A 55,375-nucleotide genomic window follows, 5' to 3' on the forward strand; every position below is an offset into this window, starting at 1 on the left:
TCTTCTCGCCGATCGCGCAGGGTGTGCTGACCGGCAAGTACCGGCGGGGGCAGGAGCCCCCGGCGGGGTCGCGGGGCCCCCACCACCAAGGCGGCCCCGGCCAGATATACCCCTGGATGATCGACGACGTGCTCGAACCCCTCCACCCGCACCACCCCCACCCCCCCCCCGCGGGGGGCCCCCCCCGGGGGGGGGGGGGGCCGCCCGCCCCCCCCCCCCCGCCCCCGCCCCCCCCCCGGGGGGGGGGGCCCCCCCGGGCCCCGGGGGCCCCCCCCCCCACGCCGTTGCGCGTACGGGGAAGCCGCCGTCAGCCGAAGACCACGCAGGACGCGGCCGGGACGGCCACCGAGCCGGCGAGCTTGGGCGTACCGGTGACCGGGTCCACGTCGAACCAGCTGACCTCGCCGGAGCGCTCGTTGGCCGCGTAGAGCCGCTTCCCTGAGGGGTCGAGGGTCAGGTGGCGCGGCCAGTCGCCGCCGCAGTCCACCGTCTCCAGCAGCTCCAGCCGGTCACCGCTGTCGTCGACGGACAGCACCGCGATGCTGTTGTGCCCTCGGTTGGCGGCCCAGGCGAACCTGCCGTCGGGCGAGACGACCAGCTCGGAGGGGTAGTTCGGGCCTGCGGCGTCCGCGGGCAGCACGGAGACCTCGGCGACGGGCTTCAGACGGCCCACCTCCGGGTCCCAGTGACAGACCGTCACCACGGACTCCAGCTCGTTCATGACGTAGGCGCGGTCGCCGCGCGGGTGGAAGGTGAGGTGCCGCGGTCCGGTGCCGGAGCGCAGGCCCATCTCGCGTTCCACCTCCAGCTCCCCGCTGTCCGGGTCGAGTTCGCAGACGCGCACGGAGTCCGTGCCGAGGTCCACGCTGAGCACCCAGCGCCCGGAGGGGTCGGGCAGCACCATGTGGGCGTGCGGGCCCTCCTGCCGCTCCGGGTCGGGGCCGTCGCCCTCGTGCTCCAGGACGTGGCGCGGCCCGCCGAGCGCGCCGCGGTCGTCGACCGGCAGCACGCTGATGGTGCCGGAGGCGTAGTTGGCGGTGAGCAGGTGTCCCCGGTGCAGGCACAGATGGGTGGGCGCGCCGCCGCCCACCGGCACCGTGGCGCCCAGCGGTTCGGGGCGGGCGGGGTCGCGCAGCGAGAACACGGCCGCGCCGCCGGTCTCGGCGTGCTCACTGACGGCGTAGAGCAGGCCGCTGTCCTCGGAGAGCACCAGGAAGGAGGGGTCCTCCACCGCGGAGTCGGCGCGCAGCACCGTCAGCGCTCCCGAATCGGGGTCGACGGCGGCGGTGGTCAGCCCTTTGCCGCCCGCCGAGGTGAACGACCCGATGTAAACGTGCCCGGCCACTGCCGTACCTCTTCCGCTGATTGTCTGTACGGCGGCTGAGAGTAACGCAGTGGCCGGAAACTGATCCCGTTGCCCCCGTCACACCAGCGTCTCGCCGCGGGCGAGGGCGAGCGACTCGGGGTGGTGGACGTAGGCGGGGGTCAGGTCGCCGGTGTCGTAGTAGCGGTGGAAGACGCCGGTGGCCGAGCCGGAGATGGGCGGCACGATCCACGACCAGTCGGCGGGCACGGGACGGCCCTTGCGCTCCTCCCGTTCGATGTGCGCGAGGAAGCGCCGGGATTCGGTGTGGTGGTCGGTGATGGTGACGCCGACGCGGTCGAAGGAGTGCAGCACGGCCCGGTTGAGCTCGACCAGGGCCCGGTCGCGCCACAGCGAGCGGTCGCTGCCGGTGTCCAGGCCGAGGCGGTCGGCGAAGCGCGGCAGGAGGTCGTAGCGGTCGGTGTCGGCGAAGTTGCGGGCGCCTATCTCGGTGCCCATGTACCAGCCGTTGAAGGGCGCGGCCGGGTAACAGACGCCGCCGATCTCCAGGCACATGGAGGAGATCGCCGGGACGGCGTGCCAGCGCAGGCCCCACTCCGCGAGCCAGTCGAACTCCGGGTGCACGATCGGCACCTCCAGGACCGCGTCCGCCGGCAGCGGGAAGTGGCGCGGCGGTTCGGCTCCGCCCTGCACGACCAGCGGCAGGACGTCGAAGGGCGTACCGGGACCGCCGGACCAGCCGAGCCGCCGGGCCACCTCGGTGATGCCGGTGTTGCCGGGGTCGCCGAGCACTCCGCCGTCGGGCCGGGGGTAGCCGGCGTAGCGGATGAGCTGGTCGTTCCAGATCCGCGGGCCGGGGCGGTCCGGCGCGTCCGGGGCGAAGACGGTGATGACCGGGCGGATCCGCCCGCCGTTGGCCGCGACCCTCAGGTGGGCGGCGGCCTCCAGGGCCACCCCGCGCGCGGTGGCGACGTGGCGGCGGTCGCGGACCTGCAGGGAGTTCCAGTACAGGCGCCCTATGCAGCGGTTGCTGTTGCGCCAGGCGACGCGCGCGCCGAAGACGAGCTCCTCGTGGGTGTGCCGGTAGGTGCCCGTCGCGTCGATCTCGGCGAGTACCGCGGCGAGCCGCTGCTGCGGGTCGCCGGCGGCACCGGGCAGCTCGTGGTGGTACTGCCGCAGGAAGTCCGTGGCCAGCGCGCGGACGTCCACGTCCTTGTGCAGGACGGCCGGAGCGGCGCCCTGACCGGCCGCGCCGTCGACGGGGCAGGAGGCCGCCGCGTCCTGGGGACGCGCATCGGCGTCCTCTTCCGCCGCCTGCGGGTGTCCGGCCGGACAGCCGGCCAGCGGCTCCGGGCCGTCCATCCGCGCGTGCTCCGCCGGGGGCGGCACGCGGCCCGGCCCGGTAGGCCGTTCGTTCTTCCCCCCGGTACGGCGCAGAAATCTCAGCACGCCTGGCACCCCCAAGACCGCCCTGCGCGAACCGTTTGCCCCACGGTCCGCGGATACGGCACGAGACTGGATTCGGTCTCACCGCTTGTCCGGAGTCAGTCATCCTGGCACGCCGCGCCGAACAGGGCTCAGAATCAGGTGAATTGACACATCACGACGCAGGTTGGACGCAATCCGGTCACCTGGCGACCGTGACCGGTCCCGATCCGCCCGGGGGCGCACACGAACCCGGCACGCACGCCCGGCGCCGCCGATGGGCCTGCGCGCGGAAGGGGCACGCCCCTGCCGCGCGCGTCAGACGGGCTCCCCGGTCCGCGCGGGACGCGCGGGGGCGCCGAGGGGGGCGGCCAGCCCGCTGAGGGCCGTCTCGAGGCTGCGCAGGTGCTCCAGGGCCCGATCGGCGTGCGGGTGCGGGCCCACGGCGTCCCCGGCGGCCGTTCCGGGCGCCGGAGCACCGCTCCCGGCCGTACCCGGGGGCACCAGGCGCCGGACGGCGATCTCGACCCGGTGGCAGGCCGCAGTGAGGCGCTCGTCGTGGCAGGCCGACGGGTCGGCCACGACCTCCGCGAGGCCGCGGACCTGACGGGCGCACTCGTCGAGCAGGGCGAGGACGGTACGGGCCCGGGCCTTGCGGTGCCGCATCGGGCTGAGCGGGTGCACCAGCGGGGCGACGGCGGCCCGCACCCGGTCCAGGAGGACGTCGAGTTCCGCCACGTGGCGGGCCAGGTCGTCGCCCGGGCCGCCGGCGAGGTGACGGGCGGCCTCGCCGGTGAAGTCGTGGACCGCGTGCAGCGCGCGGCGGATCCAGGCGTCGGTCGCCGCGTGCGTGGTCACCGGCAGCACCACCAGGACCGCGACGGCCGCGCCCAGGGCGCCGACGGCGGTCTCCCCCAGCCGCAGCGCCAGCAGCCCGGGGTGGAGGATGCCGAGCAGGCCGTAGAGCAGCCCCGCCATCACCGTCACGAAGAACATCATCCAGCTGTACGAGACCGGGGCGGTGTAGAAGATCCCGAAGACGCAGACGGCGACCAGTGCGGCGGTCGGCGCGGGCGCCCCGTGCAGCGGGAGCACCACCGCGAGCCCGGCGACGATGCCGGTGACGGTGCCCAGGACGCGGCGGAAGCCCCGCACGAGGGTCTCGCCCCGCGAGGCGGTGTTCACGAAGATCCACCAGGCGGTGCCGACCGCCCAGTACCAGCGGTCCTCGGACAGCGCCTGGCCCACCGCCACCGCGATCCCGCCCGCGAGCACCGCCTGGAACGCCTGCCGGGTCGTCGGACGGCGCAACCCCCGGGACTGGGGCAGGACGACGGCGGGCGCCGGGACGGCCCCCCGCTCGTAGCACCACAGGCCGAAGCGGACGAGGGCCGCGCAGCCCAGCCCGAGGCCCACGGCCCCGTACAGCTCCGGCAGCAGTCCAGGACCGGCCCGCAGGAACTGGGCGATGAAGAACATCATGAACGCGAAGACGCCCAGGGCGTGGCCGCGCCCCCCCCAGCGCCGGGCGTAGACCACCGCGAGGAAGGCCGCGTCCCGTGCGCCCGGGTACGGATGCAGCCAGGCGGCCAGCGCGAGGACGGGGAAGCCCACCGCGGGCATCAGCGCGGTCGTCGCGGCCTGCCGGGCCGGCCCGGGGTCGGTGACGACGAACAGCGCCAGCAGCGCGGCCAGACCGCCGACCACGACGGCGGGCAGCGGCAGCCCGGCCGCCGCCACGGCGGCGACCGCCCCCGCGATGCCCAGGACCGCGCGCGAGGCGCTGCGCAGCCGTGCGCGTCCCGGGTCCGGTGCGATGAACATGCGCCTCACCACGTGCCCGCCCTGCCCCCTCGTTCGTGCCGCGGTGCGTGTCCGCGCATGGAAAAGGCGCTGCGGGGCCTCGTACCTCCCGCAACGCCAGCGTCGCCTCCAGGAAAACATCCTCAGGGCCCTTGGCTCAAGCGAGCCCCGTTCCACTGGGCCATTGGCCCGGCCGTCGATCGCGCGGCCAGGGCGGGGCCGGACCACTGGCCCATGCCGAAACGCCCATTCGGCGTATATTGATGTGAAAGGCGGACGTATTGACGCGAAAAGTCGATCCCGCCTTTTAACGGCGCCTGACGAACCAACTCACCGGATCCGCCCCAGGAGGGGCTCGAGTCGTACCCGACCCGTCCGGAGGAGGACGCGATGAGGGACGTGGCGAGCGAGCGGGACGTGGACCGTCCCGGAACCATCGAGCGGGTCGTGACACTCGACGTCAACGGCCGGTCGTACACCCTTCGCCTGGACACCCGGGTCACGCTGCTGGACGCGCTGCGCGACCGGCTGGGCCTGACGGGCACGAAGAAGGGCTGTGACCAGGGAGCCTGCGGCGCGTGCACGGTCCATCTCGACGGCAGGAGAGTGCTGTCCTGCCTGACACTGGCCGCCCAGGCCGAGGGCCGGGCGATCACCACCATCGAGGGCGTCGGCGGCGCGGACGGACCGCACCCGGTGCAGCGGGCCTTCATGGACCACGACGGCTTCCAGTGCGGCTTCTGCACCCCCGGCCAGATCATGTCCGCGGTGGCGCTGATGGCCGAGGGCAGGACCGGCTCCGACGAGGAGATCCGGGAGTTCATGAGCGGCAACCTGTGCCGCTGCGGTGCCTATCCCAACATCGTGGCCGCGATCCGCGAAGCGGCGTCCGGGGGAGGTTACGATGCGCACCTTTGAGTACGTGCGGGCGACCGACGCCCAGGAGGTCGTACGGCTGCTGGCGGAGGACCCGGCGGCCTCCTGCCTCGCGGGCGGCACGACCCAGCTGGACCTGATGAAGGACGGGGTCCTGGAACCGCCGACGCTGATCGACATCACCCGGCTCCCGCTGCACGGCATCGAGCGGCGCGGCGAGTCGCTCCACGTCGGGGCGCTGGCCACGATGGAGGAGCTGGCCGCCGACGCCACGGTCGCCGAGCGGCTGCCCGTGGTGCGCGAGGCCCTCCTGATGGGCGCCTCGGTGCAGCTGCGGAACATGGCCACCATCGGCGGCAACCTGCTGCAGCGCACCCGCTGCCGCTACTTCCGCGACCCCATGGTGCTCGAGTGCAACAAGCGCGCACCGGGCACGGGCTGCGCGGCCGTGCAGGGCGCGGCCAGGATGCACGCGGTGCTCGGCGTGAACGAGAACTGCATCGCGCTGCACGCCTCCGACCTCGCCGTCGCCCTGGTGGCGCTCGACGCGGTCGTGCACGTCCAGGGGCTGTCGGGCCGGCGCAGCGTCCCCCTCACGGAGTTCTACGTCACGGCCGACGAGGGTCCGGAACGGGAGAACGTCCTGGAGCACGCCGAGCTGATCACCGAGGTCGAGATCCCGCTCCCGCCGCCGTCCGCCCGCTCGGGTTACCTCAAGGTCCGCGACCGGATGTCGTACGAGTTCGCCCTGACCTCGGCCGCGGTGGTGCTCGTCGTGGAGGACGGCACGATCCGTCAGGCCCGGGTCGGGCTGGGCGGGGTGGGCTCGAAACCCTGGCGGGCCTACGAGGCCGAGCACGTGCTGACGGGCGCTCCGGCCACGTCGGCGACCTTCCTGGACGCGTCCGAGGCGACGATGCGCGACGCCTGGACCGTGCCCGGCACGGCGTTCAAGGTGCCGTTGGCCCGCCGGACCCTCGTCCGCGAGCTGCAGACAGTGTCAGGAGTGACGGCATGAGCACGGTCGAGAGCAGGCCGTTGGTCGGTGCGGGCGTCAACCGGGTCGACGGACCGCGCAAGGTCACGGGCGCCGCCCCCTACCCGATGGACTTCAACGTCCACGGCCAGGCCTACGGCGCCCTGGTGCAGAGCACCATCGCCGCGGGCCGGATCGTCCGCATGGACACCGAGGAGGCCGAACGCTCGCCCGGCGTGATCGCGGTGCTCACCCACGAGAACGCCCCGCAGGTAGGCACCGGCCCCACGACGGTGCTCGGTCAGTCGCCGCCCGCCCCCCTGCGCAACGACCGGATCATGCACCACGGGCAGCACATCGCCTTCGTGGTGGCCGAGACGCCGGAGCAGGCCGCCGCCGCGGCGCGGCTGGTGCACGCCGAGTACGAGGCCGGTGAGCCGCTGCTGGACCTGCAGGACCCGAGGGCGCAGCATGTGGTCGACCCGTGGAAGATGGACCACTCGCGCGGCGACGTGGCCGCCGCCCTGGAGGCCGCCGACGTCATCGTGCGCGGCACCTACCTCACGGCGGACAACACCAACAACCCGCTCGGGCTGTTCGCCACGCTGGCCGTGTGGGAGGAGGACACCCTCACCGTCCACGACACCAGCCAGTGGCCGTCGATGGTGCGCACCACCTTGTCCATGGTCTTCGGCATCCCCGAGAGTTCGGTTCGGGTGCTGGTGCCCTACGTCGGCGGCGGCTTCGGTGCCGGGCTGCGGGCGTGGCCGCACGTGATCCTCACCGCCATGGCCGCCCGGTCGACCAAGCGCCCGGTCAAGCTCGTGCTGACCCGGCCGCAGATGTTCACCTCCGTGGGGCACCGTCCCAGCGGCGTGCAGTGGCTCAGCATGGGCGCCACGCGCGACGGCGACCTGGTCGCCCTCGACCACCGCAGCCTCAGCTCGCTGAGCATGGAGGACAACGACTTCGAGCCGTTCTCCCACGGGACCTCGTTCGCCTACCGGTGCCCGAACGTGATCACCCGGGACCAGCAGGCCAAGCTCAACATCGCCGTACCGACGTCGATGCGCGCCCCGGCCGAGGCGCAGGGCAGCTTCGCGCTGGAATCGGCCCTCGACGAATTGGCGTACACCCTGCGCATGGACCCGCTGGAGCTGCGGATCCGCAACCACACCGAGGTCGACCCGCGCAACGGGCTTCCCTGGTCCGGGAAGGCGATCCTGGAGTGCTACGAGGCCGGCGCGCGGCGCTTCGGCTGGGCCGACCGGAACCCGGAGCCGCGGTCCATGCGCGACGGCAACTGGCTCGTCGGCTACGGAATGGCGAGCGCGATGTTCCCGTACTTCGCGACGCCGTGCATGGCCGAGGCGACCGTCAACCGCGACGGCAGCGCGTTCGTGCGCAGCGCGGCGACCGACATCGGCACCGGCACGTACACCGTGATGGCCCAGCTGTCCGCCGAGGAACTGGGCCTGCCCCTGGACAGGGTCCGCTTCGACCTCGGCGACTCCGACATGCCCGACTCGATGATGGCGGGTGGCTCCGGCCTGACCGGCGCGCTCGGCAACGCCGTTCACGACGCCTGCCGCAAACTGGTGGGCCTGTTCGCGGACCTCGCGCGCGGGGACGCCGACTCCCCACTGCTGGGCGCCTCCCCCGAGGACGTCGAGGCCTCCGGCGGCAGGGTGCACCTGGTGGGCCGCCCGGACCGCGGGGAGTCGTACGCGGACATCCTCTCCCGGCACGAGCTGCCCCAGCTGACGGCGACCGGGAGCAGCACGCCCCCGGACCCTGCTGCCATCGGCATGTCCCCGGCCGGGGCCTACGGCGCGAAGTTCGTCGAGGTACGCGTCGACGCCGACCTCGGCCTCGTCCGGGTCGCGCGGGTGGTGTCCGCGATCGACGGCGGCCGCATCCTCAACGAGAAGACCGCCAGGAGCCAGATCATCGGCGGGACGGTCGGCGGGATCGGCATGGCCCTGTTCGAGGACACGGTCACCGACCCGCGCACCGGCCGCATCGCCAACGGGACCTTCGCCGACTACCTCGTCGCCGTGAACGCCGACATCCCCGAGCTGGACGTGCTCTTCGTCGGCGAGCCCGACCGCGGCACACCGACCGGCACCAAGGGCGTCGGCGAGGTCGGTCTGGTCGGCATCGCACCCGCCATCGCCAACGCCGTGTACCACGCCACCGGAAAGCGCATCCGCGAACTGCCGATCACCATCGACGCCCTCCTCTGAGCGGCGCGAGGCAGCGTCCCGTGCCCGCCGACGAGCTGGACGCCCGCATCCTGGCACTGCTGCTGGAACAGCCGCGCACCAGCGTCCGCGAGTACGCCCGCATCCTGGGTGTGGCGCGCGGGACCCTGCAGGCGCGGCTCGACCGGCTGGAACGGGACGGGGTGATCACCGGGTACGGCCCGCGGCTGTCGCCCGAGGCCCTGGGGTACCGGGTGCTGGCCTTCGTCCACCTGGAGGTGACCCAGGGCCATCTGGACGCCACGGGCGCGGCCCTGGCCGCCGTACCCGAGATCATCGAGGCGTTCTCGATCACCGGCGGCGGCGACCTGCTCACCCGGGTGGTCGCCCGGGACGCCGCGCACCTGGAGGACGTGATCCAGCGTCTGGTCCAGGTGCCGGGTGTGGTGCGCACCCGCACGGAGGTCGCGCTGCGCGAGCGGGTGCCGCAGCGGATGCTGCCGCTGGTACGGGAGGTCGGCCGGGACGCCGCGGCCGGGCGCACGCCGTGATCGCCGGCTTGGCATGCTGGGAGGCATGACGCTCCCCGCGGTGATATTCGACCTCGACGGCACCCTCGTGGACAGCGAGCCCAACTACTTCGAGGCGGGCCGCCGGCTGCTGGCCGCGCACGGCGTGGACGACTTCACCTGGGAGCAGCACCGGCGCTTCATCGGCATCGGCACCAAGGAGACGCTGGAGACCCTCCGCGAGGAGTACGGCCTTTCGGCCTCCGTCCAGGAGCTGCTGGACGGCAAGAACCGGCTCTACCTGGAGCTGGCCCGCGGGGCCACGGACGTGTTCCCGCGGATGCGCGCGTTCGTCGAACTGCTGGCGAAGGCCGGGCACCCCATGGCGGTGGCCTCGGGCTCGTCGCGCGAGGCGATCCGGGCGGTGCTGGCGGGCACCGGGCTGGACGCCCGGCTGACGACCGTGGTCTCGGCGGAGGAGGTCGGCCGCGGCAAGCCCGCCCCGGACGTGTTCCTGGAGGCGGCGGCCCGGCTCGACGTGGACCCGGCGGACTGCGTGGTCGTCGAGGACGCGCCACCCGGCGCGGAGGCGGCGCACCGGGCGGGCATGCGCTGCGTCGCCGTCCCCTACCTGGCCGCGCAGGCCGACGACCCCGCCTTCGCGACGGCCGGCCTTCTGGTGCGCGGAGGGCAGGACGCCTTCGACGCCCGGGCGGTCATGGACTGGCTGACCGGCTGACGCGCTCCCCGGGTGACGCCCGGCACCCGCATGGTGCGCCGGCAACCCTGCGGTTAATGGTGGTGCACGGGGTCGGCTTCGCCCGGCGCCCCGACCGCCGCGGCGGCAGCAGGAGGCGGCGGACCCCGTGAAGCGGCCCCTGACGATCATCGGCGAGGAGTCGGAACGCCCCCCACGACCGGCCGCCCGTGTCGAAGGCCGTGCTGCTCGACGGCATGTCCCCGGAACACGTCGCTCTGCCCGCCCGGCACGATGTCTCGGCCCGCTGTCGCCTGGGCGGACCTGCCGGCCACCGGGTCGTCGACCTCAACCGGTGCCAGGGATACGCGCAGTGCGCGTTCCTCACCCCGACATGTTCGAACTCCATCGCGAGGAGACGCTCTTCTACGACACCGGGCCCCCCGAGGAGCAGCGCGACCGGGCGGCGTGCGCCGCCGCTTCGTGCCTCGTTCAGGCGATCCTGATGGTGGACGTCTCCTTCTGGGACCGCACCATCTGCGTGCCGCCTGCGACGGGGGGCGGCCCGTCTGACCGGTTCCCTGGGTGGTGGGCGCCGCCGGTGGGGAAGATGGTGGCGTGGGGAGATACGGACGTCCGGACCGCAGAACGGGACTTGTGTGCGGCGCGGTGTTCCTGGGCTCCATCGCGGCGGCATGGGCCCTCTACGTGGCAGCCGGCCAGAGCGCCGTCGTGGGAGCAGTGGGAGTCCCCGTCATCGTCGGCGTCCCAGCGCTGTACATGGCGGGCAAGGCGATGCAGGGGGACCGTTCCGACACCGCGTTCACGCTGTCGATCGACGAGGTCACGGAACGCCTCGCGCAAGACACACGGAGATTCTGGTCCGATGAGGCCCACCGGCGGGGCCTCATCGACCCCGTTCCGCTACCGGTGCCATGGGATGCCGCTGACGAGCACTTGGTGACGGACTGGGACCGGATCGCGCGGGAGGCCGCGGAATGGCGCCGGCCGGCGAGTTCGGAGAGTCCCCACGCGACCAGGCTGTGCGGCACCGGCAACCAGGTCGCCGACGTCCTCGCCGGGATTCCGACGAGGCGTCTGGTCGTCCTGGGCGACAAGGGAGCGGGCAAGACCACGCTGCTCATCAGGTTGGCACTGCGGCTGACAGCAGATCGGGGCGGACCCGGGGAGCAAGTGCCCGTGCTGCTGCCGCTTGCCGACTGGTCCGGCAGGGACGGGCGATTCCTGGACTGGGTGGTCGACCAGATCGGCGAGCAGTTCCCCGATCTCAAGCGCCCGTACGGCGGAGCGGCCGGCTCACAGAGCTGCGCACGGCAACTGGTCGACGAACGCAGGGTCATGCTCCTGATCGACGGCCTCGACGAGATCCCGGAGTCCCGGCGACGCACGGCGATCACGCGGATCAACGACGACCTGGACTTCTTCGCCGGTGTCGTACTGACCAGCCGCACCACGGAGTACCGGGAGACCGTCGGGCCCACGACCCGCAACCCGGTGCGGCTCAGGGGGGCAGCGGGCATCGAGCTGGGCCCTGTGGCCTTGGGTGACGTGAAGAAGTACCTGACCGACGCAGCGGGCGGGGAAGCTGCCGCAGAGGACCGCTGGCGCAGCGTGCTGGTGGAGATGGACCACGACGGTTCCGGCGTGAACGGGGCGTTCAGGTCCCCGCTCATGGTGAGCCTCGCCGTCGCCGTGTACCGGCTGGAGCACGACGACCTCGACGGCGCCGGTCGAGGTCCTGATGAACTGTGCCGCCGGTCCCGCCAGCAGGTCGAACGGCACCTGCTGACCGAGCTGATCCCCACGTTGTACCGCCCGCACCGCGACCGTTCGCAACGCTGCCTGTGGACGCGCCACCCAAGACAACTGACGAAGGTCAGAAAGTGGCTCGCCTTTCTCGCCCAGCGGCTCACCCCGCACGGGGGCCACGCACCAGACCGGGCCTGGTGGTACCTGGAGGACGCCGTGTCGACGCGGCTCGTAGGCGCCGTCATCGGCAGTACGACGGCGCTGTTCACCGGGACCATGGCCGCGCTCGCGGCCGCCGCCGTCACCGCCCCCGGAAGCAACCGCACCGCCTGGCTCTGGACCGCGGCGGGTGTCGGCATCATGTCAGGCGTGGCAGCCGGTACGGTCTCCGGCTCCGAGGACGCAGTGGAGCTCGGAGCGCGCCTGACGGTCCTGGGCAGGACGGGTGAAGGCATCGCCTACGTGTTCACCATCTGGGCGCCCGCGATGGTGGTGCGCTCCTGCCTCGCTGTACGGGGGCGCCTTCCCTGGAGGCTTTCGCGGTTCCTGAAGGACGCGCACATGCACCACGGGGTACTCCGCCGGTCAGGCCAGGCCTACGAGTTCCGCCATGCGGAGCTGCAGCGACAACTCACCCCGTAAGCCGGAGCGGAGCGCTGGAGCGGCTCACGCCAGGAAGCTCAGCCGGACCTGGCGCCGTGGGTTGTCGCGGTTGGTGTCGACCAGGACGACGGACTGCCAGGTGCCGAGCTCCAGCCGGCCGCCGATCACCGGGAGCGTGGCGTGCGGCGGGACGATGGCGGGCAGCACGTGGTCGCGGCCGTGGCCGGGGCTGCCGTGGCGGTGGCGCCAGCGGTCGTCGGCGGGGAGCAGGTCGTGGAGCGCGGCCAGCAGGTCCTCGTCGCTGCCCGCGCCGGTCTCGATGACGGCGATCCCGGCGGTGGCGTGCGGGACGAACACGTTGAGCAGCCCGTCGCGTCCGTGGGCGACGTCGTCGAGGAAGTCGGCGCAGGCGCCGGTCAGGTCGTGGACCGTCTCCCGGCTGCCGGTGGTGACGTCGAGGGTGCGGGTGGAGAAAGCGTCGGCCATGTGACCATGGTGGCCCACCCGGGAGCCTGCCGCGTGGCGGGGGTGGCGCGGGCGTTCCGAGGGCCGAGACGCCGTTGACGCCATGTGGACGGCCTGGCTACGGTCGTGGACATGTCGCGTCCCGTTCTGCTCACCACGCGCGGTCACATCGACCTGTTGCGGGTGGCCTCCGCCGCCTGTCGCCGCGGCTGCTGACGCTTCCCCACCTCTTGGCGTGCCTTTCTCGCACGCCGTTTCCGTGCGCCTTTCGGGCCCTCCCCGCACCGCCCCCGTCCGCGTTCCCGTGACAAGTCGTAGCGCCAGCACCTGCGCCTGCGCCTGACCGGTTTCGCGGACGCGGGGGCGTGCGCGCCCGCTCACCGCCTCCCCGACGTGGAGCCTTCCCATGAGCATCAGCAAAGCGCCACCGGACATTTCCGCCATGTCAGCCGACGTCCCTCCTGACGCCGCCCCTTCCGTCGTCCCTTCCACGACCGCTCCCGAACTGCGCCCCGTGGTACCCGTCTCCGCCCGCCGCCGCTCACTGCCCCGCTGGCTGCGGCGGACCACGGGGCCGCTGCTCCTGCTCGCGGTGTGGCAGTCGCTCAGCACGACCGGTGTGCTGCGGCCGGACGTCCTGGCCTCGCCGGGCACCATCGCCGGCACGGCGGCCGACCTCGTGACGAGCGGTCAACTGACCTCCGCCATGGCGGTGTCGCTGCAGCGCGTGGTGGTCGGGCTGCTCCTCGGCGGTGCGGCCGGCATCGCCCTGGCCCTGCTGTCCGGGCTGTCCCGCCTGGGCGAGGACCTGGTCGACGCGAGCGTGCAGATGCTGCGCGCGGTGCCGTTCGTCGGCCTGATCCCGCTGTTCATCATCTGGCTCGGCATCGGCGAGGCACCGAAGGTCACCCTCATCGCGCTCGGCGTCGCCTTCCACCTCTACCTCAACGTCTACGCGGGGATCCGCGGCGTCGACGAGCAACTGATCGAGGCGGGCACCTCGCTCGGCCTGTCGCGCTGGGGGCTGGTCCGGCACGTCGTGCTGCCGGGCGCGCTGCCCGGCGCGATGACGGGGCTGCGCTACTCGCTCGCGACCGCGTGGCTCGCGCTGGTCTTCGGGGAGCAGATCAACGCCTCCGACGGCATCGGTTTCCTGATGACGCAGGCGCGGGACTTCCTGCGGACCGACGTGATCGTGGTCTGCCTCGTCGTCTACGCCTTCCTCGGCCTCACCGCCGACATCGTCGTCCGCTCCCTCGAAAGGCTGCTGCTGCAATGGCGACCGACCTTCACCGGCCAGTGAGCCGCGACGCCGCCGGAGCCGACGGAGCCGACGCCGCCGCGGCCGGTCCCGCGGCCGGTCCCGCGGCCGCGGCCGTGCGCGTGACGGGGCTGACCCGCTCCTTCGGCGGCCGGCCCGTCATCGACGGCCTCGACCTCACCCTGCGGCCCGGCGAGTTCACCGCCCTGCTCGGCCGCAGCGGCTGCGGCAAGAGCACACTGCTGCGCGTCCTGGCCGGGCTCGACCGGGAGATCGAGGGCACCGTGCTGGTGCCGGACAGGCGTGCCGTCGCCTTCCAGGCGCCGCGCCTGATGCCGTGGAAGCGGGTGTGGCGCAACGTCCTGCTCGGCCTGCCGGGACGGCCCGAACGGGCGCTGGCAGAGGCCGCGCTGGAGGAGGTCGGGCTGCGGCAGCGGTCCGGCGCCTGGCCCAAGACGCTGTCGGGCGGTGAGGCCCAGCGTGCCTCGCTCGCCCGGGCGCTGGTGCGCGAACCCGATCTGCTGCTGCTCGACGAGCCGTTCGGCGCGCTGGACGCGCTGACCCGCATCAAGGCGCAGCGCCTCGTCGCCCAGCTGTGGCAGCGCCGAGGCTGCGCGGTGCTGCTCGTCACGCACGACGTGGACGAGGCCCTGCTCCTCGCCGACCGTGCCCTGGTCATGCGGGACGGGGTCATCGCCCACGACACCCCGGTCGCGCTGCCCCGTCCGCGCGACGTCGGCGACCCCGGTTTCACCGCCCTGCGCTCCCGTCTGCTGGCCGAACTCGGCGTCGACGCTCCGACGGCCGCCGAAGCCGCCTGACCCACCCTCACGAGAAGGACGACGGACCCACCATGAAGACAACCCGGCGCATCGCCCCCGCCCTGCTGCTCCCGCTCGCCCTCCTGCTCTCCGCCTGCGGCGTCTCCACCGCCGACAGCACCGTGGGCGGCGCCGGTGACGGCACCGACGGCAAGGGCTCGGTCACCTTGAACGTCGGCGACCAGAAGGGCGGTTCCGAGGCCGTCCTGCGCGCGGCGGGCGAGCTCGACCACCTCACGTACCGCATCAAGTGGTCGACCTTCACCTCCGGGCCACCACTGCTGGAGGCGGTCAACGCCAAGGCGGTGGACATCGGCGGGGTGGGCAACACCCCGCCGGTCTTCGCCGCGGGCTCCGGTTCGAGGATCACGGTGGTGGCGGCCTCGCACGGCTCCTCCGAGGGCGAGGCCATCGTCGTCCCGAAGGGCTCTGCGCTGAAGCGGCCCGCCGACCTCAAGGGCAAGCGCATCGCCGTCGCCCAGGGCAGTTCCGCGCACTACCAGCTGATCGCCTCGCTGCAGGCCGCCGGGCTGGCGCTCGACGACGTCGACGTCAGCTATCTGCAGCCTGCCGACGCCCTGGCCGCCTTCAGCGGCGGCAAGGTCGACGCCTGGGCGATCTGGGACCCGTACACCTCCCAGGTGCTGCGCGCCAACGGCGCGCGGGTGCTGACCACCGGTACGGGGCGCGTCAACGGCCTGGCCTTCCAGGTCGCCGCACCCGGCGCGCTCGCGGACAAGGCGAAGTCCGCCGCCATCGGCGACTACCTGGAGCGTCTGCGGCGCGCCCAGGACTGGGTCTACGAGCACCCCGAGGAGTGGGCCAAGGTGTGGGCCAAGGAGACCGGGCTGCCGTACGAGGTGGCCCTGGACTCGGTGAAGCGCAGCAACGGCACCCGGGTCTCGGTGGCGGTCGACGACGCGGCCGTCGCCTCGGAGCAGGAGATCGCCGACACCTTCGCGAAGCTCGGGCTCATCCCGCGGCACGTCGACTTCTCCGACTTCGTCGACCGCCGCTTCAACGGCGACCTGCCCGCCTCGACCACCGCCGCACGCACCTACTGAGAGGGCCGCACATGTCCGTGCACCTGCACTGGTTCCTGCCCACCGGAGGCGACGGCCGCACCCTGGTGGACCGGCATGCCTACACCGACGGCGGCGTCAAGCGCTCCCGCGTCACCCCAGTCTCCGGGGTGCGGGCGCCCGACATCGACTACCTGGCGCAGATCGCGCGGGCGGCCGACCAGCTCGGCTTCGAGGCCGTGCTGACGCCCACCGGCACCTGGTGCGAGGACGCCTGGCTGACCACCGTCGCGCTGTCGCAGCACACCGAGCGGCTGAAGTTCCTGGTCGCCTTCCGGCCGGGGGTCGTCTCACCGGTTCTGGCGGCGCAGATGGCGGCGACCTACCAGCGGATCACCCGGGGCCGGCTGCTGCTCAACGTCGTCACCGGCGGGGACTCCACCGAACAGCGGCGCTTCGGCGACCACCTGGACCACGACGCCCGCTACGCGCGCACCGACGAGTTCCTGTCGGTGGTGCGCGGGGTGTGGGGCGGCCGGCCGTTCGACTTCGACGGAGAGCACTACCGGGTGGAGGGCGGACTGACCGCGCTGCCGCCGGACCCGGTGCCGCAGGTCTTCTTCGGCGGCTCCTCACCGGCGGCCGGGCCCGTCGCCGCCCGGCACGCGGACGTCTACCTGACCTGGGGCGAGCCGCCGGAGCAGGTGAAGGCGAAGACCGACTGGATCCGCGCTCTGGCCGAGGCGGAGGGGCGCACGGTGCGCTTCGGCATCCGCCTGCACGTGATCTCCCGCGACTCAGCCAGGGAGGCGTGGGCCACGGCGGAGCGGCTGCTGGACGACCTCGACGAGGACACGGTCGCCGCCGCGCAGGAGGCGCTGGGGCGCAGCGAGTCGGTGGGCCAGCAGCGGATGCTGGCGCTGCACGGCGGCTCGCGCGACGGGCTCGAGATCTCGCCGAACCTGTGGGCCGGGGTGGGCCTGGTGCGCGGCGGGGCCGGGACGGCGCTGGTCGGCAGCCACGCGGAGGTCGCCGACCGGATCGAGGAGTACCACGCCCTGGGGATCGACCACTTCGTGCTGTCGGGCTACCCGCACCTGGAAGAGGCGTACTGGTTCGGCGAGGGCGTCATGCCCGAACTGGCCGCACGGGGGCTGCTCGACAGGGTGCCTGACGCGCCGCTCGCGGGCGTCCCCGCGGCGAACGGCCGTCCGGCGTCCGCACCGGGCGGGGCGCCGCTGCTGCTCTCCGGAGGGCGCTGACGGTCCCCGTGCGACGGGGGGCGGCTGTCCTGATCCGGGCGGCCGCCCCCGATTGGTCTGGACCACTTGCCGTCCCGCGGGATAGGGTCGGCAGCGCCCGCCCGAGCGCCAGAGGGGGACCCCCACGTGTACGCACCGCACCGCGTCGCCGCGCTGGTCGACGTCTGCCTGCTGCCCGTCGGCCGGACCCGCAGACCGCCGGAATGGCTCCGGCGCGGCCTGGAGCGGGCCGGGGCGGTCACCGTCGACGTCCCGGCCGCGCTCAGCGGGCCCGCGGTCACCGAACTGCTGCGGGACGAGTTCGGCGACGGCGCGGTCGTGATCAGCGAACCGCTGGACACCGACGAGGTCGTGGAGGGCTGGGGCGTACCGGGCGCGGCCGTCCTGGCCTGGCTCTCGGGCGTGGACCTGCTGCAGCTCGGGCCCCGTTGCGGGGCGGGCGTCCTGGAGGCCATCCGGACCGCGGCCACCCGCGCGGTCGCCGACGGCGACCTGCCGCTGTCCCGCCTGGAGGAGGCCGCCGCCCGGGTGGCCCGGCTGCGGCGCGAGGTGTCCGCGGGAAGCTTCCACGAACGCCCGTAGTTGGTGGAAACGTGAACCATGTGGATGTGGACGTCGCCGTCATCGGGGCCGGGCAGGCCGGGCTCTCGGGCGCGTACTTCCTGCGACGGAACGGGATGCGGCCGGACGAGGACTTCGTCGTCCTCGACCACTCCCCCGGCCCCGGCGGCGCCTGGCAGTTCCGCTGGCCGACGCTGACGTACGGCAGGGCGCACGGGGTGCACTCGCTGCCCGGCATGGAGCTGGAGGGCGCCGACCCCGACCGGCCGTCCGCCGAGGTCGTCGCCGAGTACTTCGACCGCTACGAGCGCACCTTCGACCTGCGGGTGCACCGCCCGGTCGACGTCTCCACGGTCCGCGAGGGCCCGGACGGGCGCCTGCTGGTCGAGTCCGACGCCGGCACGTGGGCTGCCCGCGCGCTGGTCAACGCCACCGGGACCTGGGACCGGCCCTTCGTCCCCCGCTACCCGGGCCAGGAGGCCTTCCGCGGCCGCCAGCTGCACACGGCGGGGTACCGCGGGCGCGAGGAGTTCGCCGGGAAGCACGTGATCGTGGTCGGCGGCGGCACCTCGGCCGTACAGCTGCTCATGGAGCTCCACGAGCCGGGTGGCGCGGCCGCGACGACCTGGGTGACCCGGCGGCCGCCCGCGTACCGCACCGGCCCCTTCGGGGAGGATCAGGGGCGGGCCGCGGTCGCGCTGGTCGAGGAACGCGTCAAGCACGGCCTTCCGCCCCAGAGCGTCGTCAGCGTGACGGGGCTGCCCATGACCGAGGCGATGGAGCGCGCCCGCGAGCGCGGCATCCTCGAACGCCTCCACATGTTCGAGCGGATCACCCCGGACGGCGTGACCTGGGCGGACGGCCGCCACGTCACCGCCGACGTCATCCTGTGGGCCACCGGCTTCCGTGCCGCGCTCGACCACCTCGCCCCGCTGCGCCTGCGCGAGCCCGGCGGCGGCATCCGCCTGGAGGGGCTCACCCAGGTCGCCGCCGACCCACGCGTCCACCTCATCGGCTACGGCCCCTCCGCGAGCACGATCGGCGCCAACCGGGCCGGCCGCAGCGCGGCCCGCGAGATCCGCGCCTACCTGCGGGGACGGGACCGCGCCCCGGACGCGGCCCGGACGCCGGAAGCGGTGGCCGCGGCCGGCTGACGGCCGGCCGAAGACCACCGAAGCCGTCGCGGCCCGGCACCCCCGGAGGGCTCAGCGGGCGGCGCGGCCGCTCTTGCCGAGGGTGGAGCCCCGGACGACGAGTTCGGGCTGGAAGACGATGCGCCGGTGCTCGTGCTCCTCGGCCGCGTCCCCGGTCTCCTCGATGAGCAGATCGGCCGCCGCGCGGCCCATCCGGTAAGCGGGCTGCCGCACGGACGTCAGCGGCACCGCGGCCGCCGCCGCGAACTCGATGTCGTCGTAACCGACCAGCGCGATCTCCTCGGGCACCGCGATGCCCGCCGCGTACAGCGCCTGCAGCACGCCCAGCGCGAGCAGGTCGTTGGCACAGAAGACGGCGGTCGGGCGGTTGGCCATCCCCAGGAGCCGGGCGCCGGCGTCGCGTCCGGAGGGGACGTCCAGCCGCTCCGCCTCGATGTGCGCCAGGGACCCGGCGGGGAGCCCGGCGGCGGCGAGCGCGTCCAGGGCGCCTGTGCGCCGGTCCTGGCACTGGGCGAGGTGCATCGGACCGCTGACGTACACGATGCGTTCGTGGCCGCGTTCGATGAGGTGGTCGACCGCGAGGCGGCCGCCCTCGACGTCGTCCACGGACACCGAGCAGGCCTCGGCGCTCGGCACGACGCGGTCCACGAAGACGAAGGGGATGCCGTGGCGCCGGAAGGAGGCGATGTTCCGGCCGCTGGTGTCCGCGGGCGTCACCAGGACACCGCGCACCCGCTGCTCGGCGAAGAGCCCGAGGTAGTCGGCCTCCTCCGAAGGGCTCTCGCCGCTGTTGCAGAGCATCACTCCGAGCCCGGTCTCACGGGCGGCCCGCTCGGCGCCGGAGGCGACGTCCACGAAGAAGGGGTTGGCCATGTCGAGCACGAGCAGCGCGATGATCCTGCTGCGGCCCGCCCTCAGCTGCCGGGCGGACTCACTGCGCACGTAGCCCAGTTGCTCGATGACCGACAGCACGCGGGCACGCGTGTCCTCGGAGACCATGTCGGGCCGGTTGATCACGTTCGACACCGTGCCGACCGAAACGCCCGCCTGCCGGGCGACGTCCTTGATCCCCACCATGCGTGTCACGAGCTCCGCCCTACCTCCTGCCGCCGGCCCGCCGCAGGCCGCGGGTTCATGCTACGCATTCGTGACGGCGTCGGCGCCCACTGTGTCCGGCCGACCGAACGGCAGCGGCGGAACGGCAGCGACGGCCTCGGGGGCGGGGCGGATCGTCGCGCGGCTACGGCTGCGGCGTCATGCCAGGTGGAAGACCTCCGTGAGCGGCCGCATGGCCTCGTCGGGCCGGGCCCCGTCCAGCGCCTCGAAGAAGTCCGCCATCTCCGCCTGCCAGCGGGCGTTGACGTCGGTCGCCGCCATCGCCTCCTGTGCGGCGGCGAAGTCCTCGGTCTCCAGGTAGCCAACGAGCAGGCCGTCCTCACGCAGAAAGAGCGAGTAGTTGTGCCAGCCGGTGGCGGAGAGGGCGTCCAGCATCTCGGGCCAGACCGCGGCGTGACGCTCGCGGTACTCGGCGAGACGGTCCTTGCGGACCTTCAACAGGAAACAGACGCGCTGCACGGTCGGCCCTGGCCTCTCGGGTCTGATATGAAAGGTTTCAATCGATGGCAGGGACGTTAGGACACCCCGACATGGCTCGTCAATGGCACCTTCTGCGGCGCGCAGACATCCGATCTCTGCCCCATAGTGTGGGGCGTATACGGCAGTATGAGCCCACGGGTGGCCGTGCCGACCGTGAGGAGGCCGCATGCGCGTAGCACTGTTCGTCACTTGCGTGAACGACACGCTGTACCCCGAGACGGGGAAGGCCGTCGTGACCCTGCTGGAGCGGCTGGGGGTGACCGTGGACTTCCCCGCCGCGCAGACCTGCTGCGGCCAGCCGCAGTTCAACACCGGTTACCGGCACGAGACGGAGCCCCTGGTCACGCGGTACGCCAAGGCTTTCGAGGGGTACGACTACATCGTCACCCCGTCCGGCTCCTGCGCCGCGATGGTGCGGGACAACTACCCCCGCATCGGCGACCGGGCCCGCGCGGAGGGGCGCGGGGAGGGTCTCGCCGCCGTCGCCGCGTCCGTCGTGCCCCGCACCTACGAACTGACCGAGTTCCTCACCGACGTGCTCAAGGTGACGGACGTCGGAGCCTACTTCCCCTATCCCGTCACCTATCATCCGACCTGTCATGGCCTGAGGATGCTGGGGCTGGGCCGCCGCCCGGTGGAGCTGCTCAGCCATGTGAAGGGGCTGGAGCTGGTCGAGCTGCCGGGCGCCGAGGAATGCTGCGGATTCGGCGGCACCTTCGCCGTCAAGAACGCGGCCGTCTCCGCGGCGATGGGCGCGGACAAGGCCCGCAACATCACCTCCACCGGCGCGCGCGCCGTGTGCACGGTGGACAACTCCTGCCTGATGCACATCGGCGGTACCCTCGCCCGGCTCGGCTCCGAGGTCCGGCCGGTCCACCTCGCCGAGATCCTCGCGTCGACCGAGGAGCAGCCCTATGGAGGCATCCGATGAGCGGCACCTACCTGGGCATGCCCGCCTTCCCCGTCGCCGCCGGCGAGGCCGTGCGCAACACGACCCTGCGCGGCAACCTGCGGCACGCCACCCACACCATCCGGGACAAGCGGGCCCGTGCCGTCGCCGAACTCGACGACTGGCAGCAACTGCGCGCGGCGGGCAAGCAGATCAAGGACGACGTGCTGCGCCATCTCGACCACTACCTGGTGCGGTTGGAGGAGGCGGTCACCGCCGCGGGTGGCACCGTCCACTGGGCCGTCGACGCGGACGAGGCCAACCGCATCGTGACGGACCTGGTACGTGCCACCGGTGAGACCGAGGTCGTCAAGGTCAAGTCCATGGCGACCCAGGAGATCGGTCTCAACGAGGCGCTCGCCGAGGCCGGGATCTCCGCCTACGAGACGGACCTGGCCGAGCTGATCGTGCAGCTCGGCGACGACCGGCCGAGCCACATCCTGGTGCCCGCGATCCACCGCAACCGCTCCGAGATCCGGGACATCTTCAACGAGGCCATGGGCCGCTGGGGCCGTCCGGCGCCCGAGGGGCTCTCCGACTCCCCCGCCGAACTGGCCGAGGCCGCACGGCTCCACCTACGGGAGAAGTTCCTGCGCGCCAAGGTCGGCATCTCGGGCGCCAACTTCATGATCGCCGAGACCGGCACCCTGGTCGTGGTGGAGTCCGAGGGCAACGGCCGCATGTGCCTGACGCTCCCCGAGACCCTGATCTCGGTGGTCGGCATCGAGAAGGTGCTGCCGAGCTGGCGGGACCTCGAGGTCTTCCTGCAGCTCCTGCCGCGCTCCTCCACGGCCGAGCGGATGAACCCGTACACGAGCACCTGGACCGGGACCACCGACGAGGACGGACCGCGCACCTTCCACCTCGTCCTGGTCGACAACGGCCGCACCGACACCCTCGCCGACGAGGTGGGCCGCCAGGCGCTGCGCTGCATCCGCTGCTCGGCCTGCCTCAACGTCTGCCCCGTGTACGAGCGGGCCGGCGGGCATGCGTACGGGTCCGCCTACCCCGGGCCGATCGGCGCCATCCTCACCCCGCAGCTCCGCGGCACGGACACCGCGATCGACGCCTCGCTCCCGTACGCCTCGTCCCTCTGCGGCGCCTGCTACGAGGTGTGCCCGGTCGCCATCGACATCCCGGAGGTCCTGGTCCACCTGCGGGAACGCGTCGTGCAGGGTGGCGAGGCGACCCGGGCGGGCAACAAGGTGACGCTCAGACCCGCCAAGGGCCACGCGGCCGAGCGGGCGGCCATGCGTGCGGCGCGCTGGACGCTGGACCACCCGGCCGCGCTGCGCGCCGGTCAGCGGCTGGCGTCGCGGACCCGCAGGTTCCACCCGAGCCGGCTGCCGGGGCCCGGGAAGGCGTGGACCGACACCCGGGACATCCCATCGGTGCCGGCCGAGTCCTTCCGCGACTGGTGGCGGCGCACCCGGGGGCCGGGCACCGCCGGCAGCGGCAGCACCGAGAGCAGGGAGGGCACCAAGTGAGCACCCGTGACCAGGTCCTGGGGCGGATCCGCCGCGCCCTCGCCGACGCGCCCCACGGGACGGCACCGGCGCGCGGCGCGGTGGACCGTGACTATCTGCGCGTCCACGGACGGCGGGACGCCGCGCAGACCGCCGATCTGCTGGCCGAGAACCTCGCCGACTACCGTGCCATCGTCCACCGCGCCACCGCCGAGGAGCTGCCCGGCCGCCTCGCCGGCCTGCTGGCCGCGCGCGGCGCCCGCCGGGTCGTCGTCCCGCCCGGCCTTCCGGAGCAGTGGCTCTCGGCGGTGCAGGACGTGGAACGGGTGGCCGATTCCGCGGCGCTGACAGCGCGCGAACTGGACGCCGTCGACAGCGTCGTCACCGGTTGCGCGGTGGCGATCGCGGAGACCGGCACCATCGTGCTGGACGCCGGGCCCGACCAGGGGCGGCGCAGGATCACGCTCGTCCCGGACCACCACGTCGTCGTCGTGCGCGTCCCGGAGCAGGTCGTGGACTCGGTGCCGCAGGCGCTGGAACGGCTCGATCCCGTCCGGCCGTTGACGTGGATCTCCGGACCCTCTGCCACCAGCGACATCGAACTGGACCGGGTGGAGGGCGTGCACGGGCCGCGCACCCTGGAGGTCCTGCTCGTGACGGACTGACCGCGCGCCGCTCATTTGGCGTCCGCGTAACACTCGACGACATGGGTGTGCAGCGGGAAGGGCACCGGCGTCGGGCCGAAGAGCAGGCGCCGGGCCTCCTCCGCGGACTCCGCGACGGCGTGTTCCACGGCGGGGGCCAGCTCCTGGGGGGTGTGCACGATGACCTCGTCGTGCAGGAAGAACACCAGGTGCGGCCGTCCGTCGAGCGCGGCCAGGCGGCGGCGCAGGGAGGCCAGCACGGCCAGCGCCCATTCCGCGGCCGTGGCCTGGATGACGAAGTTGCGGGTGAAGCGGCCCCAGGCGCGGGCCTGGGCGTCGGTGAGCTCCTGGCGGTCGGCGGACGGCGCCGGTGACGTACGCCCGAGGTGGGACCGGACGACACCGCCGCCCTCGCCGGTGCGGGCGGCGGACTCCACCAGGCGCATGGCGTCCGGGAAGCGGCGGCGCAGTACCTCGAGCAGCGGCCCCACCTCGCCGCTGGTCTGGCCGTACATCGCGCCCAGCAGGCCCAGTTTGGCCCGCGCGCGGTCGCCCCCGAACGCGGTGCGCGCCAGGGCCGCGTACAGGTCGCCCTCCGCGGCGGCCGCCGCCAGCCCGGGATCGCCGGAGAGGGCGGCCAGGACGCGGGGTTCCAGCTGGCCCGCGTCGGCGACGACCAGCCGGTGCCCGGGGTCGGCGACCACGGCGGCGCGGATCTGCCGGGGGATCTGCAGCGCTCCGCCACCGCGGGTGGCCCAGCGGCCGGAGACGACACCGCCGACGACGTACTCGGGGTGGAACCGCCCGGCGGGCGCCCACTGTTCACGCCAGGCCCAGCCGTGGGCGCTGTGGATGCGGGAGAGCTCCTTGTAGCGCAGCAGCAACGCGGCGGCCGGATGCCCGACCTCCCGCAGCACATGCGAGCGGGTCGAGGTGATCCGCACGCCCACGCGCTCGAAGGCGGGCAGCAGTTGGGCGGGCGAGTCGGGGTTCACCGGGCGGCCCAGGGCCTCATGGATGCCGGTGGCGAGCTCGGACAGCACCTTGGGGCGGACACCGCCCGCCGGGCGGGGGCCGAGCAGCCCGGTGAGCACCGCGTCGTGGGCGGCGGCGCTCCAGGGCAGGCCGTCCCGGGCCATCTCGGCGGCGGCCAGGGCGCCGGCGGACTCGGCGGCGGCCAGCAGGCGCAGCCGGTCGGGGTGCTCGGACAGGGCGATCCGGCGCTGCTGGTCGGCGTGCACGGCGACCACCGCCTCCAGCGGGTCGGTGCCCGGCGGCAGATGATGGCGGTCGGCGGCGAAGAGCACCGGCTGGTCGTCGGAGCCGCCTTCGCGCGCGTCGTCCGGCACGGGGAGTCCGTGCAGCCGGGCCCAGCCGGCGCCCAGCGAACGGGGCAGGCCCCAGCGCTCCTCGGCACCGAGCAGCAGGGCCTCGACGAGCTTGAGGTCGTGGCACCGGGCCGGACGGGCCGGGAGCCGCTCCAGCAGCGGCGGGTAGATCTCGTCGGTGGCGGCCCACACCCAGCGCGGCGCCTGCCGGGCCTCGCGCTCGGCGACGGCCGCCACGAGGTCGCCGACGGTCTGCGGGGGACCGTCCGCGGTGCCGTCCTCGCGCAGCGCCTGCAGCCGCCCGCCGGTCCCCAGGGGGTCGGCGACGACGGCGACGGACGGGCTCCTGTGCGAGGTCACCGTCCGAGGGTAGAACGGAGCACCGACAACGCCCCGTGGACCGGTCAGGGGCGGCTGTCGCGGCTCACCTTCAGGGCCCACAGCACCAGCGGTGCCTGGAGCGGCAGCCGGGCGTAGGCGGCGTTCCGCAGGGGCGCGGGCCGGTCGCGCCAGTCCCGGGCCATCTTCACGTTGGCCGGCAGCACGGCGGTGAAGAAGCCCGCCGCCAGCAGGGCGCTCGCCCGGCGGGTACGGGGCAGTGCGATGCCCGCGGCGAGCGCCAGTTCCACCGCGCCGCTGACGTAGGTCCAGGTGCGGGGCTCGCCGGGCAGGACGCGCGGGACGACCGCGTCGAAGGGCCGGGGCGCCACGAAGTGGGCGGTGCCCGTGGTGGCGAGCAACCTGGCCAGCAGCACGGCGGAACGGTCGGACGCGGCCATCGGTTACCTCCTGCGGTCTGCGCGGCGCCGCTCACCCTAGCGCCGGTGCCGGGCACCGGGCGGACGATCGCCGCGGGCGGGATGTGCGCTTGCTCACCCGGGTCTACGGCGTGGTGGCGGCCGGTCCCGCGAAGGGAGGCAGGGCCGCGTACTCCGGGGCCACCTGGAGCGAGACGGCGAGCTGGGCCAGTGCGTCCCGGACCCGGGTGAGCGGGTGGTCGGGGAAGTGCGCGTCGTAGTGGGGGGCGTCGCCCCAGTGGAAGGGCAGGCCCTGCCGCAGGTCGGAGGCGTACGGGTGCGGCATGAAGTAGCGCTCGGGGCCGAGTTCGATGAGCACCTGCGCCTCCCGGACGCCGGTGGTGCCCTGCTCCAGGGCCTGGACCTTCACGACGGCGCTGCAGGAGGCCCGGGGCAGGGTGTAGCTGCCGAGGAACGCCTGGCCGGTGGGGCGGTCCGGCAGGGGGACCTTGATGACCTGGCGCAACGTGGGGACCGTTCCCAGGTGCAGGACGTCGGCCTCGATGAGGCCGCCGCCCGCCCCGGCCGTGTAGTGGGCCAGGGCGTGGCGCAGGCGCGGCAGGTCCTCCAGGGGCGCGGGGATGTCCGGCGGCACGTCGAACCAGTGCAGGCTGACGAGGTCGCCGTGGTCATTGGTCCAGGCGTCCGCCTCGATCTGCCGGTAGCCGGGGAGTTCCGCCCCCGCGATGGGTTCCATGGCCGAGGATCATGCCGTATGGACGAGTTGGGCGTCACGGCGGACCAGGGCGGCGTAGCGGCCGTCCAGGGCGAGCAGTTCGTCGTGGCTGCCGCGTTCCACGATCCGGCCGTGGTCGAGGACGACGATCTGGTCGGCGTCGCGGACGGTGGACAGCCGGTGGGCGATGGTGAGGGTCGTACGGCCCGCCGAGAGGGCGTCGATGGCGTCCTGGACGGCGTGCTCGGTACGGGTGTCCAGCGCGCTGGTGGCCTCGTCGAGGATCAGGACCGGCGGGTCGCGCAGGATCGTCCGCGCGATGGCCAGGCGCTGCTTCTCGCCGCCGGAGAAGCGGTAGCCGCGTTCGCCGACGACGGTGTCGTAGCCGTCGGGCAGCCCCGCGATGTGGTCGTGGATCTGCGCGGCGCGGGCGGCGGCGACGATCTCCTCGTCGGTGGCGTCGGGCTTGGCGAAGCGCAGGTTCTCGGCGACCGACGCGTGGAAGAGGTACGTCTCCTGCGACACGACGCCGACCGATGCGGCGAGCGTGTCGAAGGCGAGGTCGCGGACGTCGACGCCGTCGAGCGTGACGCGGCCCTCGGTGACGTCGTACAGCCGGGGCACGAGGTAGCTGAGGGTGCTCTTGCCGGAGCCGGTGGCGCCGACGACGGCGAGGCTGCCGCCGGCCGGGACCGTCAGGTCGATGCCGTCGAGGGTGCGCCCGGGCGTGGCCGGGTCGTAGGAGAAGCCGACGCCCTCGAAGCGGATGTCGCCGCGGACCCGCGGGAGGCGTACGGGGTCGTCCTTCTCGGTGATGTCGACGGGCAGGTCGAGGTACTCGAAGATGCGCTGGAAGAGCGCGAGCGAGGTCTGCACCTGGACACCGGTCGACAGCAGGCTGACGGTGGGCCGGAACAGGCCCTGCTGGAGCGAGACGAAGGCGACGAGCGTGCCGATCGACACCGCCCCGCCCGCTCCGCTGACGGCGATGCCGGCGATCCAGTAGATGAGCGCGGGCATGGCGGCCATGACGACGCCGATGGTGGACATCCGCCAGCGGCCGGCCATGTTGGAGCGCACCTCGAGGTCGACCAGCCGGTCCGACTCCTCTGCGAAGGAGCGGGTCAGGGAGTCGGCGCGTCCCATGGTGCGGCCGAGGAGGATGCCGCTGACGGACAGCGACTCGGTGACGATGGCGGACATCGCGGCCATCTGCTTCTGGCGCTGGGTGGTGATCTTCTTGCGCTCGGTGCCGACCCGGCGGCTGATCCACACGAAGACCGGGAGCAGCAGCAGGGAGGCGATGGTCAGGCGCCAGTCCAGGGCGATCATCGCGACGACGGTGGCCACGACACTGGTGAGGTTGGACACGAGCGAGGTCGCGGTGGAGGTGACGGTGGCCTGCATGCCGCCGATGTCGTTGGCGATGCGGGACTGCACCTCTCCGGTGCGGGTCCGGGTGAAGAAGGCGAGCGACATGCGCTGCAGTTGCTCGTAGACGGCGGTGCGCAGGTCGTGCATGACGCGCTGGCCGACCGTTGTGGAGATCAGGGTCTGCAGGACGCCGAAGACGCTGTTGAGGACGGCGGTGGCGATCATGCCGAGGGCGAGCAGGCTCAGCAACCCGGTGCGGCCCTGCGGGATCGCGGTGTCGAGGATCTCGCGCAGCATGAAGGGCGAGGCGACCGAGACGAGTGAGGCGGCACCGACGAGGAGCCCGACGACGGTCAGGCGGGCACGGTAGGGACGGAAGAGCCGCAGGACGCGGCGCACGTCGGTGGGTCGGGCGGGGTCCTTGGGCGGTGGGGTCCACCGCGGGGATTGATCGGGGTGCAAAGGGCCTCCGAAAGGTCCGGGCATGTCAAGGCGATGAGAGTGTAGTTCATTGTTACCTATACTCACAATGAACCGCATCCTGATACCCTCTGACCATGGAATCCCGCACGTCCACCGCGGACGCCGACGAGAGCACCGGGCGCCTCGCCGACCAGCTGCTGTGGCTGACCCGCCGGCTGCACCGCGCACAGCGGCGGCACCTGGAGCCGGTGGGCATCACCCCGGCCCAGGCACGCATGCTGCGCACGGTCGCGCACAGCCTCAAGAGCGGGACCGCGCCCCGGATGGCCGACCTGGCCGAGCGGCTGGACGTCGTACCGCGCGCGGTGACGAGCCTGACCGACGCCCTGGAGGAGCGGGGGCTGGTTCGCAGGGCGCCCGACCCGGTCAACCGCAGGGTGGTGCGCATCGAGCTCACCGAGGAGGGCGACGACGCCGTGCGGCGGCTGCGTCGCGCCCGCCGGGCGGCGGCCGAGGAACTGCTCTCCCCCCTGGACACGGACCAGCGCGATGCCCTGACGGCGTTGCTCGCCGTCCTGGACACCGCGCCGGGTCGCTGCTGAGGCGCTGGAGCGCAGGGAGGGGTCAGGCCCGCCAGGTGTCGCCCAGCGTCACCTTGCCGCTCGCGGGGACGGTCGCCGTACGGTTGCCGCCGGACTCCCAGGTGACGTTCCCGCTGCCGTCCTTCTTGATGTACTTGTACTCGAAGGACGTGCCCGCGCCCATGGAGACGTCGAGCTTCCACACCGGGTAGGCCACCGAGGACAGCGGCAGGGCGTTGCCGGTGTTCCAGTTGCCGAGGGCGGCGTTGTTGCCGACGACGTAGACGTTCTGGCCCCACACCGTGGTGGCGTTGACCGAGAAGGACGCACCGCTCGCGGGCGTCGTGCCGCCGCCTCCGCTGCCGCAGGGGGCGCCGGTGTAGAGCGCCACCGCGTCGTTGGCGCCGATGGTGGCGGTGAACCTGCCGTCCGAGCCGACGGTGTAGGTGGCGCCGCTGTGCTGCACGTCGCAATAGGTGCCGGCGGGCAGCGAGGTGGTGAAGGTCTGCGTGAGGGAACCGCTCTCGTGGTTGATCGCGACGTAGCCCTTGCTGCCGCGCCCGAAGGCGATGGCGTTGTTGCCGTTGGACCACCAGTTGGTCACCGCGGTGCCGGCGACCGCGTTGCGGAAGCCGACCATGCCCGCGATCTGCGGCCAGGCGTGCTGGCACTTCCAGCCGTCGCTGTAGCAGGCGTTGACGGTGCCGCCGTTGGGCGGGCCCGCGTCGTTGTCGGAGAACTCGTAGCCGGAGTACACGTTGGGCGAGCCGTAGGGCCAGGCCAGCATGTAGACGTTGGCCAGGGTGTAGGTCGCGCCCGCCTTGTAGGTGAGGGTCGAACCGTTGCGCTCGGTGTCCCAGTTGTCGACGAAGGTGCGCGAACTGCCGCTCGCGAGGTAGCCCGCACCCCATGACGCGCCCCAGTTGCCGAGGTAGGCGAGCTTCTCGCCGGTGAAGATCCGCTTGAGGTCGTAGGCGCCCTGGAAGGCGTCGACGTCACCGGTGCCGGTGTACTCGCCGGGCTGCACGGCCTCCCCGGAACCGTAGATGACCTCCTGCGCCCAGAAGACGGAGGGGTTGCTGAGCTTGGCCTTGATCGCGGAGAGATCGGCCGCCGCGATGTGCTTGGCCGCGTCGATGCGGAATCCGTCGACGCCCAGCGCGATGAGGCCGTTCAGGTACGCGGCGATGGTCGAGCGCACGTAGTCGCTGCCGGTGTTCAGGTCCGAGAGCCCGACGAGTTCGCAGTTCTGGACGTTGTCGCGGTTGGTGTAGTCGGAGATGTTCGTCCGGCAGGAGTGGAAGTCCTGGTCCTGGTAGTACCCCGGGTAGGTGTACTTGCCGTACGACGTGCCTCCGGTGCCGGTGCCCGAGCCGGCGCTCATGTGGTTGACGACGGCGTCGGCGATGACCTTGACCCCGGCCGCGTGACAGGTATCGACCATGTTCTTGAAGGCCGTCCCGTCACCCAGCCGGCCCGCTATGCGGTAGCTGACGGGCTGGTAGGAGGTCCACCACTGCGCGCCCTGGACGTGCTCCTGGGGCGGCGACACCTCGACGTAGCCGTACCCGGCCGGGCCGAGGGTGTTGGTGCACTCCTTGGCGACCGAGGCGAACTTCCACTCGAAGAGGGTGGCGGTGACGTCCTTGCTTCCGGGCGGTGCTGCCTGGGCCGGCTGCTGCGAGACGCCGACGAGCCCGGCCGTGCTGAGCAGGGCGGCCAGACCCGCGCGCAGAAAACGCGATCTCATGGTGCGGCTCCTTCGTGTTCGGGCACAAAGGTGCCCCGAAGACAGCCACGCGCCGGGCCATCGAGTGTGGGGGCGGAGTTCCCGCCCGTGGGAACTCCGGGTAGGAGACTGGCCCCGCGGACGGGTAGCGTCAATACGTCGCGTGGAAAAACTTTCAACTTCTTGCGGAAACAGTCTGCTTCGCTCTTGCAGAGGGCCTACCGTCCGTGCGGAAGGGCAGGCCGAACTGCCGTCAGGCCGCCAGGTGCTCCCGGTCCCCCATCACCACGACCGGGTGCAGCGCCGGATCGAGCGTGCGCAGCAGGTACTCCATGTCGGCCTTGGACTGGCTGACGCACGCCGACGTGCCGCTGCCGTGGTCCATGTGCAGCCAGATGCTGCCGCCCTTGGACTGGCCCTGGGGGCGGGTGGGATCCAGCGGGGAGGTGCCCTTGACCCGGTTGTAGTCGATGGCGATGACGAGGTCGAAGTCGTGCCAGTGCGACCGGGACCACGACCGCGGCGCGGCGAAGGCGGACGAGTGGTGGTACGGGAGCCTGGCCTGCGGCTCGGGCAGGACACCGCCCGCGTCCGAGAGCGTGAAGACACCCACGGGGCTCTTCTTGTCCCCCTCGTGGTGGTCGGTCGTCCAGCCGCCCTTGCCGTTGTGCCCGGACCACGAGCGCTCGCGCTTCCACAGGTCGCCCTGCCGGGTGTACAGCACGATGGTCGAGTCGGCCGATCCCGCGGCCTCCCCGTACACCGCGACGACCTGGCGGGAGCCGGCGGGGACGCGGGAGCGCAGCGCGGGGCCGACGCCCGGTATCCCACGCGTGGCGGCCGCCTGGGTGGCGCGCGGCGGCTGCTTCACGGCGTGCCCCGACGTGTCCCGATGCTCCTCCGCGCCACCGGCACAGCCGGCGAGCAGCACCAGCGCCGCCGCGACGGCCACCGTCCCCGCCCCACGCCTCACTCGAACCGCCCCTCTTCCCTGAAGTCGCGTCCCATCTTCGCACCCTTCGGTGAGGACGGATGCGGACCGTGTCCCGTTCCGCCCCGCCCCGGAAAAAACGGGTTGAATTCGTCACCTCGGTGACGCGACGCTGGCACGTCTCCTCCCACCCCAGCATCGATGTCGGGACGTCATGTCGCTACGCGCTCTCCCCCATGCCGACCCGGGTGTCCCCGACACCCGCTCCGGCTTCCGTTTCCTGCTCTGGCTTGAACGGCGCCAGATCGGCGGCCAGATCAAGGCCACGCTGTGGGGCACCCTCCACATGGCGGCCGTGGCCTGCTTCCCGGCCGCCGTCGGCATCGCCGTGCAGGCCGTCGTCGACGGCTCCGGCGGACGGCTCGCGCTCGCGGGCGGCCTGATCCTCGCCCTTGGCGTCGTGACCGCCGTCGGCGACACCATGCTGCACCGCACCGCCGTCACCAACTGGATCTCCGCGGCCGCCCGGGTGCAGCTCCTGCTGTCGCGCAAGACCCTGGAACTGGGCTCGCTGCTCACCCGACGGGTCGCGGCGGGCGAGGTCGTCGCGGTGAGCACCGGCGACGTCGAGAAGATCGGCTGGTTCGTCGAGGCGCTGGCCCGCTTCGCCTGCTCCCTGCTGGCGACCGTCGGCGTCACCGTCGCCCTGCTGGTGTACCGGCCCGAGCTGGGGCTGATCGTGGCCGCGGGTGTCCCCGTACTGGCCCTGTCGGTGCTGCCGTTGCTGCCGCACGCGACGCGGCGCGCCGACGAGCAGCGGGCCAAGGCGGGCAAGGCCACGGAACTCGCCTCCGACACCGTGGCCGGACTGCGGGTGCTGCGCGGCATCGGCGGCGAGGAGCTGTTCCTGTCCCGCTACCGGCGGGCCTCGCAGGAGGTCCGCAGCGCCGCCGTCCGCAACGCCCGGATGTGGGCGCTGATCAGCGCCGTGCAAGTGGCCCTGCCCGGCCTGCTGCTGCTCGCGGTGACCTGGTACGGCGCGCGGCTGGCGCTGGACGGACGGATCACGGTGGGCGAACTGGTCACCGTCTACGGGACGGTGGTCTTCCTGCTGTTCCCGCTGCGGGGCTTCGAGGAGATCGCGATGGCGTACTCCTTCTCCCGGCCGTCCGCCAAGCGCGCCGCCGCCGTGCTGGCACTGCGGCGAGACACCGCGGGCGACGTCGGCGGAGTCACGGCGGGCACGGGACCGCTGCCGGCGGGCGACCTCCACGACCCGCTGACGGGGCTGCTCGCCCCGGCCGGGGAACTGACCGCCGTGGTGTGCGGGGACCCGGACGCGGCCGGTGCCCTCGCCGACCGGCTGGGCGGGCACAGCCCGGCCGGGACCGGGGACGTCCCCTCGGTGCTGCTCGGCGGGACGGCACTGGACGACCTGCCGCTCGCGGCGGCCCGCGCGGCCGTGCTGGTCCAGGACAAGGACCCGGTGCTGCTGTCGGGAACGCTGACCCAACTGCTGGACGTGCCCGCCTCCGGCCAGGTCACCGCGGCCGAGGCCCTCGCGGCGGCGCAGTGCGGCGACGTGCTCGACGCACTGGCCCAGGCCTCGGTGGACGACTCGGGGGACCCGATGCGCTCCCGCATCACCGAGCGCGGACGGTCCCTGTCCGGCGGCCAGCGGCAGCGGCTGGCGCTGGCCCGGTCGCTCGTCGCCGATCCGGAGGTGCTGGTGCTGGACGAGCCGACCAGCGCCGTCGACACGCACACCGAGGCCCGGATCGCCCAGGGCATCAGGGTGCTGCGCGCCGACCGGACGACGGTGGTCCTCACCTCCAGTCCGCTGCTGCTGGACCGCGCCGACCGGGTGGTGTTCGTCGAGGACGGCACGGTGCGCGCGTCCGGCACGCACCGCGAACTGCTCCGGGCCGACCTCGGCTACCGCGCGGTGGTCACCCGCGAGACCGAGCAGGCGCCCGAGGAATCCGCACGTCTCGAGAAAGCCGAGGAAACCGCATGATCGGCGTGAAACCGCCGGAGTACGACCCGGCCGCGCCACGGCACGTGACGACCCTGCCGGTGGGCTCGCCCGCCACGGTGCGCGGTTACGTCGGCGAGCTGGCCCGGCGGCACCGGGGTGCGTTCGCCGTGCTCGTCTCGGTGAACACCGTGGCCGTCGTCGCCTCGATGGTCGGCCCCTATCTGCTGGGCGGCCTCGTCGAGGACCTGGCGGCGGGCCGCCGCGACCTGCACATCGGACGCACCATGGCACTGTTCGCCGTCGCGCTCGCCGTGCAGACGGTGTTCGTCCGGGAGGTGCGGCTGCGCGGCGCGATCCTGGGCGAGCGGATGCTGGCGGACCTGCGCGAGGACTTCCTCGTACGGTCCGTGGGGCTGCCCCCCGGCGTCCTGGAGCGGGCGGGCACGGGCGACCTGCTCTCCCGCATCACCACCGACATCGACCGGCTGTCCAACGCGATGCGGGAGGCCGTACCGCAGCTGGCGATCGCCGTGGTGTGGAGCGGCCTGCTGCTCGGCGCGCTGACGGTCACCTCGCCGCCGCTGGCACTGGCGGTGCTGGTGGCCGTACCGGTGCTGCTCGCCGGCTGCCGCTGGTACTTCCGGCGCGCGCCGCGGGCGTACCGATCGGAGGCCGCCGGCTACGCGGCCGTCTCGGCGGTCCTGGCGGAGTCGGTGGACGCCGGGCGCACCATCGAGGCGCACCGGCTCGGCGACCGCCGCGAGGAGCTGTCGCGCATCCGCATCCGCCAGTGGGTGGCGTGGGAGCGCTACACGATGTGGCTGCGCAGCGTGCTCTTCCCGGTGATCAACGTGACGTACATGCTGATCCTCGCGGCGGTGCTGCTGATCGGCGGAACGCTGGTCCTGCACGGCCGCGTGACGGTGGGCGAGCTGACGACGGGCGCGCTGTACGCGCAGATGCTGGTCGACCCGATCAACCTCATCCTGCGCTGGTACGACGAGCTGCAGGTGGCCCAGGTGTCGCTGGCCCGGCTGGTCGGCGTCCGGGAGGTCGAGCAGGGCGCCGGGGACGAGCGGGTGGCGCCGGACGGCCGCGACGTCCACGCCGACGAGGTGCGCTTCGGCTACCGCGCCGGCAGCGACGTGCTGCACGGGGTGAGCCTGCGGGTCCGCCCCGGCACCCGGCTGGCCCTGGTCGGCCCGTCGGGGGCGGGCAAGTCGACGCTGGGGCGGCTGCTGGCCGGGATCTACAGCCCGCGGGCCGGCGAGATCACCCTGGGCGGCGCCCAGCTGGCCCGGATGCCGGCGGAACGGGTCCGCGAGCACGTGGCCCTGGTCAACCAGGAGCACCACGTCTTCGTCGGCACGCTCCGCGACAACCTGCTGCTGGCCCGCGCGGGAGCGGGTGACGACGAGCTGTGGGCGGCGCTCACCGCGGTCGACGCCGAGGGCTGGGCACGGGCGCTCGACGAAGGCCTGGACACCGAGGTCGGCTCGGGTGGCGCGGCGCTGACCCCGGCCCAGGCGCAGCAGGTGGCGCTGGCGCGACTGGTCCTCGCCGACCCGCACACCCTGGTGCTGGACGAGGCCACCTCGCTGCTGGACCCGCGCGCGGCCCGCCATCTGGAACGGTCGCTGGCCCGTGTGCTGGACGGCAGGACCGTGGTGGCCATCGCGCACCGGCTGCACACCGCACACGACGCGGACCTGATCGCGGTGGTCGAGGACGGCCGGATCAGCGAGCTGGGCAGCCACCACCAGTTGGTGGAGGCCGACGGCGCCTACGCCGCCCTGTGGCGGTCCTGGCACGGTGAGGCCGGAACCCGTCCGTGGTGATCCGCCTGGCCCCGGCCGTCCTGCGACGGCCGGGGCCACGGGGGTGGCGGGGCGGCGGGCTCAGCCGCCGAAGATGCCGAGTGCCCCCAGCGCGCCCAGTCCGCCGGCGGCGAAGAAGATCGGCGTGAGCACCTTGATCTCGACCCAGCTGCCCGCGCGGAACCGCATGGCCTTCGGCGGGCCCAGCGGGAACCAGCGCTTGCGACCGATCGGGATGGGCCACAGGATCGGGCAGCCCGAGACGGTCAGGGCGTCGCCGATGCAGTGCACGAGGGCGCCGAGCACGATGGGGATACCGATCCACAGGTACTGCTGCCCGGGCTCGGTGAACAGCCAGCCCTTGCCGTTCTCGGTGCCGTCCAGCACGTCGGCCAGCACCCAGGCGCTGGTGGCGCCGAGCAGCCATACCAGGATGTCGCTGGAGACCCGGGCCTGCCGCCACAGCAGTCCCTCGACGGCGAGCACGGCGTGCACGAACAGGATCGCCAGGACCCCCCAGCGCCCGCCGTACACGGCGATCAGCGAGGCGCCCCCGCCGATCGCGACGGCCCACACCCAGGTATGGGTCAGTGTGCGGTGACCACCGGAACGGCGCGGGTCACCCGCCTTGCGCGTGGCCTTGTAGGTCGCGTACGAGAGCTTGTCGATGATCTCGCAGAACCACCGGGAGACCGGCCCGAAGGCACGCGATATCGTGGCCGCCTTGTGGTCGAGGTCGGGGGCGAGGGCGGCGCCGGCACAGATCAGTGCGCCGACCACGAGCGTCGGCCAGGGCATCGGGTGGTCGAGCGCGGCGGCGAGTGCTCCCACCCCCAGCCATGCCGCCGCTCCGGAGATAGAGTGCGCCGGTCCCATCATGGTGTGCCCCGCCCCTTTCGACCCGCCTGCAGGCGGAGTTGACGCGTAATCGACGGCACACCATACCGCCGGTCGATCTTCCTCCGTACCGCCGGTTCCTCCCCTGGTCCCGGGGACAGGCAAGATGGGGGTGTGACCCTCATCGATCAGCTGCCTGCAGAGCCCGATCCCGACGCCCTCTTCGAGGCCTTCTCGTCCTGGGCGGAGGGCCGGGGCATCTCCCTCTACCCCGCTCAGGAGGAAGCGCTGATCGAGGTGGTCTCGGGGGCGAACGTCATCCTGTCCACCCCCACCGGCTCGGGGAAGAGCCTGGTCGCGGCCGGTGCGCACTTCGCCGCGCTCGCCCGGGACGAGGTCACCTTCTACACCGCCCCGATCAAGGCGCTGGTGTCGGAGAAGTTCTTCGACCTGTGCAAGCTCTTCGGCACCGAGAACGTCGGCATGCTGACCGGCGACGCCTCCGTCAACCCGGACGCGCCCGTCATCTGCTGCACGGCGGAGGTGCTGGCGTCGATAGCGCTCCGGGACGGCAAGGACGCGGACATCGGCCAGGTCGTCATGGACGAGTTCCACTTCTACGCCGAGCCGGACCGGGGCTGGGCATGGCAGATCCCCCTGCTGGAGCTGCCGCAGGCGCAGTTCCTGCTGATGTCGGCGACGCTCGGCGACGTCACGCGCTTCGAGAAGGACCTCACCCGCCGTACCGGCCGGCCCACGTCCGTCGTGCGCTCGTCGACGCGGCCGGTCCCGCTGTCGTACGAGTACCGGCTGACCCCGCTCACCGAGACGCTGACCGAGCTGCTGGAGACCCGCCAGGCCCCGGTCTACATCGTGCACTTCACGCAGGCGGCGGCCGTGGAGCGGGCGCAGGCGCTGATGAGCATCAACATGTGCACGCGCGCCGAGAAGGACGCCATCGCGGAACTCATCGGGAACTTCCGCTTCACCACGAAGTTCGGCCGCAACCTGTCGCGTTACGTCCGGCACGGCATCGGGGTGCACCACGCCGGCATGCTGCCCAAGTACCGGCGCCTGGTGGAGAAGCTGGCGCAGGCGGGCCTGTTGAAGGTCATCTGCGGCACGGACACCCTCGGTGTCGGCGTCAACGTGCCCATCCGCACGGTGCTCTTCACCGCCCTCACCAAGTACGACGGCAGCCGCGTCCGTGTGCTGCGCTCCCGTGAGTTCCACCAGATCGCGGGCCGCGCCGGGCGGGCCGGCTTCGACACGTCGGGCTTCGTGGTCGCCCAGGCGCCGGAGCACGTGATCGAGAACGAGAAGGCCCTCGCGAAGGCCGGCGAGGACCCCAAGAAGCGCCGCAAGGTGGTGCGCAAGAAGGCGCCCGAGGGCTTCGTCGGGTGGACGGAGAGCACCTTCGAGAAGCTCATCGCCTCCGATCCCGAGCCGCTGACCTCCCGGTTCCGGGTCACCCACGCGATGCTGCTGTCGGTCATCGCCCGCCCCGGCAACGCCTTCGACGCGATGCGGCGGCTGCTGGAGGACAACCACGAGGACCGCAGGTCCCAGCTGCGGCACATCCGGCGGGCCATCGCGATCTACCGCTCACTGCTGGCCGGCGGGGTCGTGGAGCGGCTGGACGAGCCCGACGAGGAGGGGCGCATCGTCCGGCTGACGGTGGACCTGCAGCAGGACTTCGCGCTCAACCAGCCGCTGTCCACCTTCGCGCTGGCCGCGTTCGAGCTGCTGGACCCGGACTCGCCCTCCTACGCGCTGGACATGCTGTCGGTGATCGAGTCGACGCTCGACGACCCCCGGCAGATCCTCGCCGCCCAGGAGAACAAGGCGCGCGGCGAGGCCGTCGCCGCCATGAAGGCCGACGGGGTGGAGTACGAGGAGCGGATGGAGCGGCTCCAGGACATCTCCTACCCCAAGCCGCTGGAGGAGGTGCTGTCGCACGCCTACGGCGTCTACCGCAAGAGCCACCCGTGGGTCGGCGACCACCCGCTGTCGCCCAAGTCGGTCGTACGCGACATGTACGAACGGGCGATGACCTTCACCGAGTTCGTCTCCCACTACGAGCTCGCCCGGACCGAGGGCATCGTGCTGCGCTACCTGGCGAGCGCGTACAAGGCGCTGGAGCACACCGTCCCGGACGACCTGAAGTCCGAGGACCTGCAGGACCTGATCGCCTGGCTCGGCGAGCTGGTCCGTCAGGTCGACTCCAGCCTGCTGGACGAGTGGGAGCAGCTCGCCAACCCCGGTGAGATGACGGCCGAGGAGGCCCAGGAGCGGGCCGACCAGGTCAAGCCCGTCACGGCCAACGCCCGGGCCTTCCGGGTCCTGGTACGCAACGCCCTGTTCCGCCGGGTGGAGCTGGCCGCGCTGGAGCGGTTCGGCGAACTCGGCGAGATGGACGCCGGGTCCGGCTGGGACGCCGACGCCTGGGCCGAGGCCATGGACGCCTACTGGGACGAGTACGAGGACCTGGGCACCGGGCCCGACGCGCGCGGCCCGAAGCTGCTGCAGATCGAGGAGCGTCCCGACGAGGGGCTGTGGAAGGTCCGCCAGACCTTCGCGGACCCCGACGGCGACCACGACTGGGGCATCTCCGCCGAGATCGACCTCACCGCCTCCGACGAGGAGGGCCGCGCGGTGGTCAAGGTGACGGCCGTGGGCGCGCTGTGACCGCGAGGACGAGCACCCGCACGAAGGAGCACGCCCGATGACCAACCCCGCCGAGCGGCTGGTGGACCTCCTCGACCTGGAGAGGATCGAGGAGGACATCTTCCGCGGGCAGAGCCCCCAGGAACGCCTCCAGCGGGTGTTCGGCGGACAGGTGGCGGGCCAGGCGCTGGTCGCGGCCGGGCGCACCACGGACGGCAGCCGTCCGGTGCACTCCCTGCACGCGTACTTCCTGCGCCCGGGGCGCCCCGGGATGCCGATCGTGTACCAGGTGGAGCGGATCCGCGACGGCCGCTCCTTCACGACGCGGCGCGTGGTCGCGGTGCAGCAAGGCCGGACGATCTTCAACCTGACCGCCTCCTTCCACGTGCCGGAGCCCGGGTTCGAGCACCAGCTGCCTGTGCGCGAGGTCCCGGACCCGGAGAGCCTGCCGAAGCTGAGCGACGAACTGCGCGAACACCTCGGCGAACTGCCCGAGCAGTTGGAGCGGATGGCGCGACGGCAGCCGTTCGACATCCGCTACGTGGACCGCCTGCGCTGGACCGCCGAGGAGATCGAGGGCGCCGAGCCGCGCAGCGCGGTCTGGATGCGCGCGGTGGGTCCGCTCGGCGACGACCCGCTGGTGCACACCTGCGCACTCACCTACGCCAGCGACATGATGCTGCTGGACGCCGTGCGCGTACCGGTCGAGCCGCTGTGGGGGCCGCGCGGCTTCGACATGGCCTCCCTGGACCACGCGATGTGGTTCCACCGGCCGTTCCGTGCCGACGAGTGGTTCCTGTACGACCAGGAGTCCCCCGTCGCGACCGGCGCGCGCGGCCTGGCCCGCGGCCGCATCTACGACCGCGAGGGCCGCCTTCTGGTCTCCGTCGTCCAGGAGGGGCTGTTCCGGAAGCACGGCGGCTGAGGGTCCCGGGAGCCGGTGCCCGTCGGGTACCGGCTCCGGTTCCGGTTCTGGTTCCGGCTCCGGCGCCGGGGGCCGCTTTGCGCCGACCGGGCCTCAGCGCATGCGGAAGACCGGTCCCTTGGGCGTGAACGGAAGGCGGGCGTCCCGGGGGATCAGGAAGGCGTGTTCGCGGCGTATCCGCAGGACGTCGCAGTCGCCGTCCGTGATCAGCAGGACCGGGGCCGCCGGCGGGAAGTCCGGGGCGCGCTGGAGGAGGTCGACACCGGGCTGCAGCACGGTGCCGCCACGGCCCCTGACGCGTACCCGGTGGGCGATCTCGGTCACCGCCAGGTAGCCCGCGTCGAAGGGGGCGGCGTCGCAGAACACCACGCGGGCGGCGGTCACGTCACGGGCGGTGGCGTAGGACGCGATGGCGCCGAGCGCCTTGCCGAGCAGCGCCCGGCTCATGGACCCGGAGGTGTCCAGCACCACGCCGAAGGTGCAGCGGGCCACTTCCTGCGGCGGATGGCTGCGGCCGGCCCGGGGGATGTCCGGTGTGGACGCCTGCCGACGGGCCGGGCGGGCGAAACTGCGCACCGCCTCGGGACGGGGCACGTACTCGTCGAACCAGCGGGCGAGCCTGGCGTCCCACGGCAGCGGTGGGTGGGACAGCGCGCGGATCTCCTCGACGAGTCCGGCGGGCAGGAGTCCGCGCTCGCGGTGGTGCAGTTCGAAACCCTGGAGCAGCCCGCGCCGGTAGAACTCGTCCAGGTCGACCCACGTGGGGGCGGTCTCCCCGGGGCGCGGCAGCGGCTCCCCGAGCACGTCCCCGAGGCCCTTGCCGCGCAGCGTGGCGAGACGGCGCAACCGCCGCTCGTCCCGCGCGATGCGGTCGTAGACCTCCTCGCTGGACAGTCCGGCCAGGGCGGGGTCGTGCAACAGCCCCTCGGGCATCTGCCCGACGCCCATCTCCAGCAGCCAGCCGTTGATCACGTAGTCGGCGGCGACGTTGAACAGGTACGGGTCCCGGCCGCCCCGGCGGTCGCCGTGGCGCAGCGCGGCGTGCAGCATCTCGTGGGCGAGGATGAACCGCCATTCCTCGTCGGTGAACCGGCACAGGGGGTTGAGGTAGATCTCCCCCGCCTCTGCGTTGACCGCCGCCACCGAGATCCGCTGGGCGCGGGCGAGTTCGGCGTCGGCGACCAGGGTCATCCCGGCGGCGATGCCGCCGAGCAGCGGGTAGGAGGAGACGAACCAGCTCAGGGCGCGCTCCCAGGGACGCAGCGGGCGCCGGGCACCGGTGAGCTCCTCGCGGCGGCCTCCGGCGACGTCCATGGCCGCCGACATCGTCCGGGTCAGGGCGCTCGCGAAGGCGACGGTCCAGTCCTCCGGCGCGCTCCAGGACGGTTGCCAGGGGTGGAGCACCTGGTCCGGCTGCGGGCCTGCGGTGCCGCACGCCGCGAACCCGGCGGGGATGCCGTCGCGGCGCCAGCGTGCGGCCAGTTGTTCCTCGTCGCCGTCCGGGAACACCGGGGGCAGCGCGACGGGCGCCCGGCCCACGGGGAAGGTGTCCAGGAAGCGGTTGACCACGGCGCAGCGGGCGGCGACGTCGAACCGGTCGGGCTGCTCTCGCGGGCCCCTGGCGGCCGGCACGTGCCCGAAGCCCAGGTGCAGGAGGCAGTGCGCCAGCACCCAGGCCCACTCCTGCGGGTCCGCGCGGCGCAGGGGGTCGGCGTGCACGAGGCCGTTGGAGGTGACGGAGGCCCAGCCGTCGCGAGGGTGCTCCTCGCACTCCTCGCTGCGGCACAGACGGCCGTTGACGGCGGAGAGCGCGGCGAGGGCGGTGTTGCGGCGCAGCAGGTCGACGCCGGCGGCGAACGCCTCGGCCGCAGGGTCCTTGCGGGGTGCCGACCGCGCCCGGGACCTGTCGCCGCGCGCGCCGCTCACCGGCGCGCCTCGACCAGACGCGGCATGTCGCGGGCGGCCTCCAGCAGGAACCAGGAGGGCAGCACCGGGTTGTCGTCGTCACCGTCGGCGATCACGGTCTGGGCGACCTCGACCGAGATCTCCGCCAACTGCACCAGCAGCGACTTGGCCCGGTAGGCCATCTGCCGCACGGTCGGGGACGCGTGCTCCCGCTGCGCCGGCAACTCCTTGATCAGACGCCCGCGGAAGGAATCGGCGAGGTAGTAGAGCAGGTCGCGGTCCTCGATGCGGCGCGGCCAGGAAGCGTCCCCCTTGAGGATGGCGTCCAGCCCGTACGAGTGCCGGACGATCTTGACGTAACCGCAGAAGGCCGTGGCATGCGCCGGGGTGAGCGTCCCGTAGGCCAGCACCTTCAACGTCTCCTCGTCCAGAGCGGGTCCGAAGGAGTGCAGCGCGTCGGAGAGCATGTGCCAGGCGCGCGGGGTGGAGAACGGCTCCTCGGTCTTGGGCGGCGCGGACCACAGGTGGTCCGGCCGGTCGGTGAGGTGGTCGGTGATCCACGGATGGATACCCGCGCCCGCCGCCCAGACCAGCCAGTCCCCCGCGGAGGCCCGCAGATGGACGTGCGCGAGCCGGTTGACCAGGGCGGATGCCATCGGCCGTGCCAGCGCGTTGTCGGTGGCACGGTTGCCCGCACCGATCACGATGCTGCCGGGCGGCAGCTCGTACGAGCCGATGCGGCGGTCGAGGATCAGCGAGTAGAAAGCCTTCTGGACATCGGGGGTGGCCGCGTTCAGCTCGTCGAGGAAGAGGCAGTACGGCTCGTCGCGGGCGATCGTCTCCGGGGGACAGAAACGCGAGCGGCCGTCGACGATCTGCGGTACGCCGATGAGGTCCTCCGGAGCCAGCTGCGTCCCGATGAGACTCACGCAGTCCAGTCCCAGAGAGTCAGCGAACTCCCTGACCAGGGAGGACTTCCCGATGCCCGGGGCGCCCCACAGGAAGACCGGGCGGACGGTGGCCAGGTTGAGCAGCAGCTCGGGCACCTGGGAAGGCGAGACGGTGACAACACCCTGCAAGCGCGGGCTCCTCGGAGATGAAGGGGATGGCGGGCACTCGACGGGCGCCGGCCGGCCCGAGCAGTCTCACCCCTGTCGCCACCCCGTCGCACCTGCTTTTCGGTGCATCGTCGGCCTTGCACTCCACCGCGCCCGCCCTCGACGAGTCGATCGGTCACGACGTCGTCATCACCGCCTGGTGGCACGCGGTGTGAGGGGCTGTCCCGTCACCCCAGTCCGAGGAGGCGTCGCCAGCGGCTGCGCGGCGCCGTGGGCGGTGGGGGAGGCGGGGCAGGGGGCGGCGGGGCGATCGGCGGGCCTGGGGTGACGGCTGGGATGTCGGCTGGGGTGGCACGCTCGGGACGCGGGGCGGGGCGGGAGGTACGGGCTCTGAGGAGCGCGTCGGCGAGCGAGACCTGGGCGAAGGTGATCTCGTCGGGGTGGCCGGCGACGGTCTGGGCCTCGATGAGCTCACGTGTGGCGTAGGCGCCCGTACTCCCCGGTGGGAGCGCCGGGCAGAGCCGGCGCAGGTAGGCCCGCTCTCGGGTGTCCGGCACCGCGTCGGCGGCCAGTTCCGGGCCGAGCAGGGCGGACCAGGCGGCCGCCTCGCCCCAGGCGCCCTCCGCGTCGCGCACGAGTTCCTCGACACGGCGGGCCCGCCAGCCGCGGGCGCGGTGGTCCTCGCCCTCGTCGAGGGCGTCGCGCAGCTCGGCGGGCAGCCTGCCCTCCAGCAGGGCGGGATGGGTCCGGGCGAACCGCCGTACGTCCTCGGCGAGGTAGAGCCACACCACGGCGCGGTAGCGGTTGACGTACCAGCGGACGGGGCGGAGGAAGCCTCCCTTGGCGAGCCGGGTGAAGCGCTCCCGGCTGATCCCGATCAGCGCCGCGCCCTCGATGCTGCCCACCAACTCCAGCCGCGCGCGCAGCCGGTCGGGAAAGCCCTCCTCCGCGCGCAGCCGGTCCACGTCCTCCCGCACGACACGTCGGCGCCCGCCGACGGCCGGTGCCGTGCGTACCTCGCCGGTCTGCAGCGCGACCTCGAACTCCTCGGCTTCCAGGCACAGTTCCTCCCGGGCGCGCTGCATGCCGAGCGCCTCCCGGACGACGGTCTCCTTGACAGCCATGCCACTCCCCCTGACCTTCCGTAGCGACTCATCACTGACAGTCACGACGATAGGTCCTCCCGGCGACATCCGCCCGGGCCTGTGGATAACTCCGCGTCACGCCCCGTGGTCGTACACGGTCACGGAGATCCCACGGCGCACGAGCCGCCCCTCGACCGACGGCGCGACCCGCTCCCACCGGCCGCCCGCGAGCCCGCACCCGATGCGCGGCATGTGCACGGACGCGCCCAGCTCCGCCGCCTTCTCCGCCACCAGGGCCAGCCCCGCGTCGATCGCCTCGTACCGCACGGGCACGCCTTGGCTGCCTCTGCGGATGCCGCGCTGCCCGACGAGATTGGCCACCCAGACCCACTCGCCGACGCGGACGAACTGGACGGCACCCAGGGCGAAGTCGTTGCGGGCGCGCTCGCGGTGCCACCGCCGGTACGCGGCCTCGGGTTCCGGCCAGCGGCGGGAGAGCGCGACCACGAATCCCTTGCCCCAGCCGCCCAGGTCGTTGCAGACGTGGACGATCAGCTTGACGCCCTTGCCCTGCGGCGCGGTGGCGTCCCCCCGGACGTACGTGATCCCCTCCATGCGCTCACCGTACGCCCGGGGTCCGACAACGCCGCCGCAGCGGCGGCCCGGCTCACAGGGCGCGCAGGCCGTCGATGACGTCCTTGAGCAGCCCCACGTCGGGCAGTTCGGCCGGCGGCACGGGCCGGATGGCCCGCAGGTGGCCGTCCCGGAGGAGGTCGCCGAGCAGCACGCGGACGACGCCGAGCGCGAGGTCGGCGTCCGCGGCCAGTTCGGCCACGGTGAGCGGGCTGTCCCGGCACAGGTCCAGGAGGGCCAGGTGCTCCTCGTCGAGGTGGTCGTCCGGGGCCTTACCGACGGCCGGGACCATGACGGCGATCAGGTCGACGTCACCGTCGGAGTCCGGCCGGGTGCGGCCGCCGGTGATGGTGTAGGCGCGCACCATCGGACCGGCCTCGTCGTCATACCAGAGCGCGCCCTCGTCTCCCGGCGGGCTCGGGTTCATGCTTCATCACTCCCCCGGTGCCGCCGCGTCGTGCCGGCGCGGCGTGACACCGAGGTGTTCACCGACCCGGTGGACCATGAGGGTCATCTCGTAGGCGATCTGCCCGACGTCGGCCTGCACACCGCTGAGCACCGACAGGCAACTGCCCTCGCCCGCGGCCGTGACGAACAGGAAGCCGTCGTCGAACTCGACCATCGTCTGCCGCACGCCGCCCGCGTCGAAGTGCCGGCCCGCGCCCTTGGCGAGGCTGTGGAACCCGGACGAGACGGCGGCCAGGTGCTCGGCCGTGGCACGGTCCAGACTGGTGCTCGCCCCGGTCACCAGACCGTCGCCGGAGAGCACCAGCGCGTGCCTGACGTGCGGCACCCGCTCTGTCAGATCGTCCATCAGCCATGTGAGTCCACTGCTCACCGTCATCCCCCGTTCTCCCCGGTCTCCGCTGTCCCTTGCGGTGCTGCGGCGTCCCTGCCGCGGGCCAGGCCGCGGGCGAACGCCGTGATGGTGGAACGAGCTTCTTCCGGAGATCGTTCCCTTTCGTCTCCCCCGCCAAGCGACTCCGCCGGGCTCTGGTGCGCCCCGTCGTCCCTCAGTTGCGCTACGAGACTGGCCTGCCGCTGCCGCTTCGGCAACCCCGTCCCGGTGCGCCCCTCCTCGCGCGGCCTGGTCGGTCCCCGCCGCGGCCGTGGTGTGCGCGGCGCCGTGTCGGCCCGGTCCGTCCCCGGCGGCTCGGGCACGGCCCGCGGGCGGAGCACCTGCTCGCCGGTCTCCAGGTCGTCGCCCGAGGCGTCCACGAGCACCGACTGCGGGACGAACACCACCGCGACCGTGCCGTCGAACCGCCCGCGGCGCAGGGTGACGCGCACCCCCTGCCGCGCGGCGAGCCGCCCGACGGTGAACAGGCCCAGCCGGTCCGTCTCCGGGAGCTCCGTTCCCGCGCCGGCCTCGCCGAGTTCGTTGTTGGCCTGGGCGAGCCGCTCGGCGCTCATGCCCAGGCCGCGGTCCTCGACCTCCAGGACGTAGCCACCCGCGACGACCTCGCCGCGCACCTCGACCTTGGTGTCGGGCGGCGAGAAGGCGGTGGCGTTGTCGATGAGTTCCGCCAGCAGGTGCAGCACGTCGGCGATCGCGGGGCCGGTCAGCGCCACCCGGGGCATGCGCCGGACGACGACCCGCTGGTAGTGCTCGACCTCGCCGACCGCGGCACGCGCCACCTCCGCGAGCCGGACCGGGCGGCGCCAGGCCCGGCCGGGTGCGTTGCCGGAGAGGATCAGCAGGCCCTCGGCGTGCCGGCGCATGCGGACGGCGATGTGGTCGACACGGAACAGGTCGTCCAGGTCCGCCGGGTCTCCGGAGCGGCGTTCCATGGCGTCGAGCAGCGTCAGCTGACGGTGCAGCAGCACCTGGCTGCGGCGGGCCAGGTTGGTGAAGACTGCGGAGACCCCGCGGCGCAGCTTCTCCTGGTCGACGGCCGCCTGGACGGCGGCACGCTGGGCGTTGTTGAAGGCCCGGCCGACCTGTCCGATCTCGTCGGCGCCGAAGCGCAGGTCGGGTGCGGCCCGCGCGACCGCGGCGTCGTCGAGTTCCTCGCCGGCGCGGAGCCTGCGGAGCACCTCCGGCAGGCGCCTCCCGGACAGCTCCAGGGCCTGGTTGCGCAGCAGCGTGAGGCGGCGGGCGATGCCGCGCCCGATGAGCAGGGAGATGACGACCGACAGCACGACGAGGAACAGTCCGGCGAGGCTGACCGCGCCGGTCCGCACGAGCACGTCCATGCCGTCGTCGCGGGCCCGCTCGCCGACCTCGCGGGCGGCGTCGACGTTGATGTCGCTGAGTTCGGCCAGGGCCCGGTCCGCGTTCTGGCGCCAGCGGTCCTGGGAGACGACCAGGCCCACGTCCTTGGCGCCCGCCCCGCGCGCCGCGGCCTCCATGGAGTCCAGCGTCCAGGCGACGCTGCCGCCCTCGAACTCGTCGAGCCGCTCCTTGGCGGCCTTGGTCAACTCCGGGTCGACGATGGAGTGCAGCAGCTTGCGCCCGTCGATGGTGCCGATGAACTCGCGGTACTGGCTGCCCGTCATGGCGGGACCGAGCTGCGCGGCGGTGAGCATGGCGTCCTCGCGGGACAGCAGTTCCCTGGCCCGTACCAGGTCGATGACGAAGCCGCCCTGCCGGGCGACCTCGCCGCTCTGGAGCGCGGCGAGCGATCCGCGCAGCCGGAAGATGGGGTCGATCACAGCCGAGTAGCGGTGGAGCGTCATCGACCAGCCGACGTCGCGCTGCCGGACGTCCTCGCGCAGCGGCGCCAGGTCCTTCGCGGCGGTGATCAGTTCGGTGATCCGCTGCCGCTGGGCGAGGTCGAGCTCGGTTCCCTGCGCCTGCTCGCGCGCGTGGTCGCGGACGACCGCGAGCAGCCGGTCGGTGGTGCGCTCGGCGCTCTCCAACTCGGGCCCGCCGCTCGCGCCGTCGGACGCCACATAGGCGACGGCGACGCGCCGCTCGACCTGCAGGGCGCGCCCCAGGTCGTCCGCGGGTGTCCCGTAGTAGCGGTAGGTGTCGGCGATCCCCATGAGGGCGAAGGCCCCGCGCACCGAGGTGAAGGTGCTGTATGTCCACAGACCCGCCAGCGAGAGCAGCGGCACCAGGAGAAGTACCACGAGTTGCGTGCGGATGGTGCGGGGGCGCAGGCGCATGCGTGAGGTCCTCGGTCGACCATGGGTTCGATGGGGAGGGGCACAGTCTGACCCACGAACGCCCCCTTCGTGGCGCCGACTGTGACATCTCACAATCCCTTTCCACCGGACGCCCTCAGGTGCGGGACGCGACGGAGCGACGTACCCTGCCCGGCCCCACCCCTCCGACCGCAAGCGCGTTCACGCCGCGCTAACGGCGCGGCATTGCGGGCGAAACCCCGCTGTCGCACGCTGGACGCATGGAACGGGGACAGGTCGTACGCCGGGTCTACGGTCCCGCCCCGGACACGGAGGACGGTTCTCAGGGCGTTCCTCTGGTCCATCGCGACATCCACGGCTACCGGCGCGCGTTCCGGCTGGGCGGCAGCGGGCCGCCGCTGCTGCTGATCCACGGCCTCGGCGACTCGTCGGCGACGTGGGCGCACATCCTGCCCCGGCTGGGGCGGCGGCACACGGTCATCGCCCCGGACCTGCTGGGCCACGGTGACAGCGAGCAGCCCCGCGCCGACTACGCGGTGGCGGCCTACGCGTGCGGCATGCGCGACCTGCTGGGCGTGCTGGACGTCGACCGGGTGTCGGTCGTGGGCCACTCGCTCGGGGCCGGCGTGGCGATGCAGTTCGCCTACCAGTTCCCGGAGCGGTGCGAACGCCTGGTGATCGTGGGCGGCGGCGGTCTGGGGCCGGAGGTGCACCCGCTGCTGCGGCTCGCCGCGGGGCCGGGTTCCGAAGTGACGCTGCCGCTGGCGACTTCGCCGCCCGTGCGCGGGGCGCTGCGGCTGCTCGCGCCGCTGCTGCGCACCACCGGAGGGCTCGGGCTGGGCCGCCACGACTTCGACTACGTCCTGGAGCGCTACCTCATGCTGGACAGCCCCAAGGCGCGTCAGGCCTTCCTGCGCACCCTGCGCGCCGGCGTGGACCTGCGGGGGCAGGTCATCACGATGATGGACCGCAGCTATCTGACGGCGGGCCTGCCGACCCTCATCATGTGGGGCGAGCATGACGCGGTGATCCCGGTGCGTCATGCGCTGAGGGCGCACACCGCGATGCCGGGCAGCCGGCTGGAGCTGTTCGAGGACGCCGGGCATTTCCCGCACCATGACGCGCCCGGGCGTTTCGTCGACGTACTGGAGGACTTCCTCGCCACCACCACGCCGCAGGAGTACGACCCGGTGCTCTGGCGCCGGCTGCTGCGGCGCGGTCGGGTGGACGTGCCGCTCTACCAGGAGGTCGAGCCGCCGCACCCCTCCAGCGGGTCCTGAGGCCGTCCGCCGCCGTCCGGGGCAGGATGGGGGCATGGGACACAGGATGACCGAGGAAGAGTGGCGGGCCTTCGTCTCCGCCGGGACGCGTACGGGGAAGCTGGCGACGACGCGGGCGGACGGCACGCCCCATGTGGCGCCCGTCTGGTTCCTGCTGGACGGCGACGACGTCGTGTTCAACACGGGCAAGGACACGGTCAAGGGCCGCAACATCACGCGCGACGGCCGGGTCGCCCTGTGCGTGGACGATGACCGGCCGCCGTTCGCGTACGTGGTCCTGCGGGGACGGGCTGAGGTGAGCGAGGAGCCCGGTCCCTTGCGGGAGTGGGCCACCCGGCTCGCCGCCCGCTACATGGGCGAGGACGTCGCCGAGGAGTTCGGGGCGCGCAATGGGGTGCCCGGTGAACTCCTGGTGCGGGTGCGGATCGACAAGGTGCTCGCCGAGTCCGGTGTGGCGGACTGAGCGTCGGGCGCCCGCCGCCCGCCCGGGTCAGCGGATCGGCTTGCCGCCGTTGGCCTTCTTGCCGTTGGCGCCCATCGCCCACCAGGTGCCGCCCACGCCGTGACCGTTGGTGTCGCCGGGCTTGGTGTCACCGGTGTACCAGTAGACGGGCCAGCAGTTGTACGACAGCTGCTTGGTGCCGTCCGGACGGGTGTAGGTGCTGACGAGCTTGGGGTTGAGACCGGCGGCCTCGGCCTGCGCCTTGGTGACGGGCTTGGCCGCCGGCCACTTCTTGAGGCACTCGCCGGTGCAGTTGGACACCATCGGCCAGTCGGTGTCCTTGTCGAAGCGGTACAGGGTGCGGCCCTTGGAGTCGACGAGGATGTCACCCAGGTTGGCGTCGTTGACGACGGAGAGGATGGGCCACTTCTTGTCGGAGGCGGCGTCCGCGCTGCCGCCGTCGGAGCTGTCGTCCGTACCGCCGGCGTATCCGTCGTCGGTGCCCGAGGAGGGGTCGGCCGAGGTCTCGCTGTCGTACCCGTAGTCGCCGGAGGTGGTCCCGGAGCCGGGCTGCGAGGTGGCCGACTGGGCCGCGTCCTGTTGCTGGGCCGCCGGCGCCACGCTGCTCGCCTGGTCGTAGCCGTTCGACCCGCCGCAGGCGGTGACGAGGAGGAGGGCAGCGGCCGTTCCGGCGACTGCGGCACCGATCCGCTTGTGCATCTGGACTCCTTGCGCGGTAGGGGCGTCGGGGCCCGTGCGCCCCGTCTGGCCACCTGTACGCACCCGGTTCGGCTGCCTCTCAATGCACTGTGAATTCCTTTTTCGGCGGCGCCGTTCTGCTAGGGTGCCCCGCTGCTCCACGGAGCGTCAGCGCACCGACTCCAGCAGACGTGCCGCGTGCATCCGCCCGGCGTGCTCGACGAGGGCGATCAGCACCTCCTTGCCCGATGCGCGATCCCGTGCGTCACAGAGGACGACGGGGGTGCCGTCCTGCAGGTCGAGGGCGCGTGAGATGTCCTCCGGGCGGTGCTCCAGCGCGCCGGGGAAACGGTTGACGGCGACCGCGAACGGGATCTTCCGGTGCTCGAAGAAGTCCACGGCGGGGAAGCAGTCCTCCAGGCGGCGGGTGTCGGCGAGCACGACCGCGCCGAGCGCCCCTTGTGACAGCTCGTCCCACAGGAACCAGAAGCGGTCCTGGCCGGGGGTGCCGAAGAGGTACAGCGACAGACCCGCCCTGATGGTGATCCTGCCGAAGTCCATCGCCACGGTGGTGGTGGACTTCCGCTCCACTCCCCCGGTGTCGTCCACGTGACGCCCGGCCTCGGTCAGTTGCTCCTCGGTGCGCAGCGGCCGGATCTCGCTCACCGCGCCCACCATGGTGGTCTTGCCGACCCCGAAGCCCCCCGCGATGAGGATCTTCAGGGCCATGACCGGCGTCTCAGAGTGCCCGGAGTCCATTGATCACCTCTCGCAGGATGCGCTCGTCGGGTAGGTGCGCCGGCGGTACGGGATTGCTCACCCGTACGCTGCCGAGCGTCAGGAGGTCGCCGAGGAGGACGCGTACGACGCCCACCGGCAGGTCGGCGTCGGCCGCCAGTTCCGCGACCGACAGGGGCTCTTCCCGGCACAGCACGAGCAACGCTGTGTGCTCGGGCTCCAGCGTGGGGTCGTCGGCGGCACCGGGTTCGGCGAGCACCAGGGCGATGAGGTCCAGGGCGGCGACGGCCGCACCGGGCCGGGTGCGGCCGCCGGTCATGGCGTACGGGCGCACCAGGGGCCCTGCCGCGTCGTCGTACCAGTGGCCGTCCGGGCTCCGCGGGTGCGCGCCGTTCATCACCTGTGCGCCGGTCAGCCGGCGGCCGGGCCGGCGGCGCCGAGGCGCGGCGGGGTGTGCAGGTGCTCGCCCACGCGCTTGACCAGGCGCGCCATCTCGTAGGCGATCAGGCCGACGTCGGCGCCCGCGCCGGTGAACACCGCGAGGCAGGAGCCCTCGCCGGCGGCCGCCACGAAGAGGAAGCCGTGGTCGAGTTCGACCATGGTCTGCCGGACCTGGCCGGCCGCGAAGTGGCGTCCGGCGCCCTTGGCGAGGCTGTGGAAGCCCGAGGCGACGGCCGCCAGGTGCTCGGCGTCCTCCCGGGTCAGCCCGCGGGAGGAGCCCACGGCCAGGCCGTCGCCCGACAGCACCACGGCGTGGCGGACGTTGTCCACCCGGTCGGTGAGGTCGTCCAGCAGCCAGTCCAGTTCACCGGACCGGTTCGATGCGTCGATCATCCGTGCTCTCCTTCGCGGGGTGCCCGGGCCGAGGTGCGGGCGTGGTCCTGCTCGCCGTCCCCGGGCGTCGTGTCCGGACCGTCGTGGTGACCCGGCCCTCCCGGGCCGGACCGGGTGCCGCCGGGCTGCGGGGCGGGCCGCAGGGGGCGCGGGCCGGCGGGTGCGGGTTCCCCGTCGGCGGTGTCACGCGCTCCGGCGCCGCCGCCGCGGATCCAGCCGCGGCGGAACGCGGCCATCGTCGAGCGCGCCTGCTCGGCGGTCCGCTCCGGGACGTCCTGCCCCGTGTCCTGCGGCCCGGGGCCGCGTTCGGGTGCTCGGGGCTCCAGCAGCTGCGGGGCGAGGCTCGCACGGCGTACGCGGCGCGGGAGTCCGCCCTCGGCGGGAGGCGTGCCCGCAGGGGCGCCCACGGGCGCGGGAACGGGCGCCGCGCCGCGGGCCGGTGCGGGCACGGATACGGGCGCGGGCGCGGGCGCGGGCAACGGCCCGTGCTCCGGCGGACGAACGGAACGGGGCGCGGAGGGACGCGGCGGCCCGTCGCCGTCGCCGCGCGGGGAGGCCGCCACCAGGGGCGGGACCTCCGCGGACCCCTGGCGGGGTCCGTGCGGGCCGGACGCCGCGCCCCCCGTCCCTGCGCCCCGTGGGGCGCGGGCTTCGGGCGCCCTCATGTCGAGCAGGGCGGTGGGCAGCAGGACGACGGCGGTGGTGCCGCCGTACGGGGAGGAGCGCAGGGAGACCCTGACGTCGTGCCGCCGGGCGAGCCTGCTGACGACGAACAGGCCGAGCCGGTCGCTGTCGAACAGGTCGAGCGCCTGGGTCTGGGCGATGCGCCGGTTGGCCTCGGCCATGGCCTCCTTGCCCATGCCGAGCCCACGGTCCTCGATCTCCAGGGCGTAGCCGTTGCCGACCTGCTCGCCGTAGACGCGCACCTTGGTGTGGGGCGGGGAGAACTGGGTCGCGTTCTCGACGAGTTCGGCGATCAGGTGGGTGAGGTCGGCGACCGCGGAGCCGACGACCGCCGCGAGGGGGAGCCTGCGGACCTCGACGCGGGCGTAGTCCTCGACCTCCGCGACCGCGGCGCGCACCACGTTGGTGAGGGGTACGGGCTTGCTCCAGGCGCGGCCGGGAGCGGAGCCGGAGAGGATGATCAGGCCCTCGGCGTGCCGCCGCATACGGGTGGTGAGGTGGTCGAGCCTGAACAGGTCCTCCAGCTCGCCCGGGTCCTCGGTGCGCCGTTCCATGCTGTCGAGCAGCGCCAGCTGCCGGTGCACCAGAACCTGGCTCCGGCGGGCGAGGTTGACGAAGACGCCCGAGACCCCGTTGACCAGTTCGGCGCGTTCCGCGGCGGCGCGCAGCGCGGCGCGCTGCACGGTGGCCAGGGCCTCGGCGACCTGGCCGATCTCATCGGCGCCGTGCCTGCCGAGGGGCGCCTCCTTGCCGAGGTCGATCTCCTCGCCGGCGCGGAGCCGCCGCATGGCGCGCGGCAGTTTGCGGCGGGCGAGTTCGAGCGCGGTGTTGCGCAGGCCGACGAGTTCGACGACGAGACCGCGGCCGATCCGTACGGAGATGAAGAGGGAGGCGACGACGCCGAGGAGGCCGAGCAGGACGGCGATGCCCGAGGTGCTCAACAGGCCGTGCGCGAGGGGCCGGTCGGCGGGTGCTGCGGCCTTGGCGGACTTCTCCAGCCCGGACAGCACCTGTCCGGTGGCCCGGTCCCATGTGGCGAGGCTCGCGCCGTCCACGGCGGCCTTGCCCGGTCCGGCGTCGAGGACGGCGTCCTCCATGGCCTCGAGGTCCGTGTACGCGGTGGAGCGGGCCAGCCGCACCCAGGCGCTGCGGCCGGCACCGCCGAGGTCGGCCGTGGCACCCGCGAGCAGGGCGCGGCGGGCGGTGACGGCACCGCTCAGGTCGCGGTAGCGGTCCGTGGGCAGACCGCGGGTGAGCGCGGCCGCGGCGAGCAGCGCGTCCTCGCGGGACAGTTGTTCCGCGGCACGGCCGATCTCCAGGGCGGCACGCTCGCCGCGTCCCGTGGAAAGGGCGCCGCCGATCGCGAATCCGTCGGTCACGGCGTCGGTGTAGGCGCGGTACGTCTGCCGCCAGTCCGCCGCTCCCTGGGTGATGCCCGGGCGCTGCCTGCGCAGGCGCTCCAGGTCGCCGACGAAGGTCCGGACGCGCACCGCGGCGGTGCCCGGCAGACCGGTGCCGTCGGCGACCGTGTGGCCGCCGCCCAGCTGCAGCAGGGCGGCGGCACGGTCGGTGGCCGTGGCGCGTCTGCTCAGTTCGGCGGCGGCCTCGGTGGTGGGCCGGGCCAGGTAGCGGGCGGCGGCACGGCGTTCGGCCTGCAGGGTGGTCACGGTGTCGGCGACCGGCTCACGGATCGTTTCTGCAATGCGCTGGGCACGCAGCCGACCGGAGACGTCCTGGGCCGTGGTGACGGCGGCGAAGGCCCACAGCGCCATCAGGGACACGACGGGCACCATGAGGAGCGACACGATCTTCGCGCGCACGGTCCTCGGGCGCAGGCTCAGCCGGTCCGCCGCCCCGCCGCTCCGTCCGCCGTCGGTGGCGCGGGAGGACGGTTCCTCGTCCGCGGGGAGTCCCGCGTGCGCTCTGCGGCCCCGTGGCGGCGTCACAGGGCACCCTCGCCGATGCGCTGGGCGGTCGCGGAGGCGATGTGTTCCCTCGCCGTCGGGGAGAGCGCGACGAAGGCGGAGGTGAGGAAGAGGTAGGAGCCGAGGCCGACGATGAGGGGGAACAGGAACGCTGTCGCGCCGGAGCCGGTCAGCACCTCCGCCGAGGGCCGGACCCGGACGTGCACGGCGAGCATCCCGGTGTAGTGCATGCTGCTGACCGCCGCGCCCATCACCAGGGAGGCGCCGGCGACGACCACGGGCCGGTGGATGGTGAGCGCGGCCCACAGCGCGGCGGTCGCGGCGGCCCAGGCGATGGCGACCGACAGCGCCACGAGCCACGGTTCGTAGGACACCGCGCCATGAAGGCGTACGGCGGCCATGCCCAGGTAGTGCATGCTGGCCACACCGACACCCGTGGTGAGGCCGCCGATCGCGAGGGCCCGGAAGCGGCCGTGGCCGTACCCGACGGCGAAGACGCCGAGGCCGACGACGACCATGGCGACGGCGAGGCTGAGGACGGTCAGGGGGACGTTGTAGCGGATCTCGGTGCCGGTGACGCGGAAGCCGAGCATGGCGACGAAGTGCATCGTCCAGATCCCGGTGCCGAGGGCGCTCGCGGCGGTGATCAGCCAGTTGCGCCGGGAGCGGCCGGTCGCTGCCAGGGCCCGTACGGTGCAGCGCAGTCCGAGCGCCGCGCCGACGCACGCCATGGCGTACGAGAGCAGCGGGGTCAGCCAGCCGAAGGCGGCGTGGTCGATGTGTCCCATGGCCCCGGGACGCTAGTGCGGGGGTGGTCGCACGCTCGGGCCATGACGGAACCCTGCCTTATTTGACCGCGTGCTTTCCGGATGCGGCCCCCCGGCGATCGCGTGCGGCACGAACCTGTACGCGGGAAGCGTGTTTCAGCCGCTGCGTGGCCCGTACATGATGATCCCCACGCCCGCCAGGCACACCAGCGCGCCCACCACGTCGTAGCGGTCGGGCCGGTAGCCGTCCGCCACCATCCCCCAGGCGAGCGAGCCCGCGATGAACACCCCGCCGTAGGCGGCGAGGATGCGGCCGAACTCGGCGTCCGGCTGGAGGGTGGCGACGCACCCGTACAGGCCCAGGGCGATGACCCCGGCCCCGATCCACGCCCATCCGCGGTGCTCGCGCAGCCCCTGCCAGACCAGCCAGGCGCCACCGATCTCCAGCAGCGCGGCCAGCACGAAGAGGGCGACGGAACGGAACGGGATCATGCGACCATGATGCCCCGCGTCCCGTGCGCCCCGGCGCGCGCCCCGAACCGGAGGTGGACCGTCGTGCACACCGACCCCGCGCAGATCCGCGCGTTCTTCGCCGCCCGCGCCGCCGACTGGGAGACCCGCTACCCCGACGACGCCCCCGTCTACCGGGCCGGTGTCGCCGAACTGGGCCTGCGGGAGGGCCAGACGGTCCTCGACGCGGGGTGCGGCACGGCCCGGGCGATGCCCTTCCTGCGCGCGGCCGTGGGGGCGTCCGGGACGGTCCTGGGCGCCGATCTGACGCCCG

Annotated in this window: 52 protein-coding genes and 1 pseudogene (1 of these 53 cut by a window edge); 26 read left to right on the forward strand and 27 right to left on the reverse strand. The window is 73.1% G+C overall.

Annotation, left to right across the window (positions count from 1 at the left end; translation table 11 throughout):
- Positions 1-307 precede the first annotated feature (307 nt).
- The 3 genes from ACFYYN_RS22605 to ACFYYN_RS22615 form a co-directional block, all read right to left on the reverse strand.
- The gene (locus ACFYYN_RS22605) at positions 308-1,345 is read right to left on the reverse strand and encodes a lactonase family protein (RefSeq protein ID WP_500547280.1); all 1,038 of its coding nucleotides are present in this window, start codon (positions 1,343-1,345) and stop codon (positions 308-310) included.
- Positions 1,346-1,423: 78 nt separating this feature from the next.
- Positions 1,424-2,686: a nitric oxide synthase oxygenase gene (locus ACFYYN_RS22610; RefSeq protein WP_500547281.1), complete on the reverse strand. Its 1,263-nt coding sequence runs from the start codon at positions 2,684-2,686 to the stop codon at positions 1,424-1,426.
- A gap of 381 nt (positions 2,687-3,067) precedes the next feature.
- Positions 3,068-4,573: an FUSC family protein gene (locus ACFYYN_RS22615; RefSeq protein WP_500547282.1), complete on the reverse strand. Its 1,506-nt coding sequence runs from the start codon at positions 4,571-4,573 to the stop codon at positions 3,068-3,070.
- A 369-nt stretch (positions 4,574-4,942) separates the two neighbouring features.
- Here ACFYYN_RS22615 and ACFYYN_RS22620 point away from each other — a divergent pair, with 369 nt between their 5' ends.
- The 7 genes and pseudogenes from ACFYYN_RS22620 (at position 4,943) to ACFYYN_RS22650 (ending at position 12,226) form a co-directional block, all read left to right on the forward strand.
- The gene (locus ACFYYN_RS22620) at positions 4,943-5,470 is read left to right on the forward strand and encodes a (2Fe-2S)-binding protein (protein WP_500323288.1); all 528 of its coding nucleotides are present in this window, start codon (positions 4,943-4,945) and stop codon (positions 5,468-5,470) included.
- The gene (locus ACFYYN_RS22625) at positions 5,457-6,446 is read left to right on the forward strand and encodes an FAD binding domain-containing protein (protein WP_500323286.1); all 990 of its coding nucleotides are present in this window, start codon (positions 5,457-5,459) and stop codon (positions 6,444-6,446) included. Before ACFYYN_RS22620 ends, ACFYYN_RS22625 begins: the two co-directional genes overlap by 14 nt.
- A complete protein-coding gene (locus tag ACFYYN_RS22630; protein WP_500323285.1) occupies positions 6,443-8,650 on the forward strand; it encodes a xanthine dehydrogenase family protein molybdopterin-binding subunit in 2,208 nt (735 codons plus the stop codon). Before ACFYYN_RS22625 ends, ACFYYN_RS22630 begins: the two co-directional genes overlap by 4 nt.
- 20 nt (positions 8,651-8,670) lie before the next feature.
- Positions 8,671-9,159: an Lrp/AsnC family transcriptional regulator gene (locus ACFYYN_RS22635; protein ID WP_499515487.1), complete on the forward strand. Its 489-nt coding sequence runs from the start codon at positions 8,671-8,673 to the stop codon at positions 9,157-9,159.
- Between the two features lie 25 nt (positions 9,160-9,184).
- Entirely contained in the window at positions 9,185-9,856 is a 672-nt protein-coding gene (locus ACFYYN_RS22640; protein ID WP_500547283.1) for an HAD family hydrolase, read from the forward strand.
- 272 nt (positions 9,857-10,128) lie between these two features.
- Positions 10,129-10,322, forward strand: a pseudogene (locus tag ACFYYN_RS22645) (ferredoxin); the annotation flags it as partial.
- A gap of 149 nt (positions 10,323-10,471) precedes the next feature.
- The gene (locus ACFYYN_RS22650; RefSeq protein ID WP_500547284.1) at positions 10,472-12,226 is read left to right on the forward strand and encodes an NACHT domain-containing protein; all 1,755 of its coding nucleotides are present in this window, start codon (positions 10,472-10,474) and stop codon (positions 12,224-12,226) included.
- Between the two features lie 24 nt (positions 12,227-12,250).
- On the opposite strand, the gene ACFYYN_RS22655 is transcribed toward ACFYYN_RS22650, so the two are convergent.
- Entirely contained in the window at positions 12,251-12,673 is a 423-nt protein-coding gene (locus ACFYYN_RS22655) for a secondary thiamine-phosphate synthase enzyme YjbQ (protein ID WP_500547285.1), read from the reverse strand.
- Between the two features lie 111 nt (positions 12,674-12,784).
- Here ACFYYN_RS22655 and ACFYYN_RS22660 point away from each other — a divergent pair, with 111 nt between their 5' ends.
- The 7 genes from ACFYYN_RS22660 (at position 12,785) to ACFYYN_RS22690 (ending at position 18,733) form a co-directional block, all read left to right on the forward strand.
- Positions 12,785-12,868, forward strand: a complete 84-nt coding sequence (locus ACFYYN_RS22660; RefSeq protein ID WP_354795648.1) for a putative leader peptide — start codon at positions 12,785-12,787, stop codon at positions 12,866-12,868.
- Between the two features lie 190 nt (positions 12,869-13,058).
- The gene (locus tag ACFYYN_RS22665) at positions 13,059-13,955 is read left to right on the forward strand and encodes an ABC transporter permease (protein WP_500547286.1); all 897 of its coding nucleotides are present in this window, start codon (positions 13,059-13,061) and stop codon (positions 13,953-13,955) included.
- A complete protein-coding gene (locus ACFYYN_RS22670; protein WP_500547287.1) occupies positions 13,928-14,734 on the forward strand; it encodes an ABC transporter ATP-binding protein in 807 nt (268 codons plus the stop codon). Before ACFYYN_RS22665 ends, ACFYYN_RS22670 begins: the two co-directional genes overlap by 28 nt.
- 32 nt (positions 14,735-14,766) lie before the next feature.
- Positions 14,767-15,798: an ABC transporter substrate-binding protein gene (locus ACFYYN_RS22675; protein ID WP_500547288.1), complete on the forward strand. Its 1,032-nt coding sequence runs from the start codon at positions 14,767-14,769 to the stop codon at positions 15,796-15,798.
- Between the two features lie 11 nt (positions 15,799-15,809).
- Entirely contained in the window at positions 15,810-17,018 is a 1,209-nt protein-coding gene (locus ACFYYN_RS22680; protein WP_500547289.1) for an LLM class flavin-dependent oxidoreductase, read from the forward strand.
- Positions 17,019-17,144: 126 nt separating this feature from the next.
- Positions 17,145-17,600, forward strand: a complete 456-nt coding sequence (locus ACFYYN_RS22685) for a hypothetical protein (RefSeq protein WP_499515480.1) — start codon at positions 17,145-17,147, stop codon at positions 17,598-17,600.
- 20 nt (positions 17,601-17,620) lie between these two features.
- A complete protein-coding gene (locus tag ACFYYN_RS22690) occupies positions 17,621-18,733 on the forward strand; it encodes an NAD(P)-binding domain-containing protein (RefSeq protein WP_500547417.1) in 1,113 nt (370 codons plus the stop codon).
- 51 nt (positions 18,734-18,784) lie between these two features.
- Here the strand turns inward: ACFYYN_RS22690 and ACFYYN_RS22695 are convergent, their stop codons facing one another.
- Complete coding sequence (locus ACFYYN_RS22695) at positions 18,785-19,810, reverse strand: LacI family DNA-binding transcriptional regulator (protein ID WP_500547418.1); 1,026 nt, start codon at positions 19,808-19,810, stop codon at positions 18,785-18,787.
- Between the two features lie 177 nt (positions 19,811-19,987).
- Positions 19,988-20,308 (reverse strand): L-rhamnose mutarotase, encoded by a 321-nt coding sequence (locus ACFYYN_RS22700; protein ID WP_386992943.1) that lies wholly within the window; start codon positions 20,306-20,308, stop codon positions 19,988-19,990.
- Between the two features lie 187 nt (positions 20,309-20,495).
- On the opposite strand from ACFYYN_RS22700, the gene ACFYYN_RS22705 reads away from it, so the two are divergent.
- From ACFYYN_RS22705 to ACFYYN_RS22715, 3 genes are read left to right on the forward strand one after another with little or no spacing between them, the layout of a single operon-like run.
- Positions 20,496-21,260, forward strand: coding sequence for a (Fe-S)-binding protein (locus tag ACFYYN_RS22705; RefSeq protein WP_500323273.1), 765 nt, complete (start codon positions 20,496-20,498; stop codon positions 21,258-21,260).
- Complete coding sequence (locus ACFYYN_RS22710; protein ID WP_500547290.1) at positions 21,257-22,765, forward strand: LutB/LldF family L-lactate oxidation iron-sulfur protein; 1,509 nt, start codon at positions 21,257-21,259, stop codon at positions 22,763-22,765. Before ACFYYN_RS22705 ends, ACFYYN_RS22710 begins: the two co-directional genes overlap by 4 nt.
- Positions 22,762-23,409, forward strand: a complete 648-nt coding sequence (locus ACFYYN_RS22715) for a LutC/YkgG family protein (RefSeq protein WP_500547291.1) — start codon at positions 22,762-22,764, stop codon at positions 23,407-23,409. The genes ACFYYN_RS22710 and ACFYYN_RS22715 overlap by 4 nt, the downstream gene beginning before the upstream one ends.
- 11 nt (positions 23,410-23,420) lie before the next feature.
- Here ACFYYN_RS22715 and ACFYYN_RS22720 read toward each other — a convergent pair whose 3' ends face one another.
- The 4 genes from ACFYYN_RS22720 to ACFYYN_RS22735 form a co-directional block, all read right to left on the reverse strand.
- Entirely contained in the window at positions 23,421-25,076 is a 1,656-nt protein-coding gene (locus tag ACFYYN_RS22720; protein ID WP_500547292.1) for a bifunctional 3'-5' exonuclease/DNA polymerase, read from the reverse strand.
- A gap of 44 nt (positions 25,077-25,120) precedes the next feature.
- Positions 25,121-25,495 (reverse strand): DoxX family protein, encoded by a 375-nt coding sequence (locus ACFYYN_RS22725; RefSeq protein ID WP_500323267.1) that lies wholly within the window; start codon positions 25,493-25,495, stop codon positions 25,121-25,123.
- Between the two features lie 103 nt (positions 25,496-25,598).
- A complete protein-coding gene (locus ACFYYN_RS22730) occupies positions 25,599-26,210 on the reverse strand; it encodes a hypothetical protein (RefSeq protein ID WP_500323266.1) in 612 nt (203 codons plus the stop codon).
- 9 nt (positions 26,211-26,219) lie between these two features.
- Positions 26,220-28,025, reverse strand: a complete 1,806-nt coding sequence (locus ACFYYN_RS22735) for an ABC transporter ATP-binding protein (RefSeq protein WP_500547293.1) — start codon at positions 28,023-28,025, stop codon at positions 26,220-26,222.
- A gap of 95 nt (positions 28,026-28,120) precedes the next feature.
- On the opposite strand from ACFYYN_RS22735, the gene ACFYYN_RS22740 reads away from it, so the two are divergent.
- Positions 28,121-28,588 (forward strand): MarR family winged helix-turn-helix transcriptional regulator, encoded by a 468-nt coding sequence (locus ACFYYN_RS22740; protein WP_500547294.1) that lies wholly within the window; start codon positions 28,121-28,123, stop codon positions 28,586-28,588.
- A 22-nt stretch (positions 28,589-28,610) separates the two neighbouring features.
- Here the strand turns inward: ACFYYN_RS22740 and ACFYYN_RS22745 are convergent, their stop codons facing one another.
- A complete protein-coding gene (locus ACFYYN_RS22745; protein WP_500547295.1) occupies positions 28,611-30,317 on the reverse strand; it encodes a carbohydrate-binding module family 20 domain-containing protein in 1,707 nt (568 codons plus the stop codon).
- Positions 30,318-30,549: 232 nt separating this feature from the next.
- Complete coding sequence (locus ACFYYN_RS22750) at positions 30,550-31,269, reverse strand: L,D-transpeptidase family protein (protein ID WP_500547296.1); 720 nt, start codon at positions 31,267-31,269, stop codon at positions 30,550-30,552.
- Positions 31,270-31,441: 172 nt separating this feature from the next.
- Between ACFYYN_RS22750 and ACFYYN_RS22755 the strand changes: the two genes are divergently transcribed.
- A complete protein-coding gene (locus tag ACFYYN_RS22755) occupies positions 31,442-33,244 on the forward strand; it encodes an ABC transporter transmembrane domain-containing protein (protein ID WP_500547297.1) in 1,803 nt (600 codons plus the stop codon).
- Positions 33,241-35,043 (forward strand): ABC transporter ATP-binding protein, encoded by a 1,803-nt coding sequence (locus ACFYYN_RS22760; protein WP_500547298.1) that lies wholly within the window; start codon positions 33,241-33,243, stop codon positions 35,041-35,043. The genes ACFYYN_RS22755 and ACFYYN_RS22760 overlap by 4 nt, the downstream gene beginning before the upstream one ends.
- Positions 35,044-35,103: 60 nt before the next feature.
- On the opposite strand, the gene ACFYYN_RS22765 is transcribed toward ACFYYN_RS22760, so the two are convergent.
- Positions 35,104-35,901, reverse strand: coding sequence for a metal-dependent hydrolase (locus ACFYYN_RS22765; RefSeq protein ID WP_500323259.1), 798 nt, complete (start codon positions 35,899-35,901; stop codon positions 35,104-35,106).
- A 132-nt stretch (positions 35,902-36,033) separates the two neighbouring features.
- Between ACFYYN_RS22765 and ACFYYN_RS22770 the strand changes: the two genes are divergently transcribed.
- Positions 36,034-38,547, forward strand: coding sequence for a DEAD/DEAH box helicase (locus tag ACFYYN_RS22770; RefSeq protein ID WP_500323257.1), 2,514 nt, complete (start codon positions 36,034-36,036; stop codon positions 38,545-38,547).
- 37 nt (positions 38,548-38,584) lie between these two features.
- The gene (locus ACFYYN_RS22775) at positions 38,585-39,451 is read left to right on the forward strand and encodes an acyl-CoA thioesterase (RefSeq protein ID WP_500547299.1); all 867 of its coding nucleotides are present in this window, start codon (positions 38,585-38,587) and stop codon (positions 39,449-39,451) included.
- 93 nt (positions 39,452-39,544) lie between these two features.
- Here ACFYYN_RS22775 and ACFYYN_RS22780 read toward each other — a convergent pair whose 3' ends face one another.
- Both ACFYYN_RS22780 and ACFYYN_RS22785 read right to left on the reverse strand, forming a co-directional pair.
- Positions 39,545-41,377: a vWA domain-containing protein gene (locus ACFYYN_RS22780; protein ID WP_500547300.1), complete on the reverse strand. Its 1,833-nt coding sequence runs from the start codon at positions 41,375-41,377 to the stop codon at positions 39,545-39,547.
- A complete protein-coding gene (locus ACFYYN_RS22785; protein WP_500547301.1) occupies positions 41,374-42,435 on the reverse strand; it encodes an ATP-binding protein in 1,062 nt (353 codons plus the stop codon). Before ACFYYN_RS22785 ends, ACFYYN_RS22780 begins: the two co-directional genes overlap by 4 nt.
- A 26-nt stretch (positions 42,436-42,461) precedes the next feature.
- On the opposite strand from ACFYYN_RS22785, the gene ACFYYN_RS22790 reads away from it, so the two are divergent.
- Positions 42,462-42,629 (forward strand): hypothetical protein, encoded by a 168-nt coding sequence (locus tag ACFYYN_RS22790; protein WP_500547302.1) that lies wholly within the window; start codon positions 42,462-42,464, stop codon positions 42,627-42,629.
- A gap of 12 nt (positions 42,630-42,641) precedes the next feature.
- Here the strand turns inward: ACFYYN_RS22790 and ACFYYN_RS22795 are convergent, their stop codons facing one another.
- From ACFYYN_RS22795 to ACFYYN_RS22815, 5 genes are all read right to left on the reverse strand, one after another.
- Positions 42,642-43,538: a DUF6397 family protein gene (locus ACFYYN_RS22795; protein WP_500547303.1), complete on the reverse strand. Its 897-nt coding sequence runs from the start codon at positions 43,536-43,538 to the stop codon at positions 42,642-42,644.
- A 96-nt stretch (positions 43,539-43,634) separates the two neighbouring features.
- Complete coding sequence (locus ACFYYN_RS22800; RefSeq protein ID WP_500547304.1) at positions 43,635-44,114, reverse strand: macro domain-containing protein; 480 nt, start codon at positions 44,112-44,114, stop codon at positions 43,635-43,637.
- Between the two features lie 52 nt (positions 44,115-44,166).
- Positions 44,167-44,559: a DUF742 domain-containing protein gene (locus tag ACFYYN_RS22805; RefSeq protein WP_500323250.1), complete on the reverse strand. Its 393-nt coding sequence runs from the start codon at positions 44,557-44,559 to the stop codon at positions 44,167-44,169.
- Positions 44,560-44,565: 6 nt separating this feature from the next.
- A complete protein-coding gene (locus tag ACFYYN_RS22810; RefSeq protein ID WP_018562311.1) occupies positions 44,566-44,976 on the reverse strand; it encodes a roadblock/LC7 domain-containing protein in 411 nt (136 codons plus the stop codon).
- Entirely contained in the window at positions 44,973-47,243 is a 2,271-nt protein-coding gene (locus ACFYYN_RS22815; protein ID WP_500323249.1) for a sensor histidine kinase, read from the reverse strand. The genes ACFYYN_RS22810 and ACFYYN_RS22815 overlap by 4 nt, the downstream gene beginning before the upstream one ends.
- Before the next feature lie 239 nt (positions 47,244-47,482).
- Here ACFYYN_RS22815 and ACFYYN_RS22820 point away from each other — a divergent pair, with 239 nt between their 5' ends.
- Both ACFYYN_RS22820 and ACFYYN_RS22825 read left to right on the forward strand, forming a co-directional pair.
- Complete coding sequence (locus tag ACFYYN_RS22820; protein ID WP_500547305.1) at positions 47,483-48,502, forward strand: alpha/beta fold hydrolase; 1,020 nt, start codon at positions 47,483-47,485, stop codon at positions 48,500-48,502.
- 34 nt (positions 48,503-48,536) lie between these two features.
- Entirely contained in the window at positions 48,537-48,965 is a 429-nt protein-coding gene (locus ACFYYN_RS22825) for a PPOX class F420-dependent oxidoreductase (RefSeq protein WP_500323247.1), read from the forward strand.
- A gap of 27 nt (positions 48,966-48,992) precedes the next feature.
- Here the strand turns inward: ACFYYN_RS22825 and ACFYYN_RS22830 are convergent, their stop codons facing one another.
- The 7 genes from ACFYYN_RS22830 to ACFYYN_RS22860 form a co-directional block, all read right to left on the reverse strand.
- Entirely contained in the window at positions 48,993-49,664 is a 672-nt protein-coding gene (locus ACFYYN_RS22830) for a hypothetical protein (RefSeq protein ID WP_500547306.1), read from the reverse strand.
- A gap of 147 nt (positions 49,665-49,811) precedes the next feature.
- Entirely contained in the window at positions 49,812-50,402 is a 591-nt protein-coding gene (locus tag ACFYYN_RS22835) for a GTP-binding protein (protein ID WP_500323245.1), read from the reverse strand.
- On the reverse strand, positions 50,383-50,778 hold the full coding sequence (locus ACFYYN_RS22840; protein WP_500547307.1) for a DUF742 domain-containing protein: 396 nt from the start codon (positions 50,776-50,778) through the stop codon (positions 50,383-50,385). The genes ACFYYN_RS22835 and ACFYYN_RS22840 overlap by 20 nt, the downstream gene beginning before the upstream one ends.
- A 14-nt stretch (positions 50,779-50,792) precedes the next feature.
- Positions 50,793-51,215, reverse strand: coding sequence for a roadblock/LC7 domain-containing protein (locus tag ACFYYN_RS22845; protein ID WP_499515451.1), 423 nt, complete (start codon positions 51,213-51,215; stop codon positions 50,793-50,795).
- Complete coding sequence (locus ACFYYN_RS22850) at positions 51,212-53,692, reverse strand: sensor histidine kinase (protein WP_500547419.1); 2,481 nt, start codon at positions 53,690-53,692, stop codon at positions 51,212-51,214. The genes ACFYYN_RS22845 and ACFYYN_RS22850 overlap by 4 nt, the downstream gene beginning before the upstream one ends.
- Positions 53,693-53,841: 149 nt before the next feature.
- Positions 53,842-54,612, reverse strand: coding sequence for an MHYT domain-containing protein (locus ACFYYN_RS22855; protein WP_500323244.1), 771 nt, complete (start codon positions 54,610-54,612; stop codon positions 53,842-53,844).
- 135 nt (positions 54,613-54,747) lie between these two features.
- Positions 54,748-55,083 (reverse strand): YnfA family protein, encoded by a 336-nt coding sequence (locus tag ACFYYN_RS22860; RefSeq protein ID WP_500323243.1) that lies wholly within the window; start codon positions 55,081-55,083, stop codon positions 54,748-54,750.
- Positions 55,084-55,089: 6 nt separating this feature from the next.
- Here ACFYYN_RS22860 and ACFYYN_RS22865 point away from each other — a divergent pair, with 6 nt between their 5' ends.
- A protein-coding gene (locus ACFYYN_RS22865) for a class I SAM-dependent methyltransferase (RefSeq protein ID WP_500547308.1) crosses the window boundary here: on the forward strand, positions 55,090-55,375 show its start. It continues 371 nt past the right edge of the window; only the first 286 of its 657 coding nucleotides appear in the window; the start codon lies at positions 55,090-55,092; its stop codon lies off the right edge, out of view.

Source organism: Streptomyces sp. NPDC001902 (assembly GCF_042891295.1).
Classification (GTDB): Bacteria; Actinomycetota; Actinomycetes; order Streptomycetales; family Streptomycetaceae; genus Actinacidiphila.

Coding starts and splice junctions, on each gene's coding strand:
- ACFYYN_RS22725 (WP_500323267.1), bottom strand. CDS start 25,495: ATGGCCGCGTCCGACCGTTCCGCCGTGCTGCTGGCCAGGTTGCTCGCC.
- ACFYYN_RS22860 (WP_500323243.1), bottom strand. CDS start 55,083: ATGATCCCGTTCCGTTCCGTCGCCCTCTTCGTGCTGGCCGCGCTGCTG.
- ACFYYN_RS22660 (WP_354795648.1), top strand. CDS start 12,785: ATGTCGCGTCCCGTTCTGCTCACCACGCGCGGTCACATCGACCTGTTG.
- ACFYYN_RS22810 (WP_018562311.1), bottom strand. CDS start 44,976: ATGACGGTGAGCAGTGGACTCACATGGCTGATGGACGATCTGACAGAG.
- ACFYYN_RS22740 (WP_500547294.1), top strand. CDS start 28,121: ATGGAATCCCGCACGTCCACCGCGGACGCCGACGAGAGCACCGGGCGC.
- ACFYYN_RS22795 (WP_500547303.1), bottom strand. CDS start 43,538: ATGGCTGTCAAGGAGACCGTCGTCCGGGAGGCGCTCGGCATGCAGCGC.
- ACFYYN_RS22835 (WP_500323245.1), bottom strand. CDS start 50,402: ATGGACTCCGGGCACTCTGAGACGCCGGTCATGGCCCTGAAGATCCTC.
- ACFYYN_RS22610 (WP_500547281.1), bottom strand. CDS start 2,686: ATGGACGGCCCGGAGCCGCTGGCCGGCTGTCCGGCCGGACACCCGCAG.
- ACFYYN_RS22760 (WP_500547298.1), top strand. CDS start 33,241: ATGATCGGCGTGAAACCGCCGGAGTACGACCCGGCCGCGCCACGGCAC.
- ACFYYN_RS22680 (WP_500547289.1), top strand. CDS start 15,810: ATGTCCGTGCACCTGCACTGGTTCCTGCCCACCGGAGGCGACGGCCGC.
- ACFYYN_RS22695 (WP_500547418.1), bottom strand. CDS start 19,810: ATGGTGGGGATCAAGGACGTCGCCCGGCAGGCGGGCGTTTCGGTCGGC.
- ACFYYN_RS22790 (WP_500547302.1), top strand. CDS start 42,462: ATGGCGGGCACTCGACGGGCGCCGGCCGGCCCGAGCAGTCTCACCCCT.
- ACFYYN_RS22815 (WP_500323249.1), bottom strand. CDS start 47,243: ATGCGCCTGCGCCCCCGCACCATCCGCACGCAACTCGTGGTACTTCTC.
- ACFYYN_RS22745 (WP_500547295.1), bottom strand. CDS start 30,317: ATGAGATCGCGTTTTCTGCGCGCGGGTCTGGCCGCCCTGCTCAGCACG.
- ACFYYN_RS22630 (WP_500323285.1), top strand. CDS start 6,443: ATGAGCACGGTCGAGAGCAGGCCGTTGGTCGGTGCGGGCGTCAACCGG.
- ACFYYN_RS22820 (WP_500547305.1), top strand. CDS start 47,483: ATGGAACGGGGACAGGTCGTACGCCGGGTCTACGGTCCCGCCCCGGAC.
- ACFYYN_RS22825 (WP_500323247.1), top strand. CDS start 48,537: ATGGGACACAGGATGACCGAGGAAGAGTGGCGGGCCTTCGTCTCCGCC.
- ACFYYN_RS22675 (WP_500547288.1), top strand. CDS start 14,767: ATGAAGACAACCCGGCGCATCGCCCCCGCCCTGCTGCTCCCGCTCGCC.
- ACFYYN_RS22670 (WP_500547287.1), top strand. CDS start 13,928: ATGGCGACCGACCTTCACCGGCCAGTGAGCCGCGACGCCGCCGGAGCC.
- ACFYYN_RS22755 (WP_500547297.1), top strand. CDS start 31,442: ATGTCGCTACGCGCTCTCCCCCATGCCGACCCGGGTGTCCCCGACACC.
- ACFYYN_RS22830 (WP_500547306.1), bottom strand. CDS start 49,664: ATGCACAAGCGGATCGGTGCCGCAGTCGCCGGAACGGCCGCTGCCCTC.
- ACFYYN_RS22665 (WP_500547286.1), top strand. CDS start 13,059: ATGAGCATCAGCAAAGCGCCACCGGACATTTCCGCCATGTCAGCCGAC.
- ACFYYN_RS22705 (WP_500323273.1), top strand. CDS start 20,496: ATGCGCGTAGCACTGTTCGTCACTTGCGTGAACGACACGCTGTACCCC.
- ACFYYN_RS22850 (WP_500547419.1), bottom strand. CDS start 53,692: ATGGTGCCCGTCGTGTCCCTGATGGCGCTGTGGGCCTTCGCCGCCGTC.
- ACFYYN_RS22765 (WP_500323259.1), bottom strand. CDS start 35,901: ATGATGGGACCGGCGCACTCTATCTCCGGAGCGGCGGCATGGCTGGGG.
- ACFYYN_RS22620 (WP_500323288.1), top strand. CDS start 4,943: ATGAGGGACGTGGCGAGCGAGCGGGACGTGGACCGTCCCGGAACCATC.
- ACFYYN_RS22805 (WP_500323250.1), bottom strand. CDS start 44,559: ATGAACCCGAGCCCGCCGGGAGACGAGGGCGCGCTCTGGTATGACGAC.
- ACFYYN_RS22845 (WP_499515451.1), bottom strand. CDS start 51,215: ATGATCGACGCATCGAACCGGTCCGGTGAACTGGACTGGCTGCTGGAC.
- ACFYYN_RS22625 (WP_500323286.1), top strand. CDS start 5,457: ATGCGCACCTTTGAGTACGTGCGGGCGACCGACGCCCAGGAGGTCGTA.
- ACFYYN_RS22775 (WP_500547299.1), top strand. CDS start 38,585: ATGACCAACCCCGCCGAGCGGCTGGTGGACCTCCTCGACCTGGAGAGG.
- ACFYYN_RS22730 (WP_500323266.1), bottom strand. CDS start 26,210: ATGGAACCCATCGCGGGGGCGGAACTCCCCGGCTACCGGCAGATCGAG.
- ACFYYN_RS22615 (WP_500547282.1), bottom strand. CDS start 4,573: ATGTTCATCGCACCGGACCCGGGACGCGCACGGCTGCGCAGCGCCTCG.
- ACFYYN_RS22800 (WP_500547304.1), bottom strand. CDS start 44,114: ATGGAGGGGATCACGTACGTCCGGGGGGACGCCACCGCGCCGCAGGGC.
- ACFYYN_RS22855 (WP_500323244.1), bottom strand. CDS start 54,612: ATGGGACACATCGACCACGCCGCCTTCGGCTGGCTGACCCCGCTGCTC.
- ACFYYN_RS22640 (WP_500547283.1), top strand. CDS start 9,185: ATGACGCTCCCCGCGGTGATATTCGACCTCGACGGCACCCTCGTGGAC.
- ACFYYN_RS22655 (WP_500547285.1), bottom strand. CDS start 12,673: ATGGCCGACGCTTTCTCCACCCGCACCCTCGACGTCACCACCGGCAGC.
- ACFYYN_RS22710 (WP_500547290.1), top strand. CDS start 21,257: ATGAGCGGCACCTACCTGGGCATGCCCGCCTTCCCCGTCGCCGCCGGC.
- ACFYYN_RS22840 (WP_500547307.1), bottom strand. CDS start 50,778: ATGAACGGCGCGCACCCGCGGAGCCCGGACGGCCACTGGTACGACGAC.